At 66.4% G+C, this 53800-nt stretch carries 58 protein-coding genes and 1 pseudogene (2 of these 59 only partly in view); 28 read left to right on the top strand and 31 right to left on the bottom strand.

The genetic code is table 11. From position 1 onward, the window contains the following. The 3 genes from ACSBP4_RS10775 to ACSBP4_RS10765 all read left to right on the top strand — a co-directional run. Nucleotides 1–675: the 3' portion of a DUF120 domain-containing protein gene (locus ACSBP4_RS10775; RefSeq protein ID WP_435552195.1), read on the top strand. Its footprint begins 33 nt before the window's first position; only the last 675 of its 708 coding nucleotides appear in the window; its start codon lies beyond the left edge, outside the window; the stop codon is at nt 673–675. Beyond that, nucleotides 672–1379 (top strand): 3,4-dihydroxy-2-butanone-4-phosphate synthase, encoded by a 708-nt coding sequence (ribB, locus tag ACSBP4_RS10770; RefSeq protein ID WP_435552194.1) that lies wholly within the window; start codon nt 672–674, stop codon nt 1377–1379. The genes ACSBP4_RS10775 and ribB overlap by 4 nt, the downstream gene beginning before the upstream one ends. Nucleotides 1380–1520: 141 nt before the next feature. Then, nucleotides 1521–2459, top strand: coding sequence for a branched-chain amino acid transaminase (locus tag ACSBP4_RS10765; protein ID WP_006649578.1), 939 nt, complete (start codon nt 1521–1523; stop codon nt 2457–2459). Nucleotides 2460–2822: 363 nt separating this feature from the next. Here ACSBP4_RS10765 and ACSBP4_RS10760 read toward each other — a convergent pair whose 3' ends face one another. Beyond that, nucleotides 2823–3512, bottom strand: coding sequence for a DUF502 domain-containing protein (locus ACSBP4_RS10760; RefSeq protein WP_006649577.1), 690 nt, complete (start codon nt 3510–3512; stop codon nt 2823–2825). 141 nt (nt 3513–3653) lie between these two features. On the opposite strand from ACSBP4_RS10760, the gene ACSBP4_RS10755 reads away from it, so the two are divergent. Further along, nucleotides 3654–5027 carry an MFS transporter gene (locus ACSBP4_RS10755; RefSeq protein ID WP_435552193.1) on the top strand — a complete coding sequence of 458 codons (1374 nt, stop codon included), beginning with the start codon at nt 3654–3656 and terminating at the stop codon, nt 5025–5027. 101 nt (nt 5028–5128) lie between these two features. Here ACSBP4_RS10755 and ACSBP4_RS10750 read toward each other — a convergent pair whose 3' ends face one another. The 3 genes from ACSBP4_RS10750 to ACSBP4_RS10740 form a co-directional block, all read right to left on the bottom strand. Further along, nucleotides 5129–6658 (bottom strand): stage II sporulation protein M, encoded by a 1530-nt coding sequence (locus ACSBP4_RS10750; RefSeq protein WP_435552192.1) that lies wholly within the window; start codon nt 6656–6658, stop codon nt 5129–5131. A gap of 94 nt (nt 6659–6752) precedes the next feature. Then, a complete protein-coding gene (locus ACSBP4_RS10745) occupies nt 6753–7076 on the bottom strand; it encodes a nuclear transport factor 2 family protein (protein ID WP_049966173.1) in 324 nt (107 codons plus the stop codon). A gap of 74 nt (nt 7077–7150) precedes the next feature. Next, nucleotides 7151–8053: a redoxin domain-containing protein gene (locus tag ACSBP4_RS10740; protein WP_435552191.1), complete on the bottom strand. Its 903-nt coding sequence runs from the start codon at nt 8051–8053 to the stop codon at nt 7151–7153. Between the two features lie 184 nt (nt 8054–8237). On the opposite strand from ACSBP4_RS10740, the gene ACSBP4_RS10735 reads away from it, so the two are divergent. Beyond that, complete coding sequence (locus tag ACSBP4_RS10735; protein ID WP_006649572.1) at nt 8238–8744, top strand: DUF367 family protein; 507 nt, start codon at nt 8238–8240, stop codon at nt 8742–8744. Between the two features lie 18 nt (nt 8745–8762). Here ACSBP4_RS10735 and ACSBP4_RS10730 read toward each other — a convergent pair whose 3' ends face one another. Further along, a complete protein-coding gene (locus ACSBP4_RS10730; protein ID WP_435552190.1) occupies nt 8763–9680 on the bottom strand; it encodes a hypothetical protein in 918 nt (305 codons plus the stop codon). A gap of 117 nt (nt 9681–9797) precedes the next feature. Here ACSBP4_RS10730 and ACSBP4_RS10725 point away from each other — a divergent pair, with 117 nt between their 5' ends. After that, nucleotides 9798–9947 carry a 50S ribosomal protein L40e gene (locus ACSBP4_RS10725; RefSeq protein WP_006179857.1) on the top strand — a complete coding sequence of 50 codons (150 nt, stop codon included), beginning with the start codon at nt 9798–9800 and terminating at the stop codon, nt 9945–9947. Nucleotides 9948–10095: 148 nt separating this feature from the next. Here the strand turns inward: ACSBP4_RS10725 and ACSBP4_RS10720 are convergent, their stop codons facing one another. Then, on the bottom strand, nt 10096–10941 hold the full coding sequence (locus ACSBP4_RS10720) for a bacteriorhodopsin (RefSeq protein WP_435552189.1): 846 nt from the start codon (nt 10939–10941) through the stop codon (nt 10096–10098). A gap of 336 nt (nt 10942–11277) precedes the next feature. Then, nucleotides 11278–11895 (bottom strand): MBL fold metallo-hydrolase, encoded by a 618-nt coding sequence (locus ACSBP4_RS10715; RefSeq protein ID WP_006649568.1) that lies wholly within the window; start codon nt 11893–11895, stop codon nt 11278–11280. 197 nt (nt 11896–12092) lie between these two features. Between ACSBP4_RS10715 and ACSBP4_RS10710 the strand changes: the two genes are divergently transcribed. The 6 genes from ACSBP4_RS10710 to ACSBP4_RS10685 all read left to right on the top strand — a co-directional run bounded on the left by ACSBP4_RS10710 (nt 12093) and on the right by ACSBP4_RS10685 (nt 17401). Further along, entirely contained in the window at nt 12093–12269 is a 177-nt protein-coding gene (locus tag ACSBP4_RS10710; RefSeq protein WP_006649567.1) for a DUF5786 family protein, read from the top strand. 3 nt (nt 12270–12272) lie between these two features. Continuing rightward, nucleotides 12273–12845, top strand: a complete 573-nt coding sequence (locus ACSBP4_RS10705) for a DUF99 family protein (RefSeq protein WP_435552188.1) — start codon at nt 12273–12275, stop codon at nt 12843–12845. 108 nt (nt 12846–12953) lie between these two features. Beyond that, nucleotides 12954–13541, top strand: a complete 588-nt coding sequence (locus tag ACSBP4_RS10700) for a uracil-DNA glycosylase (protein ID WP_435552203.1) — start codon at nt 12954–12956, stop codon at nt 13539–13541. 232 nt (nt 13542–13773) lie between these two features. Then, a complete protein-coding gene (locus ACSBP4_RS10695; protein ID WP_435552187.1) occupies nt 13774–14085 on the top strand; it encodes a hypothetical protein in 312 nt (103 codons plus the stop codon). 95 nt (nt 14086–14180) lie between these two features. After that, nucleotides 14181–14897, top strand: coding sequence for an imidazole glycerol phosphate synthase subunit HisH (hisH, locus tag ACSBP4_RS10690; protein WP_435552186.1), 717 nt, complete (start codon nt 14181–14183; stop codon nt 14895–14897). 1304 nt (nt 14898–16201) lie between these two features. Next, nucleotides 16202–17401 (top strand): Cdc6/Cdc18 family protein, encoded by a 1200-nt coding sequence (locus ACSBP4_RS10685; protein ID WP_006179849.1) that lies wholly within the window; start codon nt 16202–16204, stop codon nt 17399–17401. A gap of 123 nt (nt 17402–17524) precedes the next feature. Here the strand turns inward: ACSBP4_RS10685 and ACSBP4_RS10680 are convergent, their stop codons facing one another. Beyond that, nucleotides 17525–17881 (bottom strand): zinc finger SWIM domain protein, encoded by a 357-nt coding sequence (locus ACSBP4_RS10680; RefSeq protein WP_006649561.1) that lies wholly within the window; start codon nt 17879–17881, stop codon nt 17525–17527. 121 nt (nt 17882–18002) lie between these two features. On the opposite strand from ACSBP4_RS10680, the gene ACSBP4_RS10675 reads away from it, so the two are divergent. Both ACSBP4_RS10675 and ACSBP4_RS10670 read left to right on the top strand, forming a co-directional pair. Then, nucleotides 18003–19118: a tRNA (guanine(26)-N(2))-dimethyltransferase gene (locus ACSBP4_RS10675; protein ID WP_435552185.1), complete on the top strand. Its 1116-nt coding sequence runs from the start codon at nt 18003–18005 to the stop codon at nt 19116–19118. A gap of 744 nt (nt 19119–19862) precedes the next feature. Further along, a complete protein-coding gene (locus ACSBP4_RS10670) occupies nt 19863–20144 on the top strand; it encodes a YgaP family membrane protein (RefSeq protein WP_006649559.1) in 282 nt (93 codons plus the stop codon). A gap of 214 nt (nt 20145–20358) precedes the next feature. Here the strand turns inward: ACSBP4_RS10670 and ACSBP4_RS10665 are convergent, their stop codons facing one another. After that, nucleotides 20359–20559, bottom strand: coding sequence for a hypothetical protein (locus ACSBP4_RS10665; protein WP_006649558.1), 201 nt, complete (start codon nt 20557–20559; stop codon nt 20359–20361). Nucleotides 20560–20759: 200 nt separating this feature from the next. Here ACSBP4_RS10665 and ACSBP4_RS10660 point away from each other — a divergent pair, with 200 nt between their 5' ends. Then, the gene (locus ACSBP4_RS10660; protein WP_435552184.1) at nt 20760–22067 is read left to right on the top strand and encodes a YhjD/YihY/BrkB family envelope integrity protein; all 1308 of its coding nucleotides are present in this window, start codon (nt 20760–20762) and stop codon (nt 22065–22067) included. On the opposite strand, the gene ACSBP4_RS10655 is transcribed toward ACSBP4_RS10660, so the two are convergent. From ACSBP4_RS10655 to dcd, 3 genes are all read right to left on the bottom strand, one after another. Beyond that, entirely contained in the window at nt 22068–22862 is a 795-nt protein-coding gene (locus ACSBP4_RS10655; RefSeq protein ID WP_435552183.1) for an alpha/beta fold hydrolase, read from the bottom strand. Nucleotides 22863–22932: 70 nt separating this feature from the next. After that, entirely contained in the window at nt 22933–23244 is a 312-nt protein-coding gene (locus ACSBP4_RS10650; RefSeq protein WP_049966187.1) for a hypothetical protein, read from the bottom strand. 154 nt (nt 23245–23398) lie between these two features. Continuing rightward, entirely contained in the window at nt 23399–24013 is a 615-nt protein-coding gene (gene dcd, locus ACSBP4_RS10645) for a dCTP deaminase (protein WP_006179842.1), read from the bottom strand. Nucleotides 24014–24216: 203 nt separating this feature from the next. Between dcd and ACSBP4_RS10640 the strand changes: the two genes are divergently transcribed. Then, nucleotides 24217–25032, top strand: a complete 816-nt coding sequence (locus tag ACSBP4_RS10640; RefSeq protein ID WP_049905699.1) for a hypothetical protein — start codon at nt 24217–24219, stop codon at nt 25030–25032. A 68-nt stretch (nt 25033–25100) separates the two neighbouring features. Continuing rightward, on the top strand, nt 25101–25439 hold the full coding sequence (pth2, locus tag ACSBP4_RS10635; protein ID WP_435552182.1) for a peptidyl-tRNA hydrolase Pth2: 339 nt from the start codon (nt 25101–25103) through the stop codon (nt 25437–25439). Nucleotides 25440–25442: 3 nt separating this feature from the next. Here pth2 and ACSBP4_RS10630 read toward each other — a convergent pair whose 3' ends face one another. Next, nucleotides 25443–26423: a DMT family transporter gene (locus tag ACSBP4_RS10630; protein ID WP_435552181.1), complete on the bottom strand. Its 981-nt coding sequence runs from the start codon at nt 26421–26423 to the stop codon at nt 25443–25445. A gap of 237 nt (nt 26424–26660) precedes the next feature. On the opposite strand from ACSBP4_RS10630, the gene ACSBP4_RS10625 reads away from it, so the two are divergent. Further along, nucleotides 26661–27455, top strand: coding sequence for a helix-turn-helix transcriptional regulator (locus tag ACSBP4_RS10625; RefSeq protein ID WP_435552180.1), 795 nt, complete (start codon nt 26661–26663; stop codon nt 27453–27455). A gap of 51 nt (nt 27456–27506) precedes the next feature. Here the strand turns inward: ACSBP4_RS10625 and ACSBP4_RS10620 are convergent, their stop codons facing one another. Further along, on the bottom strand, nt 27507–29189 hold the full coding sequence (locus ACSBP4_RS10620; protein ID WP_435552179.1) for a spermidine synthase: 1683 nt from the start codon (nt 29187–29189) through the stop codon (nt 27507–27509). 168 nt (nt 29190–29357) lie between these two features. On the opposite strand from ACSBP4_RS10620, the gene ACSBP4_RS10615 reads away from it, so the two are divergent. Next, nucleotides 29358–29768: an SRPBCC family protein gene (locus tag ACSBP4_RS10615; RefSeq protein ID WP_435552178.1), complete on the top strand. Its 411-nt coding sequence runs from the start codon at nt 29358–29360 to the stop codon at nt 29766–29768. Nucleotides 29769–29888: 120 nt separating this feature from the next. After that, nucleotides 29889–31841, top strand: a complete 1953-nt coding sequence (locus ACSBP4_RS10610; protein ID WP_435552177.1) for a hypothetical protein — start codon at nt 29889–29891, stop codon at nt 31839–31841. A gap of 233 nt (nt 31842–32074) precedes the next feature. On the opposite strand, the gene ACSBP4_RS10605 is transcribed toward ACSBP4_RS10610, so the two are convergent. From ACSBP4_RS10605 to ACSBP4_RS10595, 3 genes are all read right to left on the bottom strand, one after another. Next, nucleotides 32075–33274, bottom strand: coding sequence for a redox-regulated ATPase YchF (locus ACSBP4_RS10605; protein WP_435552176.1), 1200 nt, complete (start codon nt 33272–33274; stop codon nt 32075–32077). Nucleotides 33275–33372: 98 nt separating this feature from the next. Then, on the bottom strand, nt 33373–34347 hold the full coding sequence (locus tag ACSBP4_RS10600; protein ID WP_435552175.1) for an ArsA family ATPase: 975 nt from the start codon (nt 34345–34347) through the stop codon (nt 33373–33375). Next, on the bottom strand, nt 34347–34643 hold the full coding sequence (locus tag ACSBP4_RS10595) for a hypothetical protein (protein WP_006179832.1): 297 nt from the start codon (nt 34641–34643) through the stop codon (nt 34347–34349). Before ACSBP4_RS10595 ends, ACSBP4_RS10600 begins: the two co-directional genes overlap by 1 nt. Nucleotides 34644–34718: 75 nt before the next feature. On the opposite strand from ACSBP4_RS10595, the gene ACSBP4_RS10590 reads away from it, so the two are divergent. Then, nucleotides 34719–35945 carry a CobW family GTP-binding protein gene (locus ACSBP4_RS10590; protein WP_435552174.1) on the top strand — a complete coding sequence of 409 codons (1227 nt, stop codon included), beginning with the start codon at nt 34719–34721 and terminating at the stop codon, nt 35943–35945. 12 nt (nt 35946–35957) lie between these two features. Here the strand turns inward: ACSBP4_RS10590 and ACSBP4_RS10585 are convergent, their stop codons facing one another. Next, entirely contained in the window at nt 35958–36161 is a 204-nt protein-coding gene (locus tag ACSBP4_RS10585; RefSeq protein ID WP_006179830.1) for a hypothetical protein, read from the bottom strand. Between the two features lie 99 nt (nt 36162–36260). After that, the gene (locus ACSBP4_RS10580; RefSeq protein WP_373633700.1) at nt 36261–36581 is read right to left on the bottom strand and encodes a hypothetical protein; all 321 of its coding nucleotides are present in this window, start codon (nt 36579–36581) and stop codon (nt 36261–36263) included. 107 nt (nt 36582–36688) lie between these two features. Between ACSBP4_RS10580 and ACSBP4_RS10575 the strand changes: the two genes are divergently transcribed. After that, nucleotides 36689–36913, top strand: a complete 225-nt coding sequence (locus ACSBP4_RS10575) for a hypothetical protein (protein ID WP_006179828.1) — start codon at nt 36689–36691, stop codon at nt 36911–36913. A 37-nt stretch (nt 36914–36950) separates the two neighbouring features. On the opposite strand, the gene ACSBP4_RS10570 is transcribed toward ACSBP4_RS10575, so the two are convergent. Next, the gene (locus tag ACSBP4_RS10570) at nt 36951–37175 is read right to left on the bottom strand and encodes a hypothetical protein (protein ID WP_006179827.1); all 225 of its coding nucleotides are present in this window, start codon (nt 37173–37175) and stop codon (nt 36951–36953) included. Between the two features lie 198 nt (nt 37176–37373). On the opposite strand from ACSBP4_RS10570, the gene ACSBP4_RS10565 reads away from it, so the two are divergent. Continuing rightward, nucleotides 37374–37982, top strand: coding sequence for a hypothetical protein (locus ACSBP4_RS10565; protein ID WP_435552173.1), 609 nt, complete (start codon nt 37374–37376; stop codon nt 37980–37982). Between the two features lie 118 nt (nt 37983–38100). Here ACSBP4_RS10565 and ACSBP4_RS10560 read toward each other — a convergent pair whose 3' ends face one another. Together ACSBP4_RS10560 and ACSBP4_RS10555 are read right to left on the bottom strand one after the other, a co-directional pair. Further along, nucleotides 38101–39951, bottom strand: coding sequence for a carbon starvation CstA family protein (locus ACSBP4_RS10560; RefSeq protein ID WP_435552172.1), 1851 nt, complete (start codon nt 39949–39951; stop codon nt 38101–38103). A 214-nt stretch (nt 39952–40165) separates the two neighbouring features. Further along, nucleotides 40166–41236, bottom strand: coding sequence for a pyridoxal-phosphate-dependent aminotransferase family protein (locus ACSBP4_RS10555; RefSeq protein WP_435552171.1), 1071 nt, complete (start codon nt 41234–41236; stop codon nt 40166–40168). A 148-nt stretch (nt 41237–41384) separates the two neighbouring features. Between ACSBP4_RS10555 and ACSBP4_RS10550 the strand changes: the two genes are divergently transcribed. Beyond that, a complete protein-coding gene (locus ACSBP4_RS10550) occupies nt 41385–42023 on the top strand; it encodes a class I SAM-dependent methyltransferase (protein WP_435552170.1) in 639 nt (212 codons plus the stop codon). Between the two features lie 17 nt (nt 42024–42040). Here ACSBP4_RS10550 and ACSBP4_RS10545 read toward each other — a convergent pair. Further along, nucleotides 42041–42816: pseudogene (locus tag ACSBP4_RS10545) on the bottom strand (NAD(P)H-hydrate dehydratase). Between the two features lie 106 nt (nt 42817–42922). Between ACSBP4_RS10545 and ACSBP4_RS10540 the strand changes: the two are divergent. Then, on the top strand, nt 42923–43543 hold the full coding sequence (locus tag ACSBP4_RS10540) for a phosphoribosyltransferase (protein ID WP_049966203.1): 621 nt from the start codon (nt 42923–42925) through the stop codon (nt 43541–43543). A gap of 114 nt (nt 43544–43657) precedes the next feature. Here the strand turns inward: ACSBP4_RS10540 and gdhB are convergent, their stop codons facing one another. The 6 genes from gdhB to ACSBP4_RS10510 all read right to left on the bottom strand — a co-directional run bounded on the left by gdhB (nt 43658) and on the right by ACSBP4_RS10510 (nt 49448). Further along, nucleotides 43658–44980 (bottom strand): glutamate dehydrogenase GdhB, encoded by a 1323-nt coding sequence (gene gdhB, locus ACSBP4_RS10535; RefSeq protein WP_006649536.1) that lies wholly within the window; start codon nt 44978–44980, stop codon nt 43658–43660. A gap of 2 nt (nt 44981–44982) precedes the next feature. Next, complete coding sequence (locus ACSBP4_RS10530; protein WP_006179819.1) at nt 44983–45129, bottom strand: rubrerythrin-like domain-containing protein; 147 nt, start codon at nt 45127–45129, stop codon at nt 44983–44985. Nucleotides 45130–45242: 113 nt separating this feature from the next. Beyond that, complete coding sequence (locus ACSBP4_RS10525; RefSeq protein ID WP_435552169.1) at nt 45243–48206, bottom strand: bacterio-opsin activator domain-containing protein; 2964 nt, start codon at nt 48204–48206, stop codon at nt 45243–45245. Between the two features lie 196 nt (nt 48207–48402). After that, complete coding sequence (locus ACSBP4_RS10520) at nt 48403–48576, bottom strand: DUF7556 family protein (RefSeq protein WP_006649534.1); 174 nt, start codon at nt 48574–48576, stop codon at nt 48403–48405. Between the two features lie 242 nt (nt 48577–48818). Further along, a complete protein-coding gene (gene msrB, locus ACSBP4_RS10515; protein WP_006649533.1) occupies nt 48819–49220 on the bottom strand; it encodes a peptide-methionine (R)-S-oxide reductase MsrB in 402 nt (133 codons plus the stop codon). 66 nt (nt 49221–49286) lie between these two features. Further along, nucleotides 49287–49448, bottom strand: coding sequence for a hypothetical protein (locus ACSBP4_RS10510; protein WP_006179815.1), 162 nt, complete (start codon nt 49446–49448; stop codon nt 49287–49289). Nucleotides 49449–49930: 482 nt separating this feature from the next. Between ACSBP4_RS10510 and ACSBP4_RS10505 the strand changes: the two genes are divergently transcribed. The 3 genes from ACSBP4_RS10505 to ACSBP4_RS10495 all read left to right on the top strand — a co-directional run bounded on the left by ACSBP4_RS10505 (nt 49931) and on the right by ACSBP4_RS10495 (nt 52915). Then, complete coding sequence (locus ACSBP4_RS10505) at nt 49931–51532, top strand: bacterio-opsin activator domain-containing protein (protein ID WP_435552168.1); 1602 nt, start codon at nt 49931–49933, stop codon at nt 51530–51532. A 217-nt stretch (nt 51533–51749) separates the two neighbouring features. Further along, nucleotides 51750–52700, top strand: a complete 951-nt coding sequence (locus tag ACSBP4_RS10500) for a phytoene/squalene synthase family protein (RefSeq protein WP_049966207.1) — start codon at nt 51750–51752, stop codon at nt 52698–52700. A 62-nt stretch (nt 52701–52762) separates the two neighbouring features. Continuing rightward, a complete protein-coding gene (locus ACSBP4_RS10495; protein WP_006649529.1) occupies nt 52763–52915 on the top strand; it encodes a hypothetical protein in 153 nt (50 codons plus the stop codon). Here ACSBP4_RS10495 and ACSBP4_RS10490 read toward each other — a convergent pair whose 3' ends face one another. Both ACSBP4_RS10490 and cruF read right to left on the bottom strand, forming a co-directional pair. After that, complete coding sequence (locus ACSBP4_RS10490) at nt 52916–53077, bottom strand: hypothetical protein (RefSeq protein WP_006649528.1); 162 nt, start codon at nt 53075–53077, stop codon at nt 52916–52918. Between the two features lie 77 nt (nt 53078–53154). Further along, nucleotides 53155–53800, bottom strand: the 3' portion of a protein-coding gene (cruF, locus tag ACSBP4_RS10485) for a bisanhydrobacterioruberin hydratase (RefSeq protein ID WP_435552167.1). The gene runs 254 nt beyond the window's last position; the window shows 646 of its 900 coding nt (coding positions 255–900); its start codon lies off the right edge, out of view; it ends in the stop codon at nt 53155–53157.

Here is a 53800-nt window from a genome sequence, read left to right as displayed (position 1 = left end):
GACGAACTCGCCGTGCTCAAACTCCTCGCGCTCGAGGGCGGGCTCGAGGGCGACGTCAAGATCTCCTGTTCTCGCCTCGCCGAGCGGCTCGACGCCTCGAACCAGACCGCCTCGCGACGTCTCCAACGGCTCGAGAGCGCCGACCTGCTCGAGCGCGATACCGTCAGTGACGGCCAGTGGGTCGCGATCACCGACACCGGCGAACGAGCCCTCCATGCCGAGTACGAGGACTACCGGCGGATCTTCGAGACGGACTCACAGATCTCGCTCGAGGGAACCATCACGAGCGGGATGGGCGAGGGTCGCCACTACATCTCCCTGCCGGGCTACCAGCGCCAGTTCGAGGACCGGCTCGGCTACGAGCCGTTCCCCGGGACGCTCAACGTCGACCTACGCGAGGACAGCGTCCGCCGGCGCAGCGCGATGGCCTCCCTCGAACCCGTCCCGATCGACGGCTGGGAGTCGGACGACCGGACCTACGGCCCCGCCGTCTGTTACCCCGCGACGATCGAGACCGCCGACGGCGCGACCTACGACGACGCCTACACCATCGCCCCCGAACGCACCCACCACGACGACGACCAGCTCGAGGTGATCGCTCCCGTCAAGCTGCGTGACGAACTCGGTCTCGAGGACGGCGATCACGTCACCGTCTCGGTGGGTGATCGCGAATGACGGGTCATCACGCAGGCCCACAGTCCAACGCCGACGGCGGTGCGGGTGCCGGGCCGACCGCCGACGCGTTCGACCGCGCACTCGAGTCGCTTCGGACGGGCGAGCCGATCCTCGTCCACGACGCGGCCGACCGCGAGGGCGAGACGGACCTGATCTACCACGCCGACGCCGTCACTCCCGAGGCCGTGGCCCGACTGCGCAACGACGCCGGCGGGCTGATCTGCGTCGCGCTGGGCTACGAGATCGCCGAGGCGTTCGACCTCCCGTTTTACTCGGACGCGGTCGAACACCCCGCGACGGCCGACCACGAACTCGGCTACGACGACCGCTCGTCGTTCTCGTTGACGGTCAACCACCGCGACACCTACACCGGAATTACCGACGACGACCGCTCGACGACCATTCGGGAGTTGGGCGCGGCCGCCGCTACGCCCGAGACGGCCGCGTTCGCCGAGGAGTTCCGCGTCCCCGGCCACGTCCACCTGCTCAAGGGCGCACCGGACCTGTTGGCCCAGCGCGAGGGCCACACCGAACTCGGGCTCGCGCTGGCCGACGCCGCCGGCCGTTCGCCCGCCGTCGTCGTCTGTGAGATGCTCGACGACGAGACCGGGGACGCGCTCTCCCCGGCCGACGCCCGCGACTACGCCGACCGCCACGGCTTCGCCTACCTCGAGGGCAGCGAGGTCCTCGAGCGCTGTCGATAGTCCGCCGATTCGAGCGCTGTCTCGAGTCGGCCACCGACCGCTGGCTGCTGACAACGCAGCGACGACGGCGACAGCGCCGACGGGACCACACGCAGGTCGAATCGCGAACACTTAGTACGGTGGCTTGTAACACTTCTGATCATGGGATTCGACGAGATGGACGTCGACACGATCTGGATGGACGGCGAGTTCGTCGACTGGGACGACGCGCAGGTCCACGTTCTCACGCACGGACTCCACTACGGCAGCGGCGTCTTCGAGGGCGCGCGCTGTTACGACACCGCAAACGGCCCCGCGCTCTTTCGCTGGGAGGAACACCTCGATCGGCTCTTCCAGTCCGCCAAGCCCTACGAGATGGACATCGAACACTCGAAGGAAGAACTCACCGCGGCGACGAAGGAACTCATCCAGCGACAGGAGCTGCGGTCGTGTTACATCCGCCCGGTCGCCTTCTACGGCTACAACTCGCTGGGTGTCAGTCCGAAGGACTGTCCGACCCGCACCGCCATTGCCGCCTGGCCGTGGGGTGCCTACCTCGGCGAGGACGCCCTCGAGAACGGCATCGACGTGATGATCTCCTCGTGGCGGAAACACGCCTCGAGCCAGATCCCGACCAACGCCAAGACCACGGGCCTGTACGTCAACAGCATGCTCGCGGGCGAGGAGGCTCGTCGCAACGGCTACGCCGAAGCGATCGTCCTCAACAAGGAGGGCAACGTCGCCGAAGGCCCCGGCGAGAACGTCTTCCTAGTGCGTGACGACGAGATCTACACGCCCGGCCTCTCGGAGTCGATCCTCGACGGGATCACCCGCGATGCGGTCATTCGGATCGCGGAGGAACTCGGCTACACCGTCCACGACGACGTCTCGATCTCGCGGGGCGAACTCAACACCGCCGACGAACTGTTCTTCACCGGCTCGGCCGCCGAAGTGACGCCGATCCGGAAAGTCGACAACGTCGTCGTCGGGGACGGCTCCCGCGGCCCCGTCACCGAGGAGATCCAACAGCAGTTCTTCGACATCGTCGAGCAGGCCCCCGAGGAGTACGACGAGTGGTTCGAGTTCGTCGACATCGAATAGCGGCTCTCGAGTCGGTTTAGATCGGTTCGCATCTGTTTTGGAGGTGGCGTTTTACTTCGAGAAACTGATTTTCGTGGCCGGGAGCGCGCCTCGAGTACCACGAGAGGCGCGTGACCCGGGGAAGGGCAGGCACTCACCCGAATTCACCGCGAGCGACCGAAGGGAGGGAGCGGGCCGACGACCGATGTGGAGTGACGCGAAGCGTCACGGAACGGAGGGAGGAGTGCTTTTGATCGAAACTGAGCGGGATCGAAGATCCCGCGATGTCCAAAAGAGCGCTTCGCGCTCTTTTGAAGATTTCACCGAGGGACATCGCGGCCGCGGCGGTGCCGCGGCCGCGATAGACCGCAGGGTAAAATTTCGTTAGTCGTCGTCGGACCCGGTCCGCCCGGCCTCGTCGATGACGTCGATCGAGACGCCGGCGTCCATCCCCCGCCGGTTCGCGTCACCGAACCCGGCGCTGAGAACGCGGGTCAGGGCGTCCTCGACGTCCTCGTCGAGTTCGGTGATCTCGTCGGACTCGACCTCGACGACGTAGCCGGTCGTGATGTTGGGCGACGTCGGTAAGAACAGTACCTCGCGCCCGTCGTCGGTCACTTTACCGGTCTTGAACGCGGTCATCCGGAGCCCCTCCCAGGTCTCGATCTTGACCGGCTTCTGCAGGGATTCCTGTTCGCCGAAGGCCGTCTCGGCGGCCATCTTCGAGGCGTTGTAGACTACCCGCATCACCGGCACGCGGTTGGCGATGTTGTCGACGAGCCGCTCGACGAGGCCGCCGATCGTCGTCCGCATCAGATAGCCGACCGAGAACGTCAGGATAATAAAGACCGTCAGCGCGACGATCACGCGGAGGAACTGCGCGATCTGCTCGCGGGTCTGTATCGCCTGTTGACTGGTGCCGGCGATAAAGGCCTCGAGCGCGGACTGATCGAGAATGAGTCCGGGCGTCAGCCCAGCGACGAGTCCGTAGAGCCAGTAGATCGCATAGAGCGTGACCAAGATCGGGCCGAGAACGATCAGCCCGCTCGCGAAATCCCGCTTCCACGAAGCCATTATCCACTACCTCACACTGCTGGCTAATGAGCCCTTCCCTTCAGTCGATACTGTCAGCCAAATCGGACCGAGCCGGCTGCCGGATCGGGAACGGACCGTCGCGGACCAACGTTCAAGCCGGCGGCCCGATCATTAAGCGGTATGAGCCTCGAGCGGGAGTCGTCCGAAGAGGCCGACGCGCTCGATCCGTTCCGGCAGTTCGTCTCGCTCGAGCGGGACGTCCTCGTCCTCTCGGTGGCGATGTTCGCCTTCAGTCTGGGGTTTCAGATGACGAGTCGGTACATGGGCGAGTACCTCTACGCGCTGGGGGCCACGGGGCTGGTCGTCGGCCTGTTCGGCTCGTTCGGAAACGTGATCAGCGCGGTGTATCCCTATCCCGGTGGTGCGATCTCGGATCGGATCGGCTCACGGTACGCACAGACCGCGTTCGGGCTGTGTTCGACGGTCGGCTTCGGCGTCTGGCTCGTCGCGCCGGCGCTGGCAGGCGTCTCGGTCGGGCCGACCTCGCTTGCGATCGTCGCGGTCTTTCTCGGGCTCGTACTCGCACAGGCCTGGAAGTCCTTCGGGCTCGGGGCGACCTTCGCCATCGTCAAGCAAGCCGTTCCCCCGTCGCGGCTGGCGGCCGGCTTCGCCAGCACCGAGACGTTCCGCCGGACTGCCTTCCTCGTCGGCCCGCTGCTTGCTGCCGCGCTCTTTTACCCCTTTGGCTCGAGCGACGGCGGGATCGTCACCGCCTTCCAGTTGATCCTGGTCGTCGCGGTCGCCTTCGGCGCGCTGGGAACGCTGGTTCAGCACCGGCTCTACGATCCCGCAGGCGACGACATCGGTTCGGAGTTCGAGGGCGTCTCGCAACTGCTCGCCGACCTCCGGGCGCTGCCGGCGGAACTGCGCCCGCTGCTGGTCGCCGACACGCTCGTCCGGTTCGCGAACGGGATGGTCTACATCTTCTTCGTGATCGTCGTCACGCGCTTTCTCGAGGTCGGGCTCTCGCTGTCGCTGCCGGTGATCGGCGTACTCGACCTCTCGCCGCAGTCGTACTTCGGGGTGCTGTTGGGGATCGAGATGCTCGTGGCCCTGGTGACGATGATTCCGGTCGCGCGGGCGGCCGAGCGCGTCGGGCTCAAGCCGGTCGTCGCGATCGGCTTTGCGGTTTATGCGATCTTCCCGATCCTGCTGATCAACGCGCCGCCGGACGCGGCCGTCCTCGCGGTTCTCTTTGCCTTCTCCGGGCTCCGGTTCGCCGGGCTGCCGGCGCACAAGGCGCTGATCGTCGGCCCCGCCGAACGAGGTGCCGGCGGTCGGGTTACGGGCGCGTACTACCTGCTGCGAAATCTGATCGTGATTCCCAGCGCCGCGCTGGGTGGGCTGCTCTGGGACGGCGTTCCCAACCCGTTGACCGGTGCCGAACTGTTCGCCGGCGACCCGGTCGTCGCCTTTACCGTCGCGACCGCCATCGGACTGCTCGGGACGGGCTATTTCCTCCTGTTCGGCGAGGAGTTCGAGGCCTATCAGTAACGATCACCGTTACGGAGTCCTGCGTCCGAGATGTCCCGCCTCGAGTCCCACGGGTCGCCGCGGTCGATGGTTCGGCCGGCGTTGCTCGACCGCCCGATCGGTTAGAGGAACAGGCGGTAGTAGTACGGACTGACGAACCCCTCGATGAGCGCCGCAACGGCGAGTACCATGCCGATTCCGACCAGGACCCAGAACGCCCGCTCGAGAGTGTCCGCCAGTTCGACCCGACTGGCCCGTCCCCGGAGGGTCCGCCACCCGGCCGCTCCGACGGCGATCCCCAGCGCCGCCGACACGAGGATCGCCGGAATCTCGAAGATACCGTGGGGAGCCACGAACGCCGCCAGTTGTGTAGGATCCGTCTCGAGGCGTGCGATCGCACCGAGGAAGACGCCGTTGAAAAGCAGCGAGACGACCGCCGGGACGACGAGCGCGAGCCCGCCGTAGGCCGTCGAGAGCGCGACCAGCCAGTTGTTACCGAACAGTTCGACGGCCGCCGCCGGCGGGAAATGTCCCTCGAGGCGGGCGGCGATCGAGGCCTCGACGGTGCCGGCGTAGGGGTCGGCGACGAGCCAGCCGGCCCAGAAACTCAGCCCGGCGAGGACGACGACCAGCGCGTGGGTGCCCGGATGCGAGCGGACGAACGCGGTCAGCGACGACCAGCCCCGTGCCAGGCCGGCCCCGAACTGCCCCCGGAGCGAGCGGGTCGGCGACGCGGGCGGCTCGAGCCGGTCGCGATAGCCGCAGTAGACGGCCGTCTTCAGCAGGTCCAGCGCCGGGAAGAGAACGAGCGACGTGAGCAGCGAGCCGAGGGCGACGACGTCGACGAGCGAGAGCAGTCCCGAGACCGTCGAGAGCGCGAGGAGCGCCCCGACGGCCATGACGTAGTAGAAGCCAGCCTCGACCGGCTGTCTGCGGATGAAGCCGGCCGCGTGCCGTAGTGAGCCGACGACGCCCGCGTCGTCGACGACGACCGCGACCGGGGCGAACGCGAACACGGCGCGAATCGCGAGGAGCGCGATGATCGCGACGCCGACGGCCAGCAACACGACTGGGACGGCCAGCAGGCCCAACCCGCCCAACAGCGAGACGCTGCCGGCGACCACTGCGGTCACGGTCCCCACGGCGACGAGAATAGCCGCCCAGCACAGTAGCTCGAGGACGAACAGGCCGAGAAAGCGCGGCCAGTACCGACGAGCGCCGGAGAGCGCGGCGACGAGTCCGCGCTCGTCCCGAAGCCGCCCGTAACAGGCCCCGAGTTGGCCCGCGGCGACGGCGGCCGAGGCGAACGCGAACAGCGCGATACTCACGAGGACCGTCACCGCAGCGAGCGCGAGCAGCGGCGGCGTCACCAGCTGATCGACGACCGGCTCGAGGCCGGCCGCCCACGATTCGAACTGTTCGGGATCGGCGTTGGGATCGGTTGGCGGCTGTTCGAGGTCGGTCAGGTGGGTCCGAATCGTCTCGAGGCGGCCGGTCGTCGCGAGAAAGAGGTACGCGACGGCGACGGCCAGAAACGGGACGGTGCGGACGATCGCGGGGACCGACGCACCGATGAGATAGGCCGGGAGGAAATCACCTGGCCGGCGACGGAGGACGGCCACGACGGCGGCGACGTAATCTGACAGGGACATACGCTTCGCTTGGGCGGCGTCTCAGTTAAATGATCGTTCTCGACGGCTGAGGAGAGCCGGCAGCGCGAGGCCCTGCTCGGCCGGTGGGATCGCGTTATCGCGAGTACGTCTCGAGACGGACGATCCGATCGTCCGCGAGTTCGAAGACGTCCGCGAACTCGAAGAGCGTCGCGCCGTCGTCGACGACGCGGCCCTGCACCGCGACGCGGTCGCCGTCGGCGATGACGGTCTCGAGTTCGTGGTCGGTGTCCGGATTCGGCCGCTCATCACGCATGAACGCGACGAACGCAGCCCGGTCGTCGAAGGTGCGGTCGGGGCGGCGCTGGACGAACTCGGGGTCGAGAATCGTCTCGAGCGCCTCGTAGTCGTGATCGTCGAGGACATCGTAGTAGCGCCTGACGAGGGTGGCGGGGTTCATACACGACGTTTCGTCGCGACTGACAAAAGAGTGGGACTCTCCGATCACTCGGCGTCGGATCAGTCGTCGTCTGATCAGTCGTCCGCGGAGTCCCCGTCGACGGTCTCGAGGAGGGTTTCGGGTTCGGGCGGCTCCTCGCGGTCGGTAACGGCGGCGTGAACGGGGTCGGCGTCCGCCCGGTAGTCGTCGCCGGCCGCCTCGTCGCCGCGGCCGTAGTGGTCCGCCGCGCTCGCGTACCACTTCGCGGCGTTGCGCCGATCCGTCGCCTGTTCGTTCGCCCGTTCCGCGATCCGGGCCACCGCTTCGTCGTCCGCATACCGTCTGGCCGCGTCGAACGCCTCGAGCGCGTCGGTAAGCGGCTCGACGGCGGCGTCGAAGGCGGCGGCTGCCGTCACCCAGTCCTCGGCCGCGAACGCCTCGCGGCCCCGCTCGTACTCCGTCACGCCCTCGCGGTAGTGGGTGTGTGCGATCCGGTAGCGTTCGACGGCCGCATCGTCGTCGGAGATCGTTTCGATCGTCGCGCGGATCTCCGCCAGGGGCGGCTGTCGTTGCGGGTCGTCGCTCGACCAGGCACGGCGGACCGTCCGCTCCCCGTCGAGGACGAACACGGCGCGTTTGGCCGCCTGCTGGTGGCCGTACTGGTCGTTCGAAAGGACGCCGTAGGTCGCCGCGATCGAGCCATCGCCGTCCGACACGAGCGGGAAGTCGAGGTCGTAGCGGTCCGCGAACGCCCGATGGCTAAACGCGGAGTCGGTCGAAACCCCGACGATCGAAACGTCGTTCTGGAGCCCGAACAGGTCGAGATCGCGGAGCGAACAGAGTTCCTCGGTACAGCTCGGGCTGAAATCGGCCGGGTAAAAGACCAACAGGACGACGCCGCTGTCGGCGGTCACCTCGTCGAACGTGACGTGACGGATCTCGTCGTCGATCGCTGCGGGCCCGTCGAACGTCGGTGCGGTTGCCCCCGTCTCGAGCATATCACTCGTTCGGCCTACGACTGCCATATGCACACCGATCGCACGGAGCGAGCGAGTCGGATCGGCGGCACCGACCGCGCCGTCGGCCGGAGTCAACGAGGGACGCGACGCGGATTCGCTTCCGGAGCGGCCGATTCGACCGCGGTTCGCGACCCTTTTGTCCCGAGCCGACCTGTGTTCGGCCGTGGAGTGTCACGTCTACTACGAGGGCGACGACGACCCCGAGAAGTGTACCGCGCGTCGCCTCGAGCAGTTCGACGAGGCGACCCTCTACCGGTCGATGGGGCAGGTGCCCTACGGGGTCGTTCTCAACCCTCACGCCGAGCAGGCGCTCTCGCCGGCCGACCGCGAGGAAGGGCTGGACACGCTGGTCGCCCTCGATTGCTCGTGGGAGTCCGCCGAGGAGGCGTCGTTCCAGATGCGCGGCGTCCACCGGGCGCTGCCCTTCCTCGTCGCCGCGAATCCGATCAACTACGGCCGGCCGTTCCGGCTGACCACCGTCGAGGCGCTGGCCGCGGCCTGCTGTATTTTCGACGAGTACGACCGCGCTGAGGAACTGCTCGAGCCGTTCCGCTGGGGCGAGACCTTCCTGACGTTAAACGAGGAACCGCTGCGTCGCTACAGCGAGTGTACCGACTCGAGCGAGGTCGTCGCGGTTCAGGAGGACTATCTGGCCGACGACGAGGAGTGACGCCCAACGCGAGGCGGCTCACCCGTTGCTCTCGTCGCTCGGCGGTGCCGGCCGCCGTGCGAGCCACGACTCGTACCCGGCGTAACCGAGCGCGACGGCGGCGAACGATACGAGGAGGACGACTGGAACGAACGCTCGACCGCCAGCGGAGTCGCCACTTCGGGCGACGAGGGCGGCGAACCCGACCGCGAGCGCGAGGAAGCCGCTCCCGATGGCCGCCAGGACGATCCGCATCGGACGGGTCGTGCCGGCCGTCTTCGGTGGCGCCGTCGGCGTCGCCGCGAGCCCCCACTCGAGCGCACGACCGACGGCCACAGCATGTCGATCCGGCACCGGGACGAAACGCGGCGGACCGTGGACTCGTCGGATCACGACGAACTGCCACCGTGAGAGCGGTCCCAGGGAGAGCCGCCGGACACCGATCACGTTCTCGAGGTCGATCACCGTTGGCCCGCCGAAATCGTCGTCCCCACCCAGCTGCAGCCGTCGTTCGTCTAGCTCGAGCGTGACCGTCGCCGTAAGCGGGCCGAGAAACACCATCGACAGGAACCCGAGGACGAACAACGCAAGCGTTAGCTCGGGTACAGTGCCGATCGTGCCCGCAATGAGGACGGCACCGACGGCCGTCGCGACGACGATTCCGCGTTTCGTGAGTCGGTCGGTTCCCGCGTACTGAACGATCCACTTGGAGCCGTTCGTCCCGTACTGAACGAGTAGCCAGCAGTACAGCAGGGACATCGGACCGCCGACGAGCCCCAGGACCACGACGAGCGCCAGCGTCGATCCGGTGACCGCGCCGACTAGCGTGAAAACCGCGAGACTCAGTAGCACGACGAGCCCGAGCCCACCACCGATCGCATAAGGGGCGTACACGGCGAGCCGCGAGAGCCAGCTGTTGTGCGGGCCCATCGTCCACCGGATCGATTCCGTCGTCATTACTCGAGCGGACACGCTAGCCGGCCCTAAATGTTGCCTCAGGAACTTTTTTTGCGGCCGCCTTCCCGCGGCGACCCCAATCACAGCCGTTAAATGGGCCACGGGCGAAGCCGGGGTATGGCCAGTTTCGACGCCGCTGAGAAACGGACGCTCGAGAAGATGATCTGCATGCGCTGTAACGCTCGCAACTCCAAGCGAGCCCAGCGCTGTCGCAAGTGTGGCTACGAGAAGCTTCGCCCCAAGGCGAAGGAACCGCGCGCGGCATAACCGGCTCGGTCTCGGAGGCGACCGTTTCGGGCTCGCCTCCGCACCTTACGGCGTATTTTCGACGTTCAGACCGGCGAGTCACAGCCGTAAACGAGTCCGCTGGTCGGTCGACGAGCCGAAGACGACACGGAACGAGGTCGGGTCGTGATCAGTCGTCGGCGGACGTTCCGGTATCGACCGCAGTGGCGTGGGTAACCCCCGCGATCACGCGTTCATTGCTGGCGACCCAGCGCAAGAGCAGGTACGCGAAGACGTACTTCGCGCCGATGTCGAGCAGCGAGTACCCCCACGAGGTGAGCGCAGTCGACTCGACGAGTGCGAAGCCCTCGACCCCGAGCGCCCAGACGATCGGGTACCCGAGCCACAACACCACGGTCATCGCTCGTAAGGTAGCGAATATCTCGTCGCTTCCGGCGACCGCGGCGTCCACCGGCCACTCCACGAGTAGCGCGTACAGGACCACGAGGAAGAAGGCGCAACTGACGGCATAGAACACCCATCGGAACGCGTACGACGAGGTGATCAGTGCCGCCGCGAGACCGGTCACACACATCCCAACGTCGGCGGCGATGACGACGAACAGGTCAGCGGCGTCGACCCCCGCCAGCAGCCCGAGGGCCAACAGGATCAGCGGCGTCGACAGCGTCCACGTGAGATACCGCCCCCACTGGCTGAGGACCGCCTCGCCCGCGAGCGCGTGGCCGGCCGGCATCTCCACCAGTCCGACCGTGAGGCCGGATAGCATCCCCAGATAACTCGCTATCGATACTAACGGGATCAGAACCGTCGCGGCGAAGATCAGCCGTGCCCGATGCGCTCGAACGTTGCGGGACATATACACGAAAAGCAGTACCGACAGGCCCGCCAGTGCAACGTTTACCCATAGCGACGCACTCAACAGCGCGTCGTTCTGGATCCGTGTCACCGCCCCGCTCTGTCCCGATTGCATCTGGACCAGTGCCCCTGTCGCACTCGCGACCTGTTCGTCGAACATCGTGCGTTCCGAGCCAATCGCCGCGCGGGCTAAGTTCTAGGCGTCGTATTGTTCGATTAATGCTTTGTTTTCGTGATCTTTTCCGGCGATCCGAGGCAAGCCCGCAATACGTAACGACCCAGCATGACACGGATCCGTAACTGCAGGAGCTACGAGCGCCCCAAGATGCCGGGACCGAACCCGGCCGCGTGGTCCGGCTACTCGACAGGGTAGCTTCGTCGCCCGCTCGAGCGCCGTTTCGCACCCACCTGTTTCCCGTTCGGGTCGGCTTCGCCGACCGCTCACGGCAAACATCTGGACTAAAAACCCGCTTACTTCCGGTGGTCGTTCGCGACGCTACTCGTCGGGATACTTCGGCTCGCGCTTTGCCGCCCGCTCGAGCGCCGTTTCCACGACGTCGCGCACGTCCCCGTGGAAGACGCCGCCGTGGCCCGCGTACATGTGTTCGACTCCCTCGGGCATGCGCTCGAGCAGGTCGCGGATGCTCTCGATGAGCCGTTCGCGGGACTGGCCGGCCATGTCGGTCCGGCCGAAGCTGCCGTAATCGAAGGCTCCGTCGTCGTGGACGACCACGTCGCCGGAGAACAGCGATGACTCGGAGACTACGGAGACGTGGTCGTCGGCGTGGCCGGGCGTGTAGACCACGTCGAACTCCTCGTCGCCGATCCGGACGGTGTCACCGTCGTCGATGGCGTGGGTCCTGGTCGGGTGGTCCGCGTAGGCGTAGACCTCGGGGTCGAAGGCGTCGACGACGGCCTCGAGTCGCTCGACGTGATCACCGTGCTGGTGGGTCATGACGACGTCGTCGACCCCGTCGGCGTGACGCTCGATCTCGTCGACGACGCCGTCCCACGCGCCGGCGTCGACCAGCGTCGTGTGCCCGTCCTCGCCGATCGCGAGGAATGCGTTACAAGTGAACGTTTCCGCGCCCTCGGTGACGTGAACGACTTCCATACTCGATCACTCGAGGGCCGACGGCAAAAACGGTGTCATCGCTGCGGAACGACCTCGTCCGCTCGTCCTTTCTTTCTTATATAATGGTAGCTAACTGTCGGGGCTGACCCCGTTCACGCGTGACTACAGCGGTTCGAAAACCCTCATAAACTGGTGACCACTGAATTTTTTAATCGGTATCCCATAGTACTCGGTGTATGGGATTCGGGAGCTACGACGAATCCGAACAGCAGGAAGTCGACGCTGATTTTGACGACGATGACGCAGTGAAGTCGGGAGCGAACAGCCACGACGGAACCATCGAGTTCGAGAACGGTGCCTCGAGCGACGAGTTGCTCGACCGGCTCAAGGAGATCAAAGACGACGACGGGTGAGCGATGAAAGCCGGGGTACGGGCGCTGGGCATCGCCGAATCGTACCGCGGTGATCGCGATCGGAATCGAAGCACGATCGCCGGTGCCGTCGTCCGCGCCGACCGCGTCTGTGATGGGTTCGCGTACGGCTCCTGTCGCGTCGGCGGCACCGATGGAACCGGCTCCGTTGCCGGGCTGGTCGACGACCTCGGCCGTCCCGACGCCCGGTACGTCCTGCTCGGCACCGTTGCCCCCGCGTGGTACAACCTGCTCGATCTCACACGTCTTTTCGAAGCGGTCGACCGACCGATCATCGCAGTGACCTTCGAGGCCAGCGACGGCCTCGAGGATGGTCTGCGGGAGGCTTTTTCCGGACCCGATCTCGAGTCGCGACTCGAGACCTACCGGTCGCTGCCCGAGCGCCACGCGGTGTCGATCAACGACGAGACGGTCTACGTCAGAGCGGTCGGCCTCGAGCCGGCTGCGGCTGCGTCGGTCGTCCGCGGGTTCACGCCCGAGGGCGGCCGCCCGGAGCCGATCCGGGTCGCGCGCGAGGCGGCTCGCGCCGCGGACGCGTACGCCCGATCGCTCGAGTGAGTGGTACGGGAGGATGGCCGGAGTGTGGCCCGGGCTGTGGCCGACGATCGGTCTGCAACTGCGACCCGAAAGACGTAGTACCCGCCCGTCACAGCCACCGGTATGGAAATGGAGGACTGTCGGGTCACGGAGTGTACGCGCTGTCCGGCGTTGGTCGACTCGCGGAGCCGGATCGTCAACGGAACCGGTCCCACGGACGCCGACCTGCTGTTCGTCGGCGAGGGGCCGGGTGCCAACGAGGACGAACAGGGCGAGCCGTTCGTCGGCCGCAGCGGGACTGTTCTCGACGACGCCCTCCGGACGGCCGGCCTCGACCGGATCGACGTCCGCATCACCAACTGCGTGCGCTGTCGGCCGCCGGAGAACCGCGACCCGACGACCGAGGAACTCGAGAACTGTCGGGGCTATCTCGAGCGCGAGATCGCGGCCGTCGACCCCGAAGTCGTCGTCACGCTGGGGAAGGTGCCAAGCGAACACCTGCTCGAGCGATCCGTCGCGGTGACCAAGGAGGCTGGCTCGCTCGAGGAGGTCCGGATCGACGGGACGCCGCGGCGCGTATTACTCTGTGTCCATCCTGCGGCGACGCTGTACGACCGCAGTCAGGAGGAGACGTTCGAGGACGCGATTCGGCAGGCGGCCGAATTGGCGGGCGTCACAGAGAGCGAGGGCGGACAGTCCCGGCTCGACGGGTTCTGAGCGACCGGCATGATCCATCGGCGAATACTCGCCGGGAGAAGAGGCGGCGAGTAGTCGAGCGGAGACGATACTGTTCACCAAGTATATTACTATCAACTGTCGAGAAATGGGACGGATGTCCTCCGCCTCTGAATTCGCTCCTGCTGATCTCGTGTGGCGGTACGGTGTGTACCTGTTTCCTATCGCACCGCTTTGGACGCTGATTTCCACCGCTGCACTCCGTTTATTCGTTGTGGCTGCCGACAGAGAGGCCCTCGGTGCCGGACTGGTTTCTTTCGCCGTGACCGTCCTCGCCGGCTGGCTGTCGTTCCTGTTCGCCGCCGTCGTAGCGGTCGCGCTGCTCATGGACGCACTCGCGCTTCGAGACCGGCCGGGATGGAATCCGAACCCGTGGCTTGTAGGCGCGCTCGGACTCGTTCACGTCGCCGGAGCGGAACTGGCGGTCGCGTACCTGTTTTCGGTCCCAGCAATCGGGTACTACGTGTACCGACGACGGCAGCGTCTCCACGGCAGCGAGGGCCGTGGGAGAGCGGGGACCCTGTGAGTGATCGACCAGAGCTCGAGTGACCGTCTCTCCCCCGAGGAACGGCCGGTTGCCCGAAGGGTAATTCACTTCAACGCGCCGCTCCGAGTGAACGTATGAGCGCCGTTTCGTCTTCGACCGAGCAATCCCTCGCGTCCGTGGTCGTCGTCGACTACGGACTCGGGAACCTCCGCAGTGTCACCCGCGGGTTGGAACGTGCGGGTGCCGACGTCGAGATCACCGACGATCCGGCCGCATTCGAGGCGGCCGACGGGGTGGTCCTGCCCGGCGTCGGCGCGTTCCGCGAGGGCGTCGAGAACGCCGACCCGCTCCGCGAGGATCTCCTCGCAGTCGCCGAGCGCGGGACCCCCCTCTTCGGCATCTGCCTCGGGATGCAGATGTTGCTGACCTCGAGCGAGGAGGGCGAGACCGACGGCGACTCCGCCGTCCAGGGACTGGACCTGATCCCCGGGACTAACGTTCGCTTCGCCGAGGGTCAGAAGGTTCCCCACATGGGCTGGAACGAACTCTCGGTCGAGCGCGAGCACCCGCTCGTTGAGGGCGTTGCGCCACGCGCAACGGAGAATCCGAGCGGGCGCAGCCCGCGAGGAGGGAGCGTCGATGGGAACTACGCGTACTTCGTTCACTCCTACTACGCGGCTCCCGATGACGAAGCGGCGACGGTCGCGACGACCGACTACGAACGAGAGTTCCCCTCGATCGTCGCGAACGAGTCAGGGAACGTCTTCGGCACGCAGTTCCACCCGGAGAAGAGCGGCGAGACGGGGCTGCAGATCCTGCGGAACTTCGTAGAGATTTGCGCCGACGAGTAAGGCGACCGCGAGCGACCATCGGGAGTGAGCGGGTTTTGATCCAGATTTTTGCGCGATAGGTGAGAGAGCGATGCGACCGAACTCGAGCGGAAAAAGGTGGCGCGCGAGACGGGGTGGCGCGCGAGACGGGGCTGCAGATCCTGCGGAACCTCGTGGAGGTCTGCCCCGGCGAGTCGTCTCGCCGGGACGCTACCAGCGACCGAAACGATAGTTGCCGGCCGAAAGGAAGTAGTTCACCGCGATGTGCCGCTCGTTTGCTGCCGCACGCTTCTGTCGGCTCATAGATAAATCCACGAAGTAGGTAGCGAAGAGACACACCCCGCGTTGCCGCTGTATCAGCCGCAGCGTTCTGCCTCTCCGGAGGCCCCTTGGATTTCGGTTCACAGATCGCTGTAGGACTGCTTGACAGCAGATGCGTTACCGACGGAATCACCAAACAGAATAACCAATAATATATACTAGTGCTGTGTAATCGCCCATTGACTGAATTGGCTACAGTAGCGTCCAATGGCGATTGGACATGGGTTCGTCGCTCGAGACGAAATTCCCCGTCGCTTTTGGCCGTCATCGGCCTCTTTTCGGCTACTATCGGTGTCGCTTTCGGCTACTATCGGTGTCGCTTTCGGCTACTATCGGTGTCGCTTTCGGCTACTATCGGTGCCGCCTTCGGCTATCATCGGTTCGGTTTCGGCCGAGTCGTTCGGTCTCCGTCGGGGCCACTGCGTGCCGGTACGAGTTCTGTACCCGGTGCCACACTGTCCTATCGGTCAGCCCGATCTGTGAGTCAACACCGGACCGCCACTTCGAGTCGACAGCCACCATCACAGCTATACAGCGGCAACGCGGGGTGTGTGTCCGCCGTATACAGCGGCACCGAGGGGTGAAAACCGACCGACTCACGCCCAATGGAAACTCTTTTTATCCGATACAGCGGAAGGACGGTATCCGTTCGGTTCCCCGGACCGAACCCAAATCTACCGATAACGGTCGTCTGAGCCACGGATACCACTGGCGGCTCATCGCCGTTCGGTTCGCTTCTGTCGGCGGAACCGCCATGCTATACAGCGGCAGTCCGGGGTTCCGATGGATCTCGGTCCCAGTCCGGTGGCAGTTCTCCGACGGCAGCCCAGCGCAATCGGCCCACGTATACAGCGGCACCGAGGGGTGATTATTCACCTATACAGCGGCACTCTGGGGTGTATGTTCGCAGAATTTAGCGACTCAAACCGCGGAACTCGAGGCATACAGCGGCAGTCCGGTTCCGAACGGTTAAGTAGTCGACGCCGAAAGGAGCTGGCACCCGAATGTCGGATTCGACGGACTACTTCGGCAGTGAGAACGAAATCTTTCGGAACAAGGAGCTGCTGCAGGTTTCACACCTCCCGGACGGCGATCGAATCATCGGCCGCGAGGACGAACTGACCAACCTCGCGAACGCGATCAAACCGGCGACTCGAGGAAACACGCCGAACAACGTCCTCGTGTACGGGAAGACAGGAACCGGGAAGTCGCTGTGTTCGAAGTTCATCACGAATCAGGCGATCGAGCGCGCGGAGGGCAACGACGTCTCGATCGGCGTCGCGTACGTCGACTGCCTCCAGGAGTCGACGGAAACGCAAGCAGTGCAGTCCACGGGCCACCAACTCAACGATCAGTCCAAGACCGATGTCTCGATTCCACACTCGGGACTGAGTACGGCCGAATACTACCGTCGTCTCTGGCACATCGTCGACACCTGCTACGACGTCGCTCTGATCATCTTAGACGAAGTCGACAAGATCGAGGACGACGACATCCTGATGCAACTCTCTCGAGCGGTCGAGTCCGGCAAACTCACCGAGAGTACCGTCGGCGTTATCGGAATCTCGAACAAGGTCCGGTACAAGGACTCGCTGGACGAGCGCATCAAATCGAGCCTCTGTGAACGCGAGTACGTCTTCTCGCCGTACGATGCGACCCAGATCCGGGAAATCCTGCGCTCACGGTCCGATGCGTTTCACGAGGGCGTCCTCGAGGACGGCGTCGTTCCCCGCGTTGCAGCGCTCGCGGCCCGTGAACACGGTGACGCACGGAAGGCGATCGACATCCTCCGCTTTGCGGGTGAGATCGCCGAGGAGAACGCCCTCGAGACGGTCACTGAGGATTGCGTCGATCAGGCACACGAGCGCGAGGAGACCAGCCGGCTGGCCGAACTGATATCCAAAAGCCCCAGTCACGCGAAACTCGTCCTCGAGGCGATGGCGCTGTTGACCCAGCAAAAGGAGGGCGACGACGCGCCGGTGACGACCAACGAGGCGTACGACCTCTACAAACGTCTCTGCGATCGGGACGGCTCGGAACACCTGAAGCTCCGTCGGGTTCGCGATATCCTCTCGGAACTCGAGTTCCTCTCGATCATCGATCAGGAGCGCAAGTGGGCCGGAAAGGGGAAAGGCAACTACATGGAGAATCGGCTGATCGACGACCCCGAGGTCATCATCGCCGCCTGTAACGAGTCCGAGTAGCGCTCTCGATCACGGTGAACGATATCGGCCGCGAGCGTGCTGCCATCGTGGCGACGAGGAGAGAGACACTTCTCGTCGATTCGCTCACTCCGTCTGGTTCTGTAGGAACGGAGACCGACGCCCTCAGAGCAGTTCGCGGACCTCGGAGTACCACATATCGTGGTAGTCGACGTGGCCGACCCGGCGAGCGATGGCGACCGCAAGGGAGTGCCAGCACTTCTCGGTGGGGTCGTCGGCGTCTAAGTTGTACTCGCTGTCCTTGCAGGTACAGCCGCCGTCCTCGACGATATACTCGTCCTCGTAGCCGACGACGATGGTGAAATCGCGATAGGACTTCACGCGGTTCTCGCCGACCGCCTCGATGGCCTGGGCCCCGCGGTCGCCGTGGACCCGCGTGATCGTCCCGACGATCTCCGGCGTCAGCTCGCCGGCCTCCTCGAGACTCGCCTGCCATCGCTCGACGGGATTGGCCTCCGACACGTCCGTGACTGTGCGCCGAACTGTAAAATCGGTTTGGTTGTCCGCCGCTGGCCCGCCGTCTCCCCATCGGCCGCCGCCGGGAGACCACACCGCTTTTCGCCCGCTACCCACGAGACGTGGTATGCGCGTCACCGAGGGCGGGGTCGATCTCGAGGTCCCCGGCGAGCAGACCGAGGGCATCGAGGAGGCGGTCTTCTACAACCCGCGACAGGAGCTGAACCGGGACTTGACGATCGCGACGCTGCGGGCCTACCGCGAGCGCGAGGATCGCGCCGAGACGTATCTCGACGCGATGACCGCAAGCGGCGTCCGCGGGGTTCGAGCCGCGGCCGACGGCTGGGACGTGACCTGCTGTGACGTCGACGAGGAAGCGGTTTCCCTCGCCCGGGACAACCTCGAGCGAAACGACTGCGAGGGGCGGGTCGAACACCGCAACGTCAACGCGCTGATGCACGAAGAGCCGTTCGACGTGATCGATCTCGATCCCTACGGGACGCCGATGCCGTTTGCCGACGCCGCGTTCGCGAACTGCCGGGATCTGGTCTGTATCACCGCGACTGATACCGCGCCGATGTGTGGCGCACACTTCAACAGCGGCGTGCGTTCCTACTCCGCAGTGCCGCGAAACACCGACTACCACGCCGAGATGGGCGTCCGAACCCTCATGTCGGCGCTGGCCCGCAGCGCGGCCCGGTTCGACGTCGGCGTCGAACCACTGCTCACCCACGCGACCAGCCACTACGTCCGGACCTACCTCGAGCTGACCCACAAAGCCACCGCGGCCGACGCCGCGATCGACGAGTTAGGCCACCTCTACCACTGCGAAGACTGCCTCTACCGCGAGGCCGACCCCGGGCTGATCGCCGATCCACTCGAGCGCTGTCCTCACTGCAACGGAACTCGGATCCTCGCGGCCGGCCCGGTCTGGCTCGGCCCCGTCCAGGACTCGTCGTTCATCGGGGCGGTTCGCGACGAGATCCCCTACACGTTCGATACCGCGCCCGAGGCCCGCGAACTCTGTGACACGCTCGCGGCGGAACTCGACACGCCGACCCACTACGACCAGCACAAGCTCTGTCGGAACTGGGGGCTGCCGGCCAACGCGATGGACGAGTTCCTGGCGGATCTGCGCGAGGCCGGCCACGCGGCGTCCCGGGCCCACTACGGCGGGACGACGTTCAAGACGGACGCGAGCGTCGGCGAGGTCAAGGCGGCGACGAAAGACGGTCTCGACTAATCCAGCGTCACCGCGCACCGTGTGAGTCGCCGAGCGCGCGTCCCCACCGAGCCGTACGCACTGATTGCTGGCGAAGCGGACAAGTCCCGCATCGAGAATATACGAGTAACCGACCGGATCGACGCGGCGGAGCCATGACTGAACACCAGCAACAACTGATTGCATCAATGAACGATATGCATGCGTTATAGGCTGAACAGGCGCAATACCACGCCCTTCAGGCCGTGGATACGCGTCGTCACTCTGGGAAACGTCCCACCGTTCAAACGCCCGCCGTGAGTTTCCCACAGTGACGTTTAAGTGACAGACCGCCCTACTGAAGAGCAGGAATCGGTCGGAACGGAGCGGCTTCCGAACCGTCCTTCGGAGGCGGCCTGTCCGCTCACGTAACGAGGCAGTGTCCGGAAAGGGCAGTCGGTGAACGCACATTCCAGAAGAGTGTGTCCGTGCCGACTGCTCAAAGCGAGCATCACGATACCCCCGACTCTGCTGACGCCTGCCGGCGTCCCCGTGGCAAAAACAACACTGGGACGCCGTACACGGTTGAGGATAGGGGTAACGGCAGTTTGGCACCGCCAGCAGTCCACCAGTCCGACGTTGTGGGACTACCCGCGCCCGAAAGGACTGGTAGTCCGGTGACTGGACTGCAGACCTGAAACTCCCACCGCTCGGGATTCCTCCGCGTTCACGCGGAGGAGGATGTCAAATAGTTAGCTGCCGTATGTGTGCATGGTGACAGAAACCATGGAAAAAAACGTCGGTGGATACGACCGTCGGACTCGACTCCTTGTCGGCCCGGTGCTACTGGTCGTCGGTATCGCCGCCCTCGCTGGATTGCTCTCGATCGCTGCCGGAACCCTCGGGATGGCACTCGCCGTCCTCGCACTCGTCGTCGGGGCGGTGCTGACGATCACGGCTCGCACGCAGCAGTGCCCAATGAACTCGATGCTCGGTCGCAACACCTACCGAGAACGGCCCCGCTCGGAGCCGGAGACCGACGACCGGCAAGCTGGTCGACCCAGCTGATCCGATTTTTATCGCGGCGTTGTACGGCGTCACTGAGCCGGCGGCATACTTGTGGTACCGACCCACGATCGACGCGGCTCCTGTCGGCACTGGCCCGACCGACCCGATGGACCGTTTTCTGACGGTTGGCCAGGTGTCGGAACGGATGCGAAAGCGAACCCATCTGCATCCCGACAGCGCGACTCCGGATACTCGAACAGGGCCCCGACGCTGCTCACTCGAGGTCGGCGTAGAGGCGAACGAGCCCGCACTCGGGACAGCAGACGCCCTGTACTTTCGCCGTGTTCTGGACCCCCATCTTTCCCAACAGTCCGTCACGTTTTCCGGTCGTGATCGACAGGCGCATTCCCTCGGTGTCGCGGACGGTGGTTTCTTTCATCGTCACGCCGCAGTCGGGACAGCGTCGCTGCTCCATGCGATGGCGTTGGATTCCCGACAGAAAGAAGTTCGCGATCGAGCCGCCGTCGCCGGTCTCCGATCGGCGGCCGAAACCGACCGCTACGGGACGCCGACCCGGATCAGCCCGACGGTACTGTCGGGGCCGTCCGGCGTAACAGCCCGTTGGATCCCTGTGTCGTGCGATTACATATTGGGTGGGACCTCGAACGGCGGGCCGTGATCGATCGGGGACGAGGGGTGGATCTGACGGGACGGGTCCTTCGGCTCGCGAAGGACCAACAGTTGACGCTGCTGGCGGCCGGGGTCGCCTTCTATGGCTTTCTCTCGCTGGTACCGCTGATGTTGCTGGCGCTCGGGCTCGCAGCGTCGGTCGGGGGCGAAGCGCTCGCGAACCGCCTCTCCGCGGCCGCGACCGACATTCTCACCGTTCAGGCGCAGACGCTGCTGGCCGACGCCGTCACCGACGAGACGGGTCGTCGCGGGGCGACCGTCGTCGGCATCCTCGGCCTGCTGTGGGGCTCGAGCCGCGTCCTCCGCGGCCTCGATCGGGCCTTCTCGCAGGTCTACGACACGGTCGGCGAGAAGTCGCTACTCGATACGATCTGGGACGCGATGATCGTCTCGATCGCCATCGCGGCCGGCCTCGCGCTGCTGGGAGCGCTCGAGCTGGTCGTTCGGTTCCTGCCGGGGCTCGAGGTGTCGTTCGCAGTGGCGGTCGTCGGCCAACTGTTCGTCGTGCTGGGGCTGTTCGTCACCTTCCTGCCGCTGTACGTGATCTTCCCGGACGCGAACGTGGGGATCCGCGAGGCGGCACCTGGAACGGTCATCGCCGCAGTCGGCTGGTTCGTTCTGAGCCGCACGTTCTCGCTATACGCCGGGTTACTCTCCGATTACGCGGTCTACGGTGCGCTCGGGGCCGTCTTTCTCGTCCTCGTCTGGCTGTACGTCGGTGCGATCATCCTCGTCTTCGCGGCGGTTGTCAACGCGGTGCTGGCCGACCGTGAACTGGATCGGCAGCTACAAAGTCCCGGCCGACGACAGATTCCGACAGAAGCGATGACCGACGACGCCACGGGCGCCGACGAGGGAGCCACGGAGGACCGCGCGAGCGACCGCGCACGCGAATCGAGCGCGAGCGCCCGAACCCGCGATCGAGCCGACGATCCGGCGGCGCTACGCGAGGAGATCGAGCGACTCCGCGATCGCGTCGACGACTTCGAGTCCGACGTCGAAGAGCGCACCGTCCGGAAGGAGTCCCTCGAGAGCGAGTTGAAACGCTACGTTCGCCGCCGAGTCCGACGCGGCCACGCCCGTGACTGGGGGCCGTACCTCGTCTTGCTCTACGGGACGGCGATGTCGATCGGCGCGTTCTCCTTCCTCGACGGTGGCTGGGCGATCCTCGCGATGCTCGTCGTCTGGACCTCGACGCTCGGTCTCTACGTCCTGATGGTCCTGATCGGCTTCGGCATCTCCCTGCTTGGACTCCCCGGTCGGCTCCGCGACGCGGTCGGCGACCGTCGATAGCTACTGAACGCGAGCAGTCTGGCTGACGAACCGCCGCACCCGATCCGTGTACGTCTCGGGTCGATGGAGGTTACAGATGTGGCCGGCTCCCGCCAGCACTTCGACCCGGCCGTCACGGGCCGCAGCGGCGTGATCGCGCTCGCCGCGGCGCATGAGTTTGTCGTTCTCTCCGTTGAGTAGCAGCGTCGAGCCGGGATACGTCGAGAGCGCAGCCCGGAAGTCGCGGCCGGCGATGTCCGGCCCCGCGTCGCCGAACTGTTTGGGATAGAAGCCGGCGTCGATGATCTCGCGCTCGATATCGGGCGCGAGATCACGCTGTCGGACCCAGCGGGTGGCGAGTGTCTCGACGGCCCGTTTCCCGAGGTTAGGCTTCGTGAGTAGTCGCGCGACGCCGCCGCTCACTCGTGTGCCGAGTTCCATCGTGTTCACCGGGTTGACGCTACTGCCCGACAGCACCAGCCCGTCGACCGTGCTGGGATGGCGGTAGGCGTACTCCGTCGCCACGTAGCCCCCCAGCGAGAGCCCGACGAGCGTCGCGGAGCCATCGGTATGCCGGTCCACGACCGCCTCGAGGACGTCGATCGCCGGCTCCATCCGGAACGGCTTCCCCGCGCGGGTGCCGTGGCCCGGTAAATCGGGCGCGACGGTGTGGTACCCCTCGGAAAGCGCCCGCGTCTGGGGGAGCCACATCTTTCGGGTGAACATCGCGCCGTGTACGAACACGATCGAGTCGGTGTCCGACGGGCCGGCGACGTCGACGCCGGTCTTGTCGGGGTCCTCGCCTGTCCAGTCCATAGCCGATGGGGATATCACGAGAGCGACCTTAGTGGTCTGCCCGGCCCATTACGGCGACGGCGGACGACCGCTACTCGAGTCCCCGACCGCCGTCGCTTCCGGAGTCGGCGTCCGCGTCGGGCGTCGCGGCCGGTTCCGTCGGCAGCCCACCCTCGAGCCGGACCGCATCGGGAGTGATCTCACGGACCGAGTCTCGCTCCAGCGTGACGCGATACCGGGCTCCTTTCTCCCACCCAAGCGAGGATTTGATCGACTCGACGGCCGACGGGTCGGGCCGAACGTGAGCGACGTCGCCCGCGACCGCCGCGACGATACCGACGGTCTCGCCGGTGGCGTTCTCGACGGGTTTGTCGATATCGTCGTCGGAAAAGACGGCGCACATACCGTCGGCTACCGCGACTCAGAATAAGTCGGTCGTGCCTGCGATGGCCGGTCGGTGATCCGCGGGGGAAGCGACCGGGAGACGGTTCGGCGGCCGGTCGGGATCGAAACGGCGTGCCGACGTCTCGAGGGCGGATCGAGTTCCAGCCCCGGGTTCACTCGCCGTCCGCGTCCCCGCGCTCGAGTTGGTCGCCGCCGAACTCGTCGTCGCTCTCGATCCGGGAGGCCTGCGGTCCGCTCTGGTCCTGATACTTCGAGCCCCGCTCGCTCCCGTAGGGCCGGTCGGCTTCGGTCTTGAGTTCGGTGAAGGTGAGCTGGGAGATCCGCATACCCGGCGTGAGCGCGACGGGTGCAGAACCCAAGTTCGACAGTTCCAGCGTGATCTGGCCGCGATAGCCGGGATCACAGAGGCCGGCGGTAGCGTGGACGACGACCGCGAGCCGGCCCAGCGAGGACCGGCCCTCGACGTGGGCGATCAGATCCGCCGGGATCTCGACGCGCTCGTGAGTCGTCCCAAGCACGAAGTCGCCCGGGTGGAGGATGAAGTCGTCGTCCTCGTCGACGACGGTCTCGGAGACGTAATCGTCGACTTCGTCCTCGGAGTTGGGGTGAATACAGGGGATGTTCGTCCGCTGGAACTCGAGAAACTCCCGGCCCAGTCGGAGGTCGACGCTCGCGGGCTGGATCTGCAGTTCCGGGTCGTCTAACGGCTCGACGACGAGGTCGCCGGCCTCGAGTCGGTCGAGGATGTCCGCGTCGGAGAGGATCATATCGAGAGGGAGCGAACACGGCACCCTAAAGTCCTCGGTCCGCCGTCGCTCGCGGCGCGGTCCCGGTTCGATCCACGGGTGACCGACGACCCTCGGTCGAGCCAACGGTTTACATCATTTATGATGTTGATACAATTCAAGCGCCTGTAACCCGACGACGGACGGCCTAACCGATTATAACGCTGTACGATGAAGGTGGGTCCATGAGTGGGAGGCAGGGCCGATTCAACGGGGACACGGAAGTGCTACACCAGCGGGCGGTCAGAGTTCCGCTCCCCGATCTCGAGGCCGAGCGGCTGTTCCACGAGAACATGCTGACGATCGCGGCCGCGTTGGAGCGGAAGGCGGACCTGCTCGCCGATCCCGAAGTGACCGTGTTAGACGCCTACGAAGCACAGTTCGATCACGCCGCCGAAAGCTTCCAGCGGCGACTCCGACGGATCGTCGGCGACGATTACAAGGCGGTCGCGCGGGCGTATCATCGCGGGGATCGCGACGACCGCATCGGCGCGATCGCCGCGTACTACCTCGAGGGGGCCTGGCGGGCCCAACAGCAGGCCACGATCACGGACATGCTGTACGTTCCGCTGGTCATCCGGTATCCGGACAGTTTCACGGTCAACATCCGCTTTGCCAGCGGGCACAAGACGGCCGAGGCGATCCGATACGAGTCGCCCGAACACTCCACGGACGACCTCGACGAGGAGTACGCCGAAACCTACTACGACGAGAGTTACTACTCCCAGCGGCGGGCGGCGACGTATCTCGAAGCGGGTGCCGAGATCATCCGCGAGGAGTTCCCCGATCCCGACGAGACCGCCCGCGAAGAGCGTGAATACGGCGGTTTCGTCTCGGCGAGCGGCCGCCGGGGATCGGTATTCTCGGCGATGATCGAACGGGTCGAGCCCGATCCCGACCGGTTCGAGGGGCCGATCGACGAACCGACGCTAGTCGAGGCGGGGCCCGAGGCGAGACGAACGGAACGGGAGTACTTCCGCGAGAGCGAGGTCGTTCACTGACGGCTCGCCGGCGTCCGTCGCAGCGATCGATAGGTACCGCTAAAGGCATCGACGTCCTCGAATAGGCCATGAAACAGGCCATCGTCGCTCGCACGGATATCGGGATGGGACAGGGAAAGCTCGCCGCACAGGTCGCTCACGCGTCGCTGTCGGCCTACGAGAACGCCGATCGGCAACTGCGAGACCAGTGGAAGGATGGGGGCCAAAAGAAGGTCGTCCTGAAAGGCGAGAGCGAGCGCCAACTTCACGAACTCTCCGAGATCGCCGAGCGAAAGGGGATTCCCACCGGACTGATCCGAGACGCCGGTCACACCCAACTCGAGCCGGGGACCGTCACCGCGCTGGCAGTCGGCCCGGCGGCCGACGACCGCGTCGACAGCGTGACCGGCGAGCTGTCGCTGTTTTAACCGTCAGTCCGACCGGTAGCCGCGGGGTTCGTCCCTGACCGGAGTTTCGTCGTCGGGCAGCCGCGGGTCGGGGGTGAGCCGCTCGCGCAGCGAGCGGAGATCGACCGACTTGCTGCCCAGCACCGCGAAGCCGGCGAAGATCGTCAGGAAGCCGGCGACCGCCAGCGCGTCGATCGTCTCACCAAGCAGCGCCCAGCCACCCAGCGTCGAGACGACGGGCACGACGTAGAAGATCAGGTTCGCGCGGATCGCGCCGGCCGCGTCGATCAGGCCGAAGTAGGCGATGTAGGCGAGGACGCCCGCGAAGACGCTGACGTACCCCAGTGCCGCGACCGCTTCGACGGTCCAGTCGATCGCGGCCGCCGACTCGCCGCCCGTCCAGGCGAGCAGGTGACACAGCGCCGCGGCGAATGGCAGCCCCCAGGCGACCCGAACCGTACTCGAGAGGTCGCTGTCCGCCCGACGGATCAGTACGGCCCCGAGCGCGGCGGCGATCGCGCCGACGAAGAGGATCCCCTTGCCGACGGCACCGCCCAGCAGGTTCGCGGGGTCGGGACTGACCACGAGGCCGACGCCGAGCAGGCCAAGCCCCATCCCGGCCGCGCCGCGGGCGGAGAGCCGCTCGTCCGAGAGGAAGAACGCGGCGAAGATCGGCGTCATGATGGGGTTGAGGCTGTACATGATCGAAGCCACCGCGCTGGTGACGTACTGCTGGCCGACGAACAGCAAGGCGTTGGTCAGCCCGATCGCGAGAACGCCGGTCGCGAGGATCGCTCCGATGTCGCCGCGGGTCCGGGGAAACAGGTCCGCCCGCGAGGTCGTCAGCCCGACGTAGGCAAGCATGATGACGGTGGCCACGTCGAATCGGAACGCCACGAACAGCAGCGGCGGGAAGTACGCAAGCCCGGCTTTCGCGGCGACGAACGTGCCGCCGAAAAACAGGCTCGAGAGGGCGAAGAAGACGGCAGTACGACGCGCTACCACGGCGTCGTCACCACCGTGCGAACCGCATGCGCCGACCCGGACCCGGGCGACGCGTGAAGAGTGGAGATCATCGTACACGGACGTACGAACGTCGGGTATATAGTTTCGTTCAGAAACGGTTTCAGAGCAAGAAATGTGGGCGGGCCGGGAAAAGGACCGACGACGCGACACCCGCGCGGGCCGTGAAACCCTTTCACGGTGCGAAAACGGTTTGGTCTCGGCCCGGAGAGGTGACGTATGGAATCGGCGCTCGAGGAGATCGAGTTCCTGGCACTCTCGGAGAACCGCGTCGCGGTGCTGGACCTGCTCTCGGCGGGGCGACACACCCGCAGGGAACTGGCCGACGCCACCGGGGCCTCACAGGCGACGCTGGGCCGAATCCTCGGGGACTTCGAGGACCGGTCGTGGGTCAGACACGACGGCAGCGAGTACGTCGCGACAGCGACTGGCCGACTCGTCGCGGAGGGATTCACCGACCTCCAGGAGATCCTCGAGACTGAGGGGCGACTCCGCGACATCGTCGACTACCTGCCGACCCATGCGATGGACTTCGACCTCCGGCGGCTCTCGGATGCGACGATCACCGTCCCGACGGCGACGCGGCCGAACGCGCCGCTCTCGCGACTGCTCGAGTTCGTCCGCGATGGCGACGAAATCAGGACGTTTTCACACACGTTCAACGGACAGGCGCTACAGGTCGTCAGCGACCGTGTAACCGGCGGCGACCAGCGCTTTCGGGGCGTCTTCGGCCGCAACGCGATCGAGGCGCTCGCCGAGGAGTCGGAGCTTCGCGACCGGCTCGAGGCCCTGCTCACGGCCGAGGACGCCGAGATCAGGGTCCGTGAGGAGGGCGTTCCGATCGCGATCATGATCGTCGACGACCTCGTTTACCTCCTCCTGCGCGACGAGGACGGCATCCTGCGGGCCTCCGTCGACACCGACGACGACGCCGTCCGCGCGTGGGCCGAGGACTCGCTGGATCATTACTGGCGGACCGCGACGCCGCTCGCGGTCGAGGATCTCACCGACTGACGGGAGCGAAGAACGCGAGGCGACGCCGCTCGAGTCGGCCGTCGCTCTCCCCTACGGCGAGGCCGGCTCGGCCGCCGTCGCCTCGTGGTTCGGTGAGGTCGGCGTCGGGAACTCGAGCCCCGCCGCAGGCCGCGCCGTCGCGAGCGGGTCCGGCCCGACCGTGATCGAGGCGGGTTCCGGCTCCGCCTCGTCCTCGTCGGTCTCCTCGATGACGTACTCCTGGCCGATCGTCGACGCCTGTAGGTTGTCGACGGGCGCGTGATCCTCGGTCAACACCGGCACGTCGTCGGTGTTCGGGTCGTCCATGTACGCGTCGACCTCGCCGCTCAGGTCGATCGGCAGGTCGCGGCGCTCGTTGCGGGCCGCGAGGTCGTCTTCGGTGAACTCGGTGTCGGCCTTCGTCGCGACGACCTCGATGTTCTGGACCGAGCCCAGACTCGAGGTCCGGAAGCTGTAGGTCGAGGGGAACGCCTCGTCGATGGTCTTGTATTGGGCCCGGTAGAACGCCGAGCCGGCCCCGCTGGGCGCGGCGATGACGTTCGCGAGGAAGACCCCGTCGTCGGAGAGTCGGTCCTCGACGAGTTCCATGAATTCCAGTTGCGTGAGGTGGATCGGAACCTGATCCTTCTGGTAAGCGTCGAGGACGATCAGGTCGTAGGTCTCGTCGGTCTCCTGCAGGAAGATCCGGCCGTCCTCGGTGTGGGCAGTCATGTTCTCGCCCTCCTCGAGGCGGAAGTACTCCTTGGCCGCCTGCGTCACCTCGGGGTCGAGTTCGACGACGTCGACATCGACATCGTAGCGCCGCTCGAAGTCCTTCGGGCCGGTGTAGCCGCCCCCGCCGATGAACAACACGTCATCGACCTCGTCGGGGTCGTCGGTCATCAGCATCGGCAGATGGAAGTACCGCGTGTACTCGAAAACGTGTCGGTCCGGGTCCTCGAGGTCCATCGCGCTGTGGCGCGCACCGTCGAGATACAGCGTTCGCACGTCGCCGTCGTCGATGACCTCGAGTTCCTGATAGGCCGTCTGAGTCTCGTAGACGACGTCGCCGCGGTGGTCAAAGGCGACGGGGCCGACGCCGCCGGCGACGACCAACAGCAGGGCGATGCCGATGCTCGCGGCCGCGGGTCTTGGCGCGACCCGCGGGAGGGTCAACGCGAACGCGGTGCCGACGAGGATGAACCCGAACAGCAGCCCGATCGCGTCGATTCCCAGCGACGGAATCAGGAAGTACGTGGTCGCGCCCGCGCCGACGATGCTGCCGATGGTGCCCAGCGCGTAGACGTGGCCCGACGCCTCGCCGGTGCCTTCTTTCTCGGAGAGTTCGGCCGAGTAGGGACTGATAAAGCCAAGCAGATAGGTCGGCGGGCCGAACAGGATCAGGACCGCCGGCAGCGAGGCGTAGCGGGCCGGAAGCGGCAGCGTCGACGCCGAGAGCAGGAGTTGATCGCTGGCGTAGACGACGATCGCGACGTAGCCGGCCGTCCCCAGCAGGAGCCAGCTCATCCGCGCGTTCGAGGCGGTATCGGCACGTTTGCCACCTTGCCAGTAACCCAGGCTCAGTGCAGCGAGGAAGACGGTGATGATGCTCCCCCACGTGTAGATGCTGTTCCCGAACTGCGGGGCGATGATCCGGCCCGCGAGGATCTCGAGACCCATACTGGTGACGCCGGAGACGAACACCGCGACGTCGGGTTTCGTCGGGCGGTACGCGGAGGGCTGCCCCAGACTCATTACCGGGACATAGCGGGCCCGGCAGGAGAACTTGTCGCCTCGGTACGGATTCGCCGGGACTCGGTCACGACGGGAGCTGAGACACCGACGGAACGAGCGAGACGCCCCGAGCCGAACGTGAAGTCCGTGACGACCGACGTTTATGGCCGTTCCGTCCGTGGGGCCGATATGCGTGATGTGACGGTCTCTGGAGTCGTCGCTGCGGCTCCGACCGAGCTGTCGGCGTGGCTCGAGCCGGCGACGATCGTCGAGGCAGAGGGGAGTTTCGCGATCGAACGCGTCGAGGAGCGGGACGGGGCGACGGTCGTCGTCGCCAGCGGCCCGGGACTGCAACTGCCGCTGCGGTTCGAGGACCGCGACGGGGCGATCTACTACACACAGGAGAGCGAGCGCGGCCCCTTTTCGGCGATGGAGACGTGGCTCGAGATCGACCCCGTCGACCACGGACGGACCCGACTCACCGCCCGCTCGGCGGTCGAACTCGCCGCCCCCCTACCGTTCGGCGATCGGATCGCCGCCTGGAAACGGCGGGGCGAACTCACGAATCTGCTCGAGTCGGACGAGACCGGTTTCGAGTAACGGCTCGGGACTGGATCGCCGGGCGGTGGAATCGTCGATCGGGGCCGATCGACCGAACCTGTTTCTAACGTAGAAAGTTATGAAAACCTACTTGTGGTGCGGGGAACGAAATCGGATCGTATGCCGCAGTATCCCCGCCGAACCCTCCTCGGCAGTATCGGCACGACGATGACCGTCGCACTGGCAGGAAACGCTGTCAGCGCGACGGACGGACGGTCCACCAACGATGTCGGCTCGCCGGCGTTCGACTCCCTCTTCGACTATTTCCCGGCCTCGGCCGAATCGGACTCGATGGCAGTTGTGACGAGGGATCTCGAGCAGCAGCGAAAGGCCAACGACCCCTACGGACACATGTCGACGGGCAGCGGGTTTGGGATCGATCCCGAGTCGATCTCGAAGCAGGCGTTCGTCTACGCGACCGACGACGATGCGTTCTCGATGCCGATCGTCGTCATCGCCGGTGACTTCGAACTCGAGGACGACGGCGACATTCGCGAGACCGACGGCGGCGTCGAGTACGAGCGCCGCGAAGACAATGAGATGGTCGCCGCCGTCACCGAGACGGTCGTCGTCGCCGCCGAAAACGACGAGCGGATCGGCGAGGCCCTCGCGGCGAACGCGGGCGAGGCCAAGCGACTGCTGGACGCCGAACCCCTGCTCGAGGAGGCGTTCGGCCTCTTCGACGGGGAGCATGCCGACTACACGGTCCAGATCGGCGAGGGGTATCAGTTCCCCGACTTCACCGACGACGCCGCCATCGAATACAGTGCCCGAGCAACGACCGTCCTCGATCCGGATACCCTCGAGGTGAACATCGGCGTCGCCTTCGCGGACGCTACGGAGATCACTGACGAACTGGTCGATACGCTCACGAGCGAGTTGCGCTACATGGCGCTCACCGGCGAGCCGACGGTCGAACGAGACGGGTCGCTCGTCACCATCACCGCCGAGCGCGATCTCGCCGCCGAACGGGAAGCCAACGACCACGAGAGCCCGGGAAGTCTCCGGCCCGAGGAGGACATCGATCTCGAGGACGACCAACTCGAGATCGAGATCGGACGCGGCGATCCGACCCCGGTCGAGGATCTCACGCTCGAGGTGGGCGGCGAGGAGTACGACCGCGATATCTGGACCAACAGCCACGGCACCCTCGAAGAGGGAGATACGATCGTCATCGACATGGACGATGTCGAGCCGAACCTATCGATCACCCTCACCCACGACCACGCGGCCGGGAGCAGCACGAGCGGGACGTCGATCCTCGATCGATTCGAGTTCGAATACGACTACGACGTCGACGCCGGAACGCTCACCGTCGAGTACGCGGACGAGTTCCCGCTCGAGGGCGAGCGGGTTTCCATCGCCGTCTACGACGAACGACCGTGGTACCATTCCCCTGACGAGGAAGTCGAGCCACGAACCACCGCTCAGCCGTGGTCCGGAACGATGCGTTCGGGCGACGGGACGACGCTCGAGGACATTCGGCCGGGTGACACCGTTCTCGTCTGTTGGGACGGAACGACCATGGAAGACAGTATCGCACACTTCCGTGCCCAGCCGCCGGGGACCGTGGCCTTCGACTACGACTTCGAGCGCAAGACGCTCTCGGCGACGCTCGAACTCGAGGACGGCGAGCGCCCGGCCGACGCGTACGAACTGCTGATCGACGACGAGCCGGCCGAGACGCAGTGGGCCGACGAGGCGGACACTGTCTCTTCGGGGGCGACGATCGAAGTCGACGACGTTGCGGCCGGATCGGATGTCACCGTCGTCTGGGGTGACGACGATGTCCGTGTCAGCGGAACCCGTCCGCGACCGCGGATCGAACTCGAGTTCGACGAGGATCAGGGCGTGATCGAACACGTCGGCGGCGATTCGGTCGCCGCGTCGGAGCTTACCCTCCGGGTCATGACCGAAGACGGCTTCAGCGAGATCGACCTCGGCGAGGAAATCGACGGTGAGTTCGAACAGGGAGATACCGTTTCCGTCGATGCCGACGAAATCCGGTACGCGATGCTCTCGTACGACGGTACCAGCGGTTCGATCGGTCACGTCGTTCCATCGCGGGAGTAACGATTCCAGCGGTTATCCGTAAGTGATCCGCGCCGTGTACCACTGACCTCGCCGCATCTTTTGTCGTCCTTCGACGGACCGCAGCGTTGGCCGGGTCGGTCGTCGGCAGGAAGTGCGTGACAGCTCTGCTGTCGTCCGTAGTCGCCCCGAACGGGGACGCATGCTGGGCGCTTCCGGTCAGGCCGGGCCGGCGACGTGCGGACGGTCCCGCAGGAGTCGCCAACTGCGGTCGGTCAGTTCGTCGTGATGACTTCGATCACGTCCCGGGACTCGACCTCGTAGTCCTTGCCCAGTTGACGGTTCGTCCGACAGTCGATCGCGTGCAGGAACCCGTCGCCGATATCGGAGTGGAGGCTGTAGGCGAAGTCCTCCGCGGTCGAGTTCGGCGGGATCAGATAGCAGTCGGGCAACACCTCGCCGCGTTCGTTGCCCAGCCCGTTCGCACCGCCGGGGAACACCGGCGTCACGCCCAGCACGTCGAAGAGCGCGGTCTCGAGTGCCGCCTGGACGCCCGTCGCACCGAACTCGTCGAGGAAGTCCCGGATCTGCTCGAGTCCCTGTTTCTGGTCGCCGGAGACGTCGCCCGTGATTTCAAAGTCGTCGTCGCCGGGCCGGTAGTCGACGACGCCGGCCTTGTCGGCCGATTTCAGCGCCTTCTCGGCGTGGGCACTACAGGGCACGATCGTCAGGTGATCGTAGTCCGGATCGTTCGCGATCGCCTCGTAGTTCTCCTGTGCCTCGGGCGTGTCCATCTTGTTCGCCGCGATGACCATCGGCTTGGTCTCCTTACGGATCTCGCGGGCCAGCTCGAGTTTGTCCTCGTCGTCCCACGCCTCGGGCTCGAAGCCGACATCGACCCGCCGGATCAGGCGCTTGATCTCGTCGTCGGTGGTCTTGAACGCGCTCATCTGCTCGGCGAGTTCCTCTTCGATGGCGTCGTCCTCGGTCGTGTAGCCCGATTCGTAGCGTTCGATCCCCTTCTCGAGGACGTCGAGATACCATTGATCGAGTTCCACCTCGAGGAAGTCGATGTCGTCACGGGGGTCGTGGCCCTCGGTGGGTTCGCCCTCGGCGTCGGTTTGTCCGGAGAAGTCGACGACGTGGACGAGGACGTCGGTCTCGTTTAGGTCAGAGAGGAACTGATTGCCCAGCCCGTTGCCCTCGTGTGCGCCGGGGATGAGCCCGGCCACGTCGACGAGCTTCGTGGGGACGAAGCGGGTGCCGTGGTCGCAGTAGCCGACGTTGGGCGTACACTCCTCGTCGAATTCGGGGGCCGCACAGTCGACGCGGACGTAGGCCTCGCCGACGCTGGGGTCGATCGTCGTGAACGGGTAGGCCCCCTCGGGCACGTCGTTCATCGTCGCGGCGTTGAAGAAAGAGGACTTGCCGACGGACGGTTTGCCGACCAGTCCGATTCGGTAACTCGTACTCATTATCCGTCCGTGGCGCGGCCAGCGTAAACGGGTTTCCCTCCGTCGCTGGGGTGGTATGTATGGGCGTATCAGATTCGCGCAGTCGACTCGAACGGGGGCTAGACGTGCGTCGGCGGCTCGACCGCGGTCGCGATATCGAGTTCGGCGGCGACGTCGTCGAGTAGGTCGCCTTTGACCTCCGAACTTCGCCAGCCGATTTCGGCGACCAGCGGCGGCTCGAACTCGGACCGAATGGTCTCGAGGCGTTCCTCCTCCGTCGCGACCCGCTCGCGGAGGTAGCGTGCGCCCCGGCCGTTCTCGTCGGGGTCCGGCGACGGCGTGAGCTTGTTGGCGACGAGTCCACGGACGGCGAGGTCCTTTTCGCGGATGTCGGCGATCGAGCGGCGGGTTTCGTTGACCGACAGTTCGTCGGGGTTGAGGACGAGGAAGAACGCGGCGTCGTCGTGCAGCGCCGACCCGGCGAACTCGAAGAAGGACTTGCGCTCCTCGAGTCGCGCTAGAACGGGGTCGCCCTCCATCACGCGGCGGGGTTCGTTGTTGCCGATGGCGGCCTTCTCGAAGAGGTCGATGCTGGTCCGGCGCTTGTACATCAGCCGGTCGATCCAGTCCTCGAGCAGGTCGGGCAGGCCGAGCAGGCGAAGCGTGCTGCCCGAGGGCGCGGTGTCGAAGACGACCCGGTCGTAGTCGTCGGCGGTGCGCATCACCTCGATGAAGCGGTCGAACAGCGCGGACTCGTAGGCCCCCGGCGTCCCGTGGGCCATCTCGAGCTGGCGGTTGATCTCGTTGACCATCGAAGCCGACACCTGCTCGGAGAGGTCCTGCCGGATCTCGTCGAGATGCCGGGTGACCTCGTCCTCGGGATCGATCTGCATGGCCTCGAGGCGATCGATCCCCTCGACCGGCCGCGGCGAGTCGTCGAACGGCTGGTCGAAGACGTCCGTGACGGAGTGGGCCGGGTCGGTCGAGACGACGAGGGTGCGGTGGCCGTCGCGGGCGCACTTGAGCCCGTAGGCACATGACACCGTCGTCTTGCCGACGCCGCCCTTGCCGCCGAAGAAGACGAACGGCTCCATTAGAAGTGATATTGCTGACCCTTTCGTTCGAGGTACGTGCCGCGGTCCCACAGCCGACGCTCCCAGGCCTCGAACTCGTCCTCGAGATAGGGCAGCAGTTCGGCGGTGTAGTAGGAGACCGGCGACGGGATGCCGAAGGCGTCGGGGAAACACGCCAGGATGAACGCGTCCTCGGCGTCTTCGGCCTCCTTCTCGATCTTCTCGTAGGCCGGGTGCGAGATCATCCCGTGATAGAGGCCCCGCAGCCACTCCTCGAGCGTCTCGCGAAACGCGTCGATCCGGTCGGCCAGATCCATGCCCGTATCTGTGTAGCGAGCGCTAAAAACCCTCGTGGCTCGCTTTCAAGACGTTCCGGCGTCTGTTATCCGGCTATGAGAACGGACACGGACGACGGACGTCCCGTCACGATCCTCTCGGGCAGTCTCGGGGCGGGGAAGACGACGCTTTTGAACCATCTGCTGTCGAACGCCGGCGACCGGTCGCTTGCAGTGTTGGTCAACGACATGGGGGAGGTCAACGTCGACGCCGACCTCGTCGCCGAAGGATCGGAACTCGAACTCGACGACGGCGTCGCGGAACTCTCGAACGGCTGTATCTGTTGTGAACTGCAGGACGACCTCGAGACCGCCGTGGTCAGGCTGGCCCGCGATCGCTCGTTCGATCACCTGATCGTCGAGTCGTCGGGGATCTCCGAGCCCGCACCCGTCGCACGGTTGTTCACGACCGAATCCCGGGTCGCGGCGCTGTACGACGTCGACACGCTCGTGACCGTCCTCGATACCCCCGCCTTCCTCGAGGCCTTCGCCGGTGAGGACGCTCCCGAACGCCGCGGCGACGAGGACGATCGGCCGCTCTCGGACCTGCTCGTCGAGCAACTCGAGGTCTCGAACCTCGTGTTGCTCAACAAGGCCGATCGCTGTACCGAGGCGGAACTCGAGGAGGCCGAAGAACTCGTCGGTGCGCTCCAGCCCGACGCGGAGACGATCCGCACGGAGTTTGCGGCGGTCGATCCCGACCGACTGCTCGGTGCCGGCCTGTTCGACCCGGATCGGGTGACCGACCTGCCGGGCTGGAAGCGCGCACTCGAGTCGACCGATGGCGAGGGCACCGACCACGAGGGCGACGGCCGTCACGACGACCACCACGGCCATCACCACCCCGACGAAGTCTACGGCGTCTCCTCGTTCGTCTACCGGGCCCGGCGGCCGTTTCACCCCGAGCGGTTCGCCGCCGTCCTCCGCGAACTGCCGCGGTCGATCGTCCGCTCGAAGGGGACCGCGTGGCTCGCCGACAACGAGATGCGGGTCTCGATCGCGGGGGCTGGCCCCTCGATCAGGGCCACGGCACAGGGTCCCTGGATCGCCAGCCTGCCCGCGGTCGAACGGGACATGTACCGGTCGAATCGTCCCGATCTCGAGTGGCACGACGAACACGGCGACCGGCGGACGGAACTGGTATTCATCGGCACCGACTACGACGAGGCGGCGCTGCGGAAGGGCCTCGAGGACGCGCTGGTCACCGACGCGGAGTGGGAGGGCGCCCTCGAGGGGCCGTTCCCCGACGAGCAGGGGGCGGCCGTCGTCGTCCGTGAGCCGTGACCGGGCCCCGTCTCAACACGCACAGTCGCGACCGGTCGCGCGCTCGAAGCGCATCTCCGAACCGCAGTCCGGGCAGACCGGCTCCCCCTCGAGGTCGACGTCCCTGATGCGGACGGCGCAGTCGTCACACCAGTAGGCTCCCGTGGAGCCGTCGTCGGGCCGCTCTTTCGGCGCGGGCGAGCTGAGGGCCGTTTTGACCGAGTCGATGAGTCCCATACGGGGTCGTTCGGTCGGCGGCCACTAATATCGTGCGACAGTGTATCATAGACACACGACCGCGGATCGGGGTGCGCTACCGATCCGGGGCGGTCCGTCTCAGCCGACCACGAGCGGCACGGACAGCGCGACGAGCAGCGCTCCGAGGATCGGAATGAGATAGAACACCCGCCGTGCGCGGACCGCGGCCGCAACCTCGCAGTCGAGTTCGGGCCGGGCGGTCCAGATCTGCCGGTAGAAGGCGCCGGCGGCGGTGACGACGAACACTGCCGCCGAAAGCCAGATCGCCGCCTCGAGGGACAGGCCCAGCGCCTGTCCGTACAGCGGCCCGAACGACAGCAGGGCCATGAACGCGAGTCCGACCACGACGCCGAACGGGACCGGATCGACGGGCGTGCCGTCGCGATTACGGAGTTGCATACCCGCCGTTCGGACTCGAGCGGCAAAGAGCTAGACCGTGCGGTTTCCGGCCCGTCCGACGCGTCCCGCCGGCGAAGCTATAAGTGGCGGTGCCGCCGTCTCCCTGTATGAACGACGAGGACTCCGACCGCGAGGGGTTCGAGGCCGGCGTATCATCCTCGCAGGGCGACCCGCGGGTCCTGCTCGTGATGAACGCCGTCCTCTCGACGCTGTTCGGTTGGACGGTCGTCTGGGGACTGTCCTTTCTGGACGTCCTCGAGTTCAGTCCTATCAATGTCGCCACGGCGGCGATACTGCTGTTCGCGCTGACGTATCTCGTGACGATGTCCTGACCGTCGGCCCGTTCGCTCGCGGAACCGGCGGGGCTGGTCAGCGGCCGTAAATGAGTCGGTGGCCGAGGTCGTCGATCCGATCGGTCACGCGGCCGATCCACGCGCCCGGCGAGACGCGCCGGAGTGTCTCGTCGTCGACCTCGATCGCGTCCTCGCCGAACGGGTCGCGAGCGTCGTCCCCGTCGTCCTCGTCGCTCGAGGCGACGTCGACGACCGTCGACATCGAACACCGGCCACAGGCTTCGGTCCGTTTGCTCCCCATGGTAATCTCTTACACGAAGAAACAGCTCCGGCGGCTAAAGCCTACCGCTCGAGCGCCGCAGCGCCGGCTCGCCGTCCACCGACGGGTATTTGATATTCCGAGCGCAACGAGTGGTATGCGAAACCCCGTCACGGATTCGACCGGAACCGAGCCGACGCCGGATCGCGACCGAACCAGCCCGCGGCCCGTCGCCGCGCGATGAGCGACGAGCGGGCACCGGCGGAACTGCCGGCCGAAATCCGCGAGGCGGTCCCCGACTGGGAGGACGAGTACCTCGACCGGGTGTCCGACCGACTGCTGTACAACTACGACCTCGAGAAGGACCACCGGGCCGGCGGCGAGCGCTGGGACCTCTACGGGAAGCTGCGCGTCCGGAGTCAGAAACAGTTCTTCCACCCGGCGCTGTCCTACGCCGACCACGAGGCCGAGGAGTACCTCTTTGCCCGTCGGGAGTCTCGGCCGACGGTCGCGGAACTCGAGCGGCTCGTCGACCTCGGTCACGACCTCGCCGACGACCGGGTCGTCCCCGACGAGGAACACTTCGGGACGGACTTCTCGTTCGTCCTCGTCGCGGACGAGATTCCCGACGACGTCCGCGCGTTCGTCGAGGGCTTTCGCGATCGGACCCTCCTGAAGTTCGGCTATCACGGCCACTACGAGGTGAACCTCGTCGTCGTCGTTCCCGACGAGGGGGACCACGTCGCGAGCGAGGCCGCCGACGTGGCCGAGGCGTTTACCCTCTGGGACGACGTGACGACGCCCGACGAGGGCTTTCTCTCGCGGTTCGCCAAGCGGTTCTGGCAGTGAACGCGATCGCGGCGGTCCGGCGACGGCGCGTCACGGCCGTCCGGAAGCGGCGATCGCTATCGGTCGCACTCGGCACTGCCCGTCGTAGCGGCGGCGAAAAAACGAAGCGTGACGGACGTCAGTCGTCGCCGGGTTCGGCGGCGGGCGTCTCGGGGCCGCGACGGACGCGGCTGATGTTCCGGTAGCCCAGCCTGACGAGCGCGAGCGCGAGGCCGATGAGGACGAGGCCAAGCGCCATCTGCACGACCGCGGAGAGTTGCTCGCTGAGGGTTCCTGCACCGCCCTCGATCAGGTTCAAGTAGAGGTTCTCGTAGAACACCAGAATCGAGAGCCCGAGGACGGTGATCGTGACCATGACGGCCATCGGGACGCCGGTCGAGACGAGCTGTTTGCTGTCGTCCCAGTTGGCCAGCCAGACGGTCGCGGTCAGCAGGGCAAGCGCGGCCAGCAGCTGGTTCGCACCGCCGAACAGCTGCCAGAGAACGACCCACTGCCCGGAGATAACCAGCAGGTACGCCGGGACGGCCTGGACGATCGGGTTGGTGTACCGGCCGCGAACGAACGATCGCGGGTCCGCGTTCAGCCCCGTGTCGGTCCGTCCGGCGGGCGTGCCGACGATCTCTTCCATCATGTACCGGCCGAGGCGGACGGCCGTGTCGGTCGAGGTCAGCAGGAAGCTACAGAGGACCAGCGCCATGAACACGGCGCCGGCGGTCTCGGGGACGCCGAAACTCGTGAGGATGACGCCGCCGCCCGAGGCGAAGTTCGGCAGAGCGGCACCGATGCCGCCGCCGACGTCGGGCGCGCCCCACACGGCGAGCGTCGAGAGCGCGACAGCGGCCAGCAGGCCCTCACCGAGCATGCCGCCGTAGCCGATCAGGCGGGCGTCGGTCTCCTTGTCGAGCTGTTTGGCCGTGGTCCCCGAGGAGACCAGCGAGTGGAACCCGCTGATCGTCCCACAGGCGATCGTTATAAAAAGCAGCGGGAACAGCGGCGCGTAGCCGGCCGCTTCCGCGCCCCAGAACCCTTCGAACGCGGCGATCGAGCTGTCGATGACGAGGTCCTGATTGGCCGTCCCGAAGAACGTGCCGACGATGATCGCGAGGGTCGCACCACCGACGCCGGCGTACAGCAGGAACGACGACAGGTAGTCACGCGGCTGGAGCAACACCCACACCGGAAGCGCGCTCGCGACCGCCGCGTAGACCAGAATTATCGGCACCCAGCCGGCGGTGTTGCCGCCGCCGATTCCCTCCAGCGCCGCGGCACCGGGCACCCAGCTCCCGTCACCGCCGAACAGCACGATGGTGCCCGAGGGATAGTCGCCGGCAAAGAGCGCGAGCGGGTACTCGAGGCCGACCCAGACGGCCGCGAAGACCCCGGCGACGAACAGTATCGTCCCCGGGATGAACGGGCCGTTGAACTGGTAGAGGTAGACGCCGAAGGCGAGCGCCAACCCGATGTACAGCAGCGACGCCGTCACGACCTGTGGATAGGCGTTGAAGACGATCCCGACGACCAGCGCGAAGACGGCGACGACGAGGATGATCGTCAGGAACGCGAACCACAGCAGCATGTTCTTCCCGCTCTCGCCGACGTACTCCCCGATCATGTAGCCGATCGACTTCCCCTCGTGGCGCAGACTGCCCGACAGCGAGACGAAGTCGTGGACGGCGCCCATCAGCGGGTTCCCGATGGCGATCCACAGTAGCGCGGGCACCCAGCCCCAGATCGCCCCGGCCGTGATCGGTCCCACGATCGGTGCCCCACCGGCGATACTCGAGTAGTGATGTCCCAACAGAACCGGTTTCTTCGACGGGACGTACTCCTGTCCGTCCTCGTACTTGTGTGCCGGTGTCTCCGCGTCTTCGTTGAGTTCAACGAAACGCGTCAAATATCGGGAATAACCCACGTACCCCACAGTGAACGTTACCAGCACTGCCGCGATGATCCATATGACCTGTGTCATGGTACCTCTAGACAAATACAGTGTGATGTATGATCTTAATTGTTGTTTGTTTACGTCCCGATATACTCCGCATCTGTAACCTTATACAGCATATATTGCTGGTGATATTGTCGGAGTCATGGACAAATATCGAAGTGGAACGTTGATACGCGAGGTCAGTAACGGATCGTCCCGTAATGCCGACTCGTACCGACAGGTAACGGGCCCGACCGCGTCACTCCTCGAGGACGGCCTCGAGCGCGTCCATCGTTTGCTGGACCCGGTCGACCCGGGCGTTGTGTCCCATGTGGCCGACCCGGAGGACGTCGGCGGCGAGGTCGCCGAGCCCAGTCGCGAGGACGACACCGTGGTCGTCGGCCAGCGTCCGCTGCAGTTCCTCGGCCCGACCCGGGACCTCGAGTGCGGTCACCGTCGGCGACGACTGTGCGCCGTCGGGGTAGACCGACAGCCCGAGGTCGGCGGCCCGCTCGCGACACCGCCGTGCGGCCCGCTCGTGGCGCTCGAAGACGGTCTCGAGTCCCTCCTCGAGCAGTAGGTCGATCGCAGCGCCGAGTCCGTAGAGGTTCGCGGACAGGTGCGTGTAGGGGAACCACTCCTCGTCGGCGGCGTCGCGCCAGGGCTCGAGATCGGTGTAGAAGCCGCGGGTCTCGAACGATTCGATCTTCGCCCAGGCGCGGTCGCTGACCGAGGCGACGGTCAGGCCCGGCGGCGCGCTGAAACACTTCTGGGAGGCGCCGAGACAAACGTCGATCCGGTCGGTCGGCACGGCCGTCCCGCCGAGCGAGGAGACGGCGTCGACGACGCTGATGACGCCGTGGTCTTCGAGGAGATCGAGGACCGGCTCGAGGTCGTTCAGGACGCCGGTCGGCGTCTCGCAGTGGACCATCGTCGCGACGTCGAACGAGCCGTCCGTGAGGTGAGACTCGACGGCTGCGAGATCGATGGAGTCGCGCCACGGGGAGTCACAGACGACCGCCTCGCCGTCGTAGCTCTCGACGAAGTCCGCGAAGCCCTCGCCGTAGGGGCCGTTGGCGATACACAGTACCCGGTCGCCGGGTTCGACCAGCGAGGCGACCGCGGCCTCGAGGCCGAGGATGCCCTCGCCGCCGAGGATCACGATGTCGTCGTCGCCGTAGATCGCCCCGAGGTCGTCGGTCAAGTCTCGATAGAATTCGAAGAATTCGGGCTCGACGTCGGGGTTGGGCGTCGGTTCGGCCATCCGGTCGCGGACGGCGGCCGGCACCGCGGTCGGCCCTGGCGTCATGCGGAGTCGATCGTCGCTCATACGGGGACTACCGGCGTGTTCGGTCATAAACCGCTCGAGAGTAGGCCGGAACACCCCCGGAGTCTCGAGCGGGCGGGAAAACGGGTATCAGTCGGGCCCTCGTCGGTTGGACCGAGTCACAATGGGAAGCGGTCTCTCTTCGCGCACAATGGGTGAACGGCGAATCGACCACCCCTGCTTTGCGGCCCTCTATGACCGGTGTATGCCGGACCGACTGCTGGTCGGCCCTCACCGTGAGTATCTCGCGGCCGATCTCTCGGGGCGGGTCCTCGACCTCGGCGCGGGGACGGGCGCGATGATCCCCTACGTCGCCGCGGGCGGCGACGACGACCTCGAGTATCACGCCGTCGAGCCGGACCCGAACATGCGCCGTCGGGCGGCATCGACGGCCGACCGGTCGGCCCTGCGGACCCAGCTCCGGGACGACCGCGCGGAGTCGCTGCCGTACGTCGACGACGCGTTCGAGACCGTGATCTCGAGTCTGGTCTTCTGTACGATCGGTGACCCCGACCGAGCGTTGGACGAGGTCGCCCGCGTGCTGGAGCCGGGTGGGGAACTGCGCTTTCTCGAACACGTCCGCAACGACGGCTGGCGCGCGCGGGTACAGGACCGACTGAACCCCATCTGGGAGCGGGCTGCGGGCGGCTGTCAGCTGAACCGCGAGACCGTCGAGCGGTTCGTCGGCCACGACGCGTTCGACGTCCTCGAGATCGAACGCACCCAGGTCGGCGTCCTTCCGGCGACGCCGATCGTACGGGGCCGGCTCCGAAGACGGCGGGAGTCCTGATCGAGCGGCACTCGCGGCTACCGGATCGCCTTGGGGATGCGCTCGATGACGTCGGTCGCGACGACGCCGGGGCCGTACGCCGCGGTCGCGAGTTCGCCGGTCTTGCCGAGGATCCACGCGCCCAGTTCGGCGGCCTCCCGGCGGTCGGTCCCCTGCCCGAGCAGCGAGGCCGTGATTCCGGCCATCGTGTCGCCGGTGCCGGCGACGGTCATAGCCGACGTATCGGTCTCGTTTTCGATCCGGTCGCCCTCGGCGACGATCTCGTCGACCCCGCCCGTGAGTGTGACGACCGCGCCGGTCTCCTCGGAAAAGGCCTCGAGCGAGCCGTAGGCCTCGTAGATCGGGTCGTCCTCGGAGCCACTGGGCGTCAGGATCACGTTCGAGAGGTCGGCCTCGAGGGCGGGTTCGATCGCCAGCGCATCGACGACGGTCGGCGTCTCGATGCGGTCGACCGCTTCGCATACCGCGTCGGGATCGGCGTCGACGAGGCCGGGGCCGATCACGACGGCGTCGGCCCACTCGGCCACCTCGAGCGCCCGTTCGATCGCGCCGTCGGCGAAGGACTCGCGGCCGTAGTGGTCGACGAGCAGGTTCGGTGAGTGGCCCGCGACGACCTCGTAGATCGGTTCGGGGACGAACGCCCGGACGTGTCGAAGCCGGTCCGCAGCGCCGCACGCCCGGCCAGCGCGGGCTGGTTCGGATACGCGACGCTGCCGCCGACGATACCGACGCGGCCGTTGTCCCGTCCAGTGTCGTCGCTGACGTTCGAGAGCGTTTGCTGGAGGCGACCCATATCTTACGTCCCGAGCGGTCCCGTGTAGCCGTTCGGCAGGCGAGTTCCGGTTTGTGGCCAGCACCGACGGCGGAAGCTAATATGGATCGCCGTCGTAGCTCGAGCCATGTTCGAGGACAGAACCGACGCCGGCGACCGCCTCGCCGCAGCGCTCGTAGGTCGTGGCCTCGACGTCGACGTCGTCCTCGGGATTCCCCGCGGTGCCTTGCCCGTCGCGCGGCCGGTCGCCGACGCGCTCGCGGCCGACATCGACGTGGTCGTCGCCCGTAAATTGGGTGCGCCGGAAAACCCCGAGGTGGCCCTGGGTGCCGTCGCCAGCGACGGTAGCGTCTGGTACAACGACGGCCTGCTCGAGCGGCTCGATCCAGACGAAAAATACCTCGAGGAAATCCGCACCGAGGAAGCCGCAAACGCCCGCGAGAAGGCCGACCGCTACCGCGAGGGTGACGGGCTGCCGGAGCTGGCGGGAAAACGCGTGCTGGTCGTCGACGACGGCGTCGCGACCGGCGCGACCGCGACCGCCTGCCTCCGACAGGTCCGCGAGGCCGGCCCGGAGTGGGTCGGGCTCGCCGTCCCCGTCGGCTCCCCGCGCGCGATCGACGACCTCGAGCGGGAGGCCGACGAGATCATCGCGCTGGAGACGCCGGCCGATTTCCGCGCCGTCGGCCAGTACTACCGGACCTTCGGCCAGGTCAGTGACGACGAAGCGCTCGAATACCTCGAGTGAGGCGAGCGAAATACACTGATCGCGACGCCGTCGTGCGATCGGGAGCGAAATGACGTTCAGTGGCTGCTATCGTTTTCTCCCTCCTGAAAGCGGAGGGTCACCGGATTCTCTCGATCACGGCCACAGGCCGCGCGCCTCGTGGGCCTCGGCGACCCGCTCGAGCGCGACGGCGTAGGCGGCGTCGCGCCACGAGACGTCCGCCCGTTCGACCTCGTCTTTTAGGGCGGTCCAGGCCCGGACCATCTCGGACTCGAGTTCCTCGTTGACCCGCTCGAGCGCCCACGCACGGCGGTTGATGTCCTGCAGCCACTCGAAGTAAGAGACGGTGACGCCGCCCGCGTTCGCGAGGATGTCCGGGATTACGTGGATCCCGCGTTCCTCGAGGATTGTGTCGGCCGCGAACGTCGTCGGCCCGTTGGCACCTTCGACGACGATGTCCGCGGCGATCGCGTCGGCGTTGTCGGCGGTGATGACGTTGCCGATCGCGGCTGGGACCAGAACGTCGACGTCTAGCTCGAGCAATTCTTCGTTCGAGAGCCGGCGCGGACTGTCGTCCTCGGTGAGGCCGGCCGCGAACCGGGTGACGGCTTCGGGCTCCTCGTCGTGGGAGGGGATCGCCGCGACGTCGATCCCGTCCGGGTCGTAGACCCCGCCGTTGACGTCGCTGACGGCGACGACGGTTGCGCCCCAGTCGGCGAGCAGGCGGGCGGCGTTGGCACCGACGCTGCCGAAGCCCTGAACGGCGACGGTCGTCTCGGAGAGGGGGTAGTCGTAGTACTCGCAGGTCTCCCGAGTGACGATGGCGACGCTCCGCCCCGGCGCTTCCTCGCGGCCGTAACTGCCGCCGATGACGGGCGGTTTGCCGGTGACGACGCCGGGGATGGTCTCGCCTTCCTGCATACTGTAGGCGTCCATCAGCCACGCCATCGTCTGCGGATCGGTCCCCATGTCCGGCGCGGGGATGTCCGTCTTCGGCCCGATCACGTCGCGCAGTTCCTGTGCGAACCGCCGCGTGAGCCGTTCGGTCTCGTCGTCGCTCAGGCGCTTGGGGTCGACGACGATCCCGCCTTTCGCGCCGCCGAAGGGCAGGTCCATCACCGCACACTTCCAGGTCATCCACATCGAGAGCCCGACACACTCGTCGCGGGTCACGTCGGGATGATAGCGCAGCCCGCCCTTGAAGGGGCCGCGAACGCTGTCGTGTTTGGCCCGGTAGCCGGTGAAGACCTCGACCGATCCGTCGTCGCGCTCGAGGGGTACCGTTACCTCGTGGACCGACGCGGGGTGGCGCAGCCGCTCGAGGGCCGCGTCGTCGACGTCCAGTCGGGCGGCGGCACGATCGAGTTGCCGGCGTGCCGTCTCGAGTGCGGTTTCCGGGTCGGACGATTCAGCCGTTGCTTCCCGGTTCGACGGCGAAGAACGCTTTTGTGATGACATCGTTACTCGATCGGTGTGCGCCGGTTTCGCATTTCGGCCCCGCACTCGGGACAGGCGTCCGGCGCGGCAGCGCGGACGACAGTACCGCATTCGAAACACTCGTAGGTCGATTCCGTCTCGGGGTCGAGTTCGGCGTCTTTGTGTTGCATGTGAGAGATGACGAGCGCGGCTGATCGTGCGTTCGTCGCACTTAGGAATAATAGGGATATTAGGATGAACCTATTCGTCAGATAGCTAGCGTCGGCGATTAGTGGGGGGTTCACTATTCAACCCCTCGAGACGGGTTTGCCGGCAGTCCGATCTCGTCGAACACGATCGCGAAGAGTTTCCGCTGGACGGTCCGGACGTGCCGGTAAAACGCTGCGGGCGAGATGTCGAGTGTCTCGGCGATCGATTCGCCGGACTGCGCGCGGGGTGACTCGAAGTAGCCGCCGTAATATGCGAGCCGCACGACCTCGAGTTGGCGGTCGGTAAGCCGGTCGCGGAGGCTCGCGTGGAAGTCACGCGGGGTCGTCCGTTCGACGGATCGTTTCGACCGGAGTTCGACCTCGGAGAACACCGTCGAGACGACGTCGGCACCGCCCCGCGCGTCGACGGAACTGGGGACGTCCACGACGACCCGCGTGTCGGTGGGGGTCGCCTCCACGCCGCGCAGCAGGACCCCGTGGTCCGCGAGTTGCAATGCGAGAACCGGCCGCGAGAGATCCAGCAGGACCGCTCCGCCGGTGTCCTCGTCGGAGCCGTCGTCATCGGCGCCGTCACGGCCGATGACCCGCGCCCCCTCGACGGTGACGAGGTCCGTGGCCACGGCGGCGACGGCGTCGGGCGACGCACCCTCGACCGTCGCGACGACGGTCGCACCGTCCTCGCGGTGGCGAACGCCGCCGTCGAACGAGACGGTGCAATCGGTCCGTCGGGCGAGGCGGGTAAAGAGGACCGTCTCGTCGCCGACCGCGAACTCGAGGCGCGTACTCGAGTCCGAAAGGAGCGCGCGCTTGCGCTCGACGGCGGCGATCGCGGCGGCGATCGTCTCCCCGAGTTCGGCGAGGACGGTCCGGACCATCTCGTCGAACGCGTCGGGCCGATCGGCGTAGACGGTCAGGACGCCGTACGTGAAGTCGTCGTATGACAGCGGGACGCTCACGGCGGACTGGAACTCACAGGCGAGCGCTTCCGACCGCCACGGTTCCTCGCGGAGCCCGTCGGCGACGTTCGCGACGCCGGTTACCGCCCGGTCGGTCGCGGTCCTGACCGCGGGTTCGGTGCCCCCGGTCAGCGAGAGCGACACGCTGTCGAGATACGACCCGCCCTCGGTCGCGCCGCCGTCGGCGCGGACCGCGAGCCGATCGTCGCCGGCGTCGGCCGCCCCGATCCAGGCGAACGAAAACCGGTCGGCGGTCGTGAGTCGGTCGCAGACGGCGCGTTCGATCTCGTCGCGGGTCTCCGCGCCGACCAGCGCCTGATCGAGGTCCCTAATGATCTCGTTGACGCCGTTCAAACGGGTGAGCTGGCGGTTGCGCCGCTCGAGTTCGCGGTCGCGGTCGCGCAGCGTTCGCTCGCGCCCGACGCGGTCGAGCGCGGCCTCGGCGGTCGTGGCCAGCAGGTCCGTCAACTCGCGAGCGACGTCGTCGAAGGCGTCCGGCTCGCTCGAGCCCGCGACGAAGACGCCGTGGTCCCCGAGCGGAACGTACGCGACGCTTCGCAGTTCGGTTCCGGGGTTCGAAAGCGACGGCGACTCGTGGACGTCCGCGAAGAACCGGCTCTCGCCGTCGACGAAGACGCGACCGGGAACGCTGTCGTCCGTCGCCCGATGGTCCCGGACCGGGCCGTGTAACCGCTCCATGGCCGGCGAGGACGCGGCCGGCCGCAGGACGTTCTCGTCCGTATCGAACAGGTACGCGGCGCTGGCCTCGAGGTCGAGAACGTCCGTCGCGTCGTCGACGACGATATCGGCGATCTCGCGGTCCGTCTCGGCGTACAGCAGTTCCCGCGTGGTTCGGTGCAGCGCCGTCAGCGCCTCCTCGCGGCGTTTCCGCGTCGTCACGTCGCGGCAACTGTAGAGGGTCGTCCCGCCCTGAATCGAGACTTCCCGGACGTTGACCAGCAGGGTGTGTTCCCGGCCCGCCCTGTCAGTGGCAGTACACTCGATGTTGGTCAGGACGCCGGCCGCCTCGAGTTCGTCGCGGTCGAAGAGGTCCGGCCCGAGCAGTTCGTCGATGGTCCCCATCTCGTGGATCTCGTCGTCGGAGTAGCCGAAGACGAAGTGGACGTTCGGACAGACGTAGGTGAACGCCCCGTCGTCGTCGGTGATGAGGACCGTGTCGGTCATGTTGTTGAGCGTCACGCGGTGCAGCTGCTCGGACTCGCGTAACTCCCGCTCGAGGCGAGCGCGCTCGGTGACGTCGTCCGCCCGCGCGAACAGCGAGACGACGGTCCCGGACTCGTCGCGGATCGGCCGGACGGTCACCTCGAACGTTCGACGCCGATCGGAATCGTCGGTCTCCGCCGCGGCGTCGCTCCCGTCTCGAGCGGTCGCACCGGCACCGTCGGCGCGGACACACGTCAGCTCACGGTGTGTGATCTCCCCGCTCGCGGCCGCATCGATCGCGTCCCGGAGGACCGCTTCCCCGTCGACGGCCGACTCCCACCACGGGAGGTCAGCGAAGGGGCGGCCGCGGACGTCGGTCGCGGTCGCGTCGATCGCCTCGAGCGCGGGCTCGTTGGCCCGCCGCACGGTCCCGTCCGGCGCGAGCAGCCAGCCGTACGCCTCCGGATCGTCGAAGACGGCGTCGAACGCTCGAGCGCGGTCCCGCCGCCACCGGCGACCGCTGGCGGCCGACAGCGCCCGTTCGATCGCCGGCCGGAGGTCCTCGTCCGGTCCGTCGGGGGAGCCGTCGAGGGGGACGTACGCCGAGACGTCCGCGGCGATCGCCGCGCTCGCGACCGACTCGTCGCCGTCGATCGGTGCGAGGACGACCGGCAGGTCGGGCTCGCGTTCCCTGACCGCCTCGAGGAGGGCGAGCCCGCTCCGATCCGGGAGCGACTGGACGGTCAACAGACAGTCGACGGACGTCGTTTCGAGGCGCTCGAGCGCCGCCGTGGCGGTCGACACCGCGGTCGCGTCGAACGCGTCGTCGTCGAGGACGCTCGCCAGCGGCTCGGGTCTCGCTTCGGTGGGTGCGACGACGAGGAGTCGAGCGCCATCGAGCGGCCGTTCGGAAGCCATCGTTCCCGATACGACCTCCGGCCGATAGAACCCATCGGTCCGGTCGCGCTCGCTGGAATCGACACGCGTTCGCCGCTCGAGTCCCGCCGGATAACGTCCGTGTCGCCGTTACCGTCGACGATCCGTACGGCGCATCGCGAGGGCGAGAGCGGTCGCTGGCGAAGCCCGCGACGGCGTGAGAAAACTCCCGAGCGGCCTACCGGTGGTCTTCGACGGCGACGGCCGCCGACTCGGCCATCGCGATCCAGGCGTCGTCTCGAGCGATGTCGGCGACGACGAGATGCGGCCGACCGTCGATCTCGTCGACCGCGGCGACGACGTCGCTCGCCCTGTCCGCCTCTCGTCCGACCGGTGTCGCTTCGGGCGTCATGGTCGACCGTTCCGCCACCTGAAGTATGAATGTTCCGGAAGGAGATCGATTGGTGGTTGAATATTGGACATAATGGGCCAGTTTAGTTTAGATACCGGCCCTATTTGCCGCTCGGGTTGAATCTCGGAACTCGGCGGTCGCTACCGGTCGGCCGTGCAGTCGCTACCGCCGCAGCCCGTCCGAACGACGGCCGGTGGCCCGTCCATGTGCAGTCGCCGGCGAAGCCCCCTCGAGTCGGGCCATCACTCGTCGTCGAAATCCAGCGCGACGGAGTTGATGCAGTATCGCTTGCCGGTCGGTTCGGGGCCGTCGTCGAAGACGTGACCCAGGTGACCGCCGCAGTTCGCACACACCACTTCCGTCCGTCGCATCCCGTGGCTCGTATCGAGGCGGGTTTCGACCCGGTCGCTGTCGGTATCGTAGAAGCTGGGCCAGCCACAGCCGGACTCGAACTTCGTCTCGGAGTCGAACAGTTCGGCACCGCAGCCGGCACAGGCGTAGGTGCCGTCTTCCTTGTGGTCGACGTACTCGCCGCTGAACGCCGGCTCGGTTCCCGCTTCCCGGAGGATTCGGTACTCCTCGTCGCTCAGTCGGTCGCGCCACTCCTCGTCGCCCGACGGGGTTTCCGCTGGTTCGTTGCTCATACCCGCAGTAGGGGCGAGCCGTTGAAGAGTCTGTTCGTGGCCGGCCCGACGCTCGTCGGGTGAAACTCAGCGGGTGGTGATGACGTCCGTACTCTCACAGTCCGGACACTGGGTCATCCGGCCCAGTTTCGGGACCTCGATCCGCCGCCAGTCGTCGTCTCCGCCGGGTGCTTCGAAGCCACAGTTGCGACACCGTGACCGTCCGCGCGTCGCTTGATCCTGTGCCATGAGCTACTCTATGTCATGACCATACATAGGTATTTGTTCACATTCGGAGATCTCTCACCGGCTCCGACGGGTCGAGCGGCCGATCGCGACGATCGGCCGCGACCGCGTCTGACAGGGGAACGCGTGGACGAGTTCGGAGATCGGCTCGACGGATCGGCCACCGTCCTCGAGCGTCCGTCGACGGGCGAACTGCGGGCCGGCGGGACGCCCGGTTCAGCGCTCGAGTCGTCGGTTCGGCAGTCCGGGACGCCGGATCTCCGTGGGAGCCGTCCACGAACAGTAATAAAAGCGTTGTCGAAACTATCAAACAGCCAATTAAACGTCTCGATGAGAGCATGAGCAGTCGCCGACGTCGCTCACAGTGGTCGGCTCGTCGGACATCGGTGGGGCGAGGATCGCCGAGATGCTGGGGCCGAGCGGTTCGGTCCAGCACGCACGACCGTCCAATCGTGTTAAGAGGGCCAATCCCGTACGTCGGACCGATGGGCACTCGGCACGAACTCGCTGCGTCGGCGCTCGAGGACCTTCCGATCACCGTCGCACTCATCGATGAGAACGGAGAGATCCTGTTGACCAATCGTTCCTGGCGCGAGTTCGGTCCCGCGGACGGTCCCACGGATCACGTCGGTGTCGACTACCTCGCGAACGCCACGACGGCCGAGGACGAACACGCCCGGCGGGCGGTCGAGGGGATCGAGGCCGTCCTCGCGGGCGACCGGGATGAGTTTTCCATGGAGTATCCGTGTCACTCGCCCGATCGGAAGCACTGGTTCCTGATGCGCGTCACCCGGTTTTCACACGACGGCCGGCGGCTGGCGTCGCTGGTTCACCTCGAGATCACCGACCGGAAACTGGCCGAGATCGCCGCCGAGGAGAACGAACGCCGAATCCGTGCGGAACGGGAAACCGTCGAACACGTCCTCGAGCGGGTCGACGGGCTCGTCACCGAGATCACCGATGCGGCGGTCGGTGCGGAGACCCGGGCGGCCCTCGAGCGCGACGTCTGTACGCGGTTGACCGACACCGATCCGTACGTCCTCGCCTGGACCGGCCGGGTCGACGTCACGAGACAGCGGCTCTCGCCCCGCGAGTGGGACAGTCGCGACGACGTCCCGCTCGAGGACGACGAACTCGTCCTCGAGAGCGACGAGTCCCATCCCGCCGTCCGGGCCTTCGTCGACCGCGAGCCACAGGTGATCGACGATATCGACGCGTTCGACGACGCCGACCGCTGGTGGCCCGTGGGAGCCGGCGAGCGGTTCCAGTCGGTCGCCGCGTTGCCGCTTGCCTACGGCGACGTGACCTACGGCGTCCTCGTGGTGTTTGCCGACGAAACGGATGCCTTCGACGAGCGGGAGTCGCTGGTCCTCGAGTCGCTCGCTGGGACGGTCGCGACCGCGATGAACGCCCTCGAGGCCAGGCGGATGCTCACGAGCGAGGCCGTCGTCTCGATCGAGGCCGCCGTCGAGGACCCGTCGCTGTTCGTCACGTCGCTGTCCGAGCGCGTCGATGCGACGATCAGCTACCGCGGGCTGACCTACGACGCCGACGAGACGCCGCAGTTGCTCCTGTATGCCGATCGCGAGATCGACCAGGAGGCGGTCCTCGCACCGGACGCGGACGTCCGCGACCTCTCGGTCCTTTCGAAAAACGACGGCGGGACCCTCCTCGAGGTCACCGCGGGGGACGGCCCAGTAACGGCGCTGAACGAACACGGCGCGGTAGTACAGGAGTTGTCGGTCAGCGACGGCGTCGCCGACCTCGCCGTCGAGTTTCCCGACAGCCGGTCCGCTCGCTCCGCGTACGACCTCCTCGAACGTCGGTACGATCGGGTCGAACTGATCAGCTACCACGAACAGGAGGAGCCGAGCCAACGGCCACACGACGTCTCGGCGCGGCTCGAGTCGTCGCTGACCGACCGGCAGTTGCTGGCGTTGCGAAAGGCGTACCACGCGAATTACTTCGAGTGGCCCCGCGACATCTCCGGCGAGGAACTGGCCGACTCGATGGATATCTCCCGGTCGACGTTCCACCAGCACCTCCGGACCGCCCAGCGGAAGGTCCTCGAGGAACTGTTCGACTGAGACGGATCGGTGTCCCGAGTTCCCGGTGCGACCGTCTCCGTCCTGCAGTCACACCGGAGCCGACTCATGGCAGTCCGATCCGTCGGTCGATGGGACTGTGTCGGGAGCGGGACCGTCGTCCGACAGCGATTCTGAACATAGTGAGGGTATGCTACTTTATACTCTCCTGTCGTACCGTATACATCCGTTCGCCGGCGGGTAGGGTCAGCAACAGAGAATGCAACAGGAACACATCGACGCAGGCAAGGCGATACAGAAGCGGACCGGGAAGACGTTCTATCTCGCGACGCGGTTTCTCCCCGAGCGAGTGCGACACGCCACGCACGTCCTCTACGCGTTCTTTCGGATCGCCGACGAGGTCGTCGACGACGCCGCGGGCGTCGACCCGGCCCAACAGCGCGCACAACTCGAGGAACTCCGGGAACAGGCACTGGGAGAACGCGAGCCCGACGATCCGGTCCTCGAGGCGTTCGTCGAGCTTCGGGAGCGATACGGCATCAGCGACCGCGAGGTCGACGTCTTCATCGACGCGATGGCGACGGACATCGACACCCACCGGTACGAGACCTACGCGGACCTGGAGTCGTACATGCGCGGGTCGGCGGCTGCGGTCGGCGTGATGATGACCGCTATCATGGAGCCCGAGGCCGAGGAGACGGCGATCCCCCACGCGGTGACACTCGGCGAGGCGTTCCAGATGACGAACTTCCTGCGGGACGTTCGGGAAGACGTCGTCGAGCGAGATCGGATCTACATCCCACAGGAGACGCTTCGTGAACACGGCGTCGATCCGGCGCAGGTCGAACGCCTCGAACACTCCGAGTCGTTCGCGGCGGCGATGGAGGCCGAACTCAAACGAACCGAGGATCTCTACCGAGAAGGGGTCGCCGGCATCCGGTATCTCCCCGAGGACTGCCAGCTGCCCGTGTTGCTGGCGGCGGTCCTCTATGCGGAACACCACTCGCTCATCCGCGCCCAGGAGTACGACGTCCTCTCCGCCGAGCCGTCGCTGTCGACGGCTCGGAAGCTGTGGTGTCTCGCGAAGACGCGCTGGCACTGGCACTGGAACCGGGATCCGGAAGCGGTGTTCCAGCGGGTGTCGGCGGTGCCGACCCGCGAGCCCAGCCGTCACGGGCCCGAACACGGCGACGGTATCCCGACGCGGTAGCTTTTGAAACCCCTCGATATGGTGGCTATTCCTTCGTTGTGACCGGTCCCGTAACCGACGGTATGTCCACGGACACAGGGTCCGATATCACCGGCAACGACAAACGCATGGCCCGGACGACGGCGATCGGTCTCGGCGTCTGGCTCGCGATAACCGTCGCCGCAGTCGTGTTACTACTCCTGCTGGGCGACGCCATCTCGAGCCTGTTCGTCTGATCACTCCGAGACGTCGTCGGTCGTCAGCGCCGCCGTCTCGGCGACGATGAACTTCGCCAGCTTGCGCTTTTCGTGTTCGTCGACCAGATGGTCCTCGAGTTGCCGGCCGGCCCTTGGCGGCTCGCGACAGACCGGACACTCGAGGGGTTCTTTGGTCGCCATACGGGGGCCACGAGGGCCACGAGCAAAAGCGAGTGGCCGGCATACTCGACTGCGTTCGATGCGGGCCGGACTCCCCGTTACGTTCCTCGGACCATCCCGAGGTCGTAGCGGTCGGTCCGGAGCAGGCCGAGACAGAACGCGCCGGCCACCCCGGCCGCCAGCCAGTTCGTATAGAGGAGGTTGATCGCACCCCACAGGAGGACGAAGCTCACCAGGTCGTCCAGCGCGAACTCGCAGGCCCGGACGCGGTCGACGAGCGCCCGCCGGTCGAAGGCGAGTTCGACGAGGACGACGGCGACGGTCCCAGAGAGGAGCCAGCCTCGGTAGTTCGAGAGCGGGACGCCGTAGTAGCCGCCGGGCGGCACGTACGACCAGAAACCGATGGCGACGGCTGCCGGATCGAGGACCAGATCGACCGCTACCACGGCGGCGATTGCGCCGAGCAGTCGGGGGACGAGCCGAGCAACCCGGTCGCCAAGCGCCAGCAACGTCAGCAGGTACGCGTTCAACACCAGCGGGACGAAAAACAGCGGCAGGGCAAGCGGCACCTCGCCGCCGAGCATCGGCCCGAGGCTGATCCCGTACTCGAAGGTCCCGTAGGGCCAGCCCGTCCGAACGCCCAGCAGTTCGATCCCGTAGGTGTAGGCGATCAGGACGGTCAACGGCAGGGCCGCCCGTCTGTCGACCTGCGGTAACAGGGCGACGACCAGCGGCGAGCGCATC

This window comes from Natrinema sp. CGMCC1.2065, assembly GCF_051225675.1.
Taxonomy (GTDB): domain Archaea; phylum Halobacteriota; class Halobacteria; order Halobacteriales; family Natrialbaceae; genus Natrinema; species Natrinema thermotolerans.
Note: the sequence above shows the minus strand (reverse complement) of the source record. Positions and strands in the feature narration are given on the sequence as shown.

Excerpts from the sequence above, each read along its gene's own strand:
- ACSBP4_RS10710 (WP_006649567.1), top strand. The coding sequence starts at position 12,093 with ATGGGATTCGGGAGCTACGACGAATCCGAACAGCAGGAAGTCGACGCT.
- ACSBP4_RS10625 (WP_435552180.1), top strand. The coding sequence starts at position 26,661 with ATGGAATCGGCGCTCGAGGAGATCGAGTTCCTGGCACTCTCGGAGAAC.
- ACSBP4_RS10610 (WP_435552177.1), top strand. The coding sequence starts at position 29,889 with ATGCCGCAGTATCCCCGCCGAACCCTCCTCGGCAGTATCGGCACGACG.
- ACSBP4_RS10725 (WP_006179857.1), top strand. The coding sequence starts at position 9,798 with ATGGCCAGTTTCGACGCCGCTGAGAAACGGACGCTCGAGAAGATGATC.
- ACSBP4_RS10685 (WP_006179849.1), top strand. The coding sequence starts at position 16,202 with ATGTCGGATTCGACGGACTACTTCGGCAGTGAGAACGAAATCTTTCGG.
- ACSBP4_RS10570 (WP_006179827.1), bottom strand. The coding sequence starts at position 37,175 with ATGGGGAGCAAACGGACCGAAGCCTGTGGCCGGTGTTCGATGTCGACG.
- ACSBP4_RS10760 (WP_006649577.1), bottom strand. The coding sequence starts at position 3,512 with ATGGCTTCGTGGAAGCGGGATTTCGCGAGCGGGCTGATCGTTCTCGGC.
- ACSBP4_RS10565 (WP_435552173.1), top strand. The coding sequence starts at position 37,374 with ATGAGCGACGAGCGGGCACCGGCGGAACTGCCGGCCGAAATCCGCGAG.
- ACSBP4_RS10495 (WP_006649529.1), top strand. The coding sequence starts at position 52,763 with ATGTCCACGGACACAGGGTCCGATATCACCGGCAACGACAAACGCATG.
- ACSBP4_RS10640 (WP_049905699.1), top strand. The coding sequence starts at position 24,217 with ATGAGTGGGAGGCAGGGCCGATTCAACGGGGACACGGAAGTGCTACAC.
- ACSBP4_RS10550 (WP_435552170.1), top strand. The coding sequence starts at position 41,385 with ATGGGTGAACGGCGAATCGACCACCCCTGCTTTGCGGCCCTCTATGAC.
- ACSBP4_RS10720 (WP_435552189.1), bottom strand. The coding sequence starts at position 10,941 with ATGTTCGACGAACAGGTCGCGAGTGCGACAGGGGCACTGGTCCAGATG.
- ACSBP4_RS10505 (WP_435552168.1), top strand. The coding sequence starts at position 49,931 with ATGGGCACTCGGCACGAACTCGCTGCGTCGGCGCTCGAGGACCTTCCG.
- gdhB (WP_006649536.1), bottom strand. The coding sequence starts at position 44,980 with ATGTCATCACAAAAGCGTTCTTCGCCGTCGAACCGGGAAGCAACGGCT.
- ACSBP4_RS10585 (WP_006179830.1), bottom strand. The coding sequence starts at position 36,161 with ATGGGACTCATCGACTCGGTCAAAACGGCCCTCAGCTCGCCCGCGCCG.
- ACSBP4_RS10540 (WP_049966203.1), top strand. The coding sequence starts at position 42,923 with ATGTTCGAGGACAGAACCGACGCCGGCGACCGCCTCGCCGCAGCGCTC.
- dcd (WP_006179842.1), bottom strand. The coding sequence starts at position 24,013 with ATGATCCTCTCCGACGCGGACATCCTCGACCGACTCGAGGCCGGCGAC.
- ACSBP4_RS10705 (WP_435552188.1), top strand. The coding sequence starts at position 12,273 with ATGAAAGCCGGGGTACGGGCGCTGGGCATCGCCGAATCGTACCGCGGT.
- ACSBP4_RS10580 (WP_373633700.1), bottom strand. The coding sequence starts at position 36,581 with ATGCAACTCCGTAATCGCGACGGCACGCCCGTCGATCCGGTCCCGTTC.
- hisH (WP_435552186.1), top strand. The coding sequence starts at position 14,181 with ATGAGCGCCGTTTCGTCTTCGACCGAGCAATCCCTCGCGTCCGTGGTC.
- ACSBP4_RS10750 (WP_435552192.1), bottom strand. The coding sequence starts at position 6,658 with ATGTCCCTGTCAGATTACGTCGCCGCCGTCGTGGCCGTCCTCCGTCGC.
- ACSBP4_RS10615 (WP_435552178.1), top strand. The coding sequence starts at position 29,358 with ATGCGTGATGTGACGGTCTCTGGAGTCGTCGCTGCGGCTCCGACCGAG.
- ACSBP4_RS10600 (WP_435552175.1), bottom strand. The coding sequence starts at position 34,347 with ATGGAGCCGTTCGTCTTCTTCGGCGGCAAGGGCGGCGTCGGCAAGACG.
- ACSBP4_RS10715 (WP_006649568.1), bottom strand. The coding sequence starts at position 11,895 with ATGGAAGTCGTTCACGTCACCGAGGGCGCGGAAACGTTCACTTGTAAC.
- pth2 (WP_435552182.1), top strand. The coding sequence starts at position 25,101 with ATGAAACAGGCCATCGTCGCTCGCACGGATATCGGGATGGGACAGGGA.
- ACSBP4_RS10675 (WP_435552185.1), top strand. The coding sequence starts at position 18,003 with ATGCGCGTCACCGAGGGCGGGGTCGATCTCGAGGTCCCCGGCGAGCAG.
- ACSBP4_RS10620 (WP_435552179.1), bottom strand. The coding sequence starts at position 29,189 with ATGAGTCTGGGGCAGCCCTCCGCGTACCGCCCGACGAAACCCGACGTC.
- ACSBP4_RS10530 (WP_006179819.1), bottom strand. The coding sequence starts at position 45,129 with ATGCAACACAAAGACGCCGAACTCGACCCCGAGACGGAATCGACCTAC.
- ACSBP4_RS10765 (WP_006649578.1), top strand. The coding sequence starts at position 1,521 with ATGGGATTCGACGAGATGGACGTCGACACGATCTGGATGGACGGCGAG.
- ACSBP4_RS10740 (WP_435552191.1), bottom strand. The coding sequence starts at position 8,053 with ATGCTCGAGACGGGGGCAACCGCACCGACGTTCGACGGGCCCGCAGCG.
- ACSBP4_RS10510 (WP_006179815.1), bottom strand. The coding sequence starts at position 49,448 with ATGGCACAGGATCAAGCGACGCGCGGACGGTCACGGTGTCGCAACTGT.
- ACSBP4_RS10655 (WP_435552183.1), bottom strand. The coding sequence starts at position 22,862 with ATGGACTGGACAGGCGAGGACCCCGACAAGACCGGCGTCGACGTCGCC.
- ACSBP4_RS10650 (WP_049966187.1), bottom strand. The coding sequence starts at position 23,244 with ATGTGCGCCGTCTTTTCCGACGACGATATCGACAAACCCGTCGAGAAC.
- ACSBP4_RS10560 (WP_435552172.1), bottom strand. The coding sequence starts at position 39,951 with ATGACACAGGTCATATGGATCATCGCGGCAGTGCTGGTAACGTTCACT.
- ACSBP4_RS10665 (WP_006649558.1), bottom strand. The coding sequence starts at position 20,559 with ATGGAGCAGCGACGCTGTCCCGACTGCGGCGTGACGATGAAAGAAACC.
- ACSBP4_RS10700 (WP_435552203.1), top strand. The coding sequence starts at position 12,954 with ATGGAGGACTGTCGGGTCACGGAGTGTACGCGCTGTCCGGCGTTGGTC.
- ACSBP4_RS10490 (WP_006649528.1), bottom strand. The coding sequence starts at position 53,077 with ATGGCGACCAAAGAACCCCTCGAGTGTCCGGTCTGTCGCGAGCCGCCA.
- ribB (WP_435552194.1), top strand. The coding sequence starts at position 672 with ATGACGGGTCATCACGCAGGCCCACAGTCCAACGCCGACGGCGGTGCG.
- ACSBP4_RS10525 (WP_435552169.1), bottom strand. The coding sequence starts at position 48,206 with ATGGCTTCCGAACGGCCGCTCGATGGCGCTCGACTCCTCGTCGTCGCA.
- ACSBP4_RS10555 (WP_435552171.1), bottom strand. The coding sequence starts at position 41,236 with ATGAGCGACGATCGACTCCGCATGACGCCAGGGCCGACCGCGGTGCCG.
- ACSBP4_RS10745 (WP_049966173.1), bottom strand. The coding sequence starts at position 7,076 with ATGAACCCCGCCACCCTCGTCAGGCGCTACTACGATGTCCTCGACGAT.
- ACSBP4_RS10520 (WP_006649534.1), bottom strand. The coding sequence starts at position 48,576 with ATGACGCCCGAAGCGACACCGGTCGGACGAGAGGCGGACAGGGCGAGC.
- ACSBP4_RS10730 (WP_435552190.1), bottom strand. The coding sequence starts at position 9,680 with ATGACGACGGAATCGATCCGGTGGACGATGGGCCCGCACAACAGCTGG.
- ACSBP4_RS10670 (WP_006649559.1), top strand. The coding sequence starts at position 19,863 with ATGGAAAAAAACGTCGGTGGATACGACCGTCGGACTCGACTCCTTGTC.
- msrB (WP_006649533.1), bottom strand. The coding sequence starts at position 49,220 with ATGAGCAACGAACCAGCGGAAACCCCGTCGGGCGACGAGGAGTGGCGC.
- ACSBP4_RS10500 (WP_049966207.1), top strand. The coding sequence starts at position 51,750 with ATGCAACAGGAACACATCGACGCAGGCAAGGCGATACAGAAGCGGACC.
- ACSBP4_RS10595 (WP_006179832.1), bottom strand. The coding sequence starts at position 34,643 with ATGGATCTGGCCGACCGGATCGACGCGTTTCGCGAGACGCTCGAGGAG.
- ACSBP4_RS10575 (WP_006179828.1), top strand. The coding sequence starts at position 36,689 with ATGAACGACGAGGACTCCGACCGCGAGGGGTTCGAGGCCGGCGTATCA.
- ACSBP4_RS10755 (WP_435552193.1), top strand. The coding sequence starts at position 3,654 with ATGAGCCTCGAGCGGGAGTCGTCCGAAGAGGCCGACGCGCTCGATCCG.
- ACSBP4_RS10605 (WP_435552176.1), bottom strand. The coding sequence starts at position 33,274 with ATGAGTACGAGTTACCGAATCGGACTGGTCGGCAAACCGTCCGTCGGC.
- ACSBP4_RS10590 (WP_435552174.1), top strand. The coding sequence starts at position 34,719 with ATGAGAACGGACACGGACGACGGACGTCCCGTCACGATCCTCTCGGGC.